The organism is Allobosea spartocytisi (assembly GCF_014764685.1).
In the GTDB taxonomy this organism is placed as follows: domain Bacteria; phylum Pseudomonadota; class Alphaproteobacteria; order Rhizobiales; family Beijerinckiaceae; genus Allobosea; species Allobosea spartocytisi.
The window spans coordinates 57,672-108,585 of sequence record NZ_JACXWY010000018.1 but is presented as its reverse complement, the minus strand read 5'-3'; the positions used below and the strand labels follow the sequence as shown (position 1 = coordinate 108,585).

General features: G+C 68.0%; 53 protein-coding genes and 1 tRNA gene (1 of these 54 running past the window's edge). 28 read left to right on the top strand and 26 right to left on the bottom strand.

The window, feature by feature from the left end; all coding sequences use genetic code 11:
• A partial coding sequence (locus IED13_RS22510; protein ID WP_191125525.1) for an FkbM family methyltransferase occupies positions 1–397 on the bottom strand: 397 nt, incomplete at its 3' end.
• Positions 394–2,223: a glucans biosynthesis glucosyltransferase MdoH gene (gene mdoH / locus IED13_RS22505; protein ID WP_191125524.1), complete on the bottom strand. Its 1,830-nt coding sequence runs from the start codon at positions 2,221–2,223 to the stop codon at positions 394–396. The genes IED13_RS22510 and mdoH, both read right to left, overlap by 4 nt.
• 43 nt (positions 2,224–2,266) lie before the next feature.
• On the opposite strand from mdoH, the gene IED13_RS22500 reads away from it, so the two are divergent.
• The 4 genes from IED13_RS22500 to IED13_RS22485 are packed head-to-tail and all read left to right on the top strand — an operon-like array spanning position 2,267 to position 5,650.
• Positions 2,267–3,274, top strand: a complete 1,008-nt coding sequence (locus IED13_RS22500) for a zinc-dependent alcohol dehydrogenase (RefSeq protein ID WP_248312720.1) — start codon at positions 2,267–2,269, stop codon at positions 3,272–3,274.
• Between the two features lie 56 nt (positions 3,275–3,330).
• Positions 3,331–3,732, top strand: a complete 402-nt coding sequence (locus IED13_RS22495; RefSeq protein ID WP_191125523.1) for a 6-pyruvoyl trahydropterin synthase family protein — start codon at positions 3,331–3,333, stop codon at positions 3,730–3,732.
• On the top strand, positions 3,729–4,811 hold the full coding sequence (locus tag IED13_RS22490; RefSeq protein WP_260368399.1) for a glycosyltransferase family 4 protein: 1,083 nt from the start codon (positions 3,729–3,731) through the stop codon (positions 4,809–4,811). Before IED13_RS22495 ends, IED13_RS22490 begins: the two co-directional genes overlap by 4 nt.
• Complete coding sequence (locus tag IED13_RS22485; protein WP_038360195.1) at positions 4,811–5,650, top strand: small ribosomal subunit Rsm22 family protein; 840 nt, start codon at positions 4,811–4,813, stop codon at positions 5,648–5,650. Before IED13_RS22490 ends, IED13_RS22485 begins: the two co-directional genes overlap by 1 nt.
• Positions 5,651–5,717: 67 nt before the next feature.
• Here the strand turns inward: IED13_RS22485 and IED13_RS22480 are convergent, their stop codons facing one another.
• On the bottom strand, positions 5,718–6,293 hold the full coding sequence (locus tag IED13_RS22480; RefSeq protein ID WP_191125522.1) for a cytochrome b: 576 nt from the start codon (positions 6,291–6,293) through the stop codon (positions 5,718–5,720).
• A 233-nt stretch (positions 6,294–6,526) separates the two neighbouring features.
• Here IED13_RS22480 and ribA point away from each other — a divergent pair, with 233 nt between their 5' ends.
• A complete protein-coding gene (gene ribA / locus IED13_RS22475) occupies positions 6,527–7,654 on the top strand; it encodes a GTP cyclohydrolase II RibA (RefSeq protein WP_191125521.1) in 1,128 nt (375 codons plus the stop codon).
• A 39-nt stretch (positions 7,655–7,693) separates the two neighbouring features.
• Here ribA and IED13_RS22470 read toward each other — a convergent pair whose 3' ends face one another.
• The 4 genes from IED13_RS22470 to IED13_RS22455 all read right to left on the bottom strand — a co-directional run bounded on the left by IED13_RS22470 (position 7,694) and on the right by IED13_RS22455 (position 11,564).
• Positions 7,694–8,569: a TIGR01459 family HAD-type hydrolase gene (locus tag IED13_RS22470; protein ID WP_191125520.1), complete on the bottom strand. Its 876-nt coding sequence runs from the start codon at positions 8,567–8,569 to the stop codon at positions 7,694–7,696.
• Positions 8,569–9,510 carry a sugar kinase gene (locus IED13_RS22465; protein WP_260368397.1) on the bottom strand — a complete coding sequence of 314 codons (942 nt, stop codon included), beginning with the start codon at positions 9,508–9,510 and terminating at the stop codon, positions 8,569–8,571. The genes IED13_RS22470 and IED13_RS22465 overlap by 1 nt, the downstream gene beginning before the upstream one ends.
• An 83-nt stretch (positions 9,511–9,593) precedes the next feature.
• Positions 9,594–10,838: a coiled-coil domain-containing protein gene (locus IED13_RS22460; protein ID WP_191125519.1), complete on the bottom strand. Its 1,245-nt coding sequence runs from the start codon at positions 10,836–10,838 to the stop codon at positions 9,594–9,596.
• A 132-nt stretch (positions 10,839–10,970) separates the two neighbouring features.
• Positions 10,971–11,564, bottom strand: coding sequence for a DUF1134 domain-containing protein (locus IED13_RS22455; RefSeq protein ID WP_038359302.1), 594 nt, complete (start codon positions 11,562–11,564; stop codon positions 10,971–10,973).
• Positions 11,565–11,860: 296 nt separating this feature from the next.
• Here IED13_RS22455 and IED13_RS22450 point away from each other — a divergent pair, with 296 nt between their 5' ends.
• Positions 11,861–12,418 (top strand): YHS domain-containing (seleno)protein, encoded by a 558-nt coding sequence (locus IED13_RS22450; protein ID WP_248312716.1) that lies wholly within the window; start codon positions 11,861–11,863, stop codon positions 12,416–12,418.
• Between the two features lie 54 nt (positions 12,419–12,472).
• Here IED13_RS22450 and IED13_RS22445 read toward each other — a convergent pair whose 3' ends face one another.
• Positions 12,473–13,297, bottom strand: coding sequence for a 3'(2'),5'-bisphosphate nucleotidase CysQ family protein (locus IED13_RS22445; RefSeq protein WP_191125518.1), 825 nt, complete (start codon positions 13,295–13,297; stop codon positions 12,473–12,475).
• Between the two features lie 127 nt (positions 13,298–13,424).
• Here IED13_RS22445 and chpT point away from each other — a divergent pair, with 127 nt between their 5' ends.
• From chpT to IED13_RS22415, 6 genes are all read left to right on the top strand, one after another.
• Positions 13,425–14,069, top strand: coding sequence for a histidine phosphotransferase ChpT (gene chpT / locus IED13_RS22440; RefSeq protein WP_038359304.1), 645 nt, complete (start codon positions 13,425–13,427; stop codon positions 14,067–14,069).
• 94 nt (positions 14,070–14,163) lie between these two features.
• The gene (locus IED13_RS22435) at positions 14,164–16,791 is read left to right on the top strand and encodes a hybrid sensor histidine kinase/response regulator (protein ID WP_191125517.1); all 2,628 of its coding nucleotides are present in this window, start codon (positions 14,164–14,166) and stop codon (positions 16,789–16,791) included.
• Positions 16,788–17,285 carry a chemotaxis protein CheW gene (locus tag IED13_RS22430; RefSeq protein ID WP_038359307.1) on the top strand — a complete coding sequence of 166 codons (498 nt, stop codon included), beginning with the start codon at positions 16,788–16,790 and terminating at the stop codon, positions 17,283–17,285. The genes IED13_RS22435 and IED13_RS22430 overlap by 4 nt, the downstream gene beginning before the upstream one ends.
• Before the next feature lie 29 nt (positions 17,286–17,314).
• Entirely contained in the window at positions 17,315–17,680 is a 366-nt protein-coding gene (locus IED13_RS22425; protein ID WP_038359309.1) for a response regulator, read from the top strand.
• A gap of 67 nt (positions 17,681–17,747) precedes the next feature.
• On the top strand, positions 17,748–18,857 hold the full coding sequence (gene cheB / locus IED13_RS22420) for a chemotaxis-specific protein-glutamate methyltransferase CheB (RefSeq protein WP_038359311.1): 1,110 nt from the start codon (positions 17,748–17,750) through the stop codon (positions 18,855–18,857).
• The gene (locus IED13_RS22415; protein WP_191125516.1) at positions 18,854–19,744 is read left to right on the top strand and encodes a CheR family methyltransferase; all 891 of its coding nucleotides are present in this window, start codon (positions 18,854–18,856) and stop codon (positions 19,742–19,744) included. Before cheB ends, IED13_RS22415 begins: the two co-directional genes overlap by 4 nt.
• A 242-nt stretch (positions 19,745–19,986) precedes the next feature.
• Here IED13_RS22415 and ctrA read toward each other — a convergent pair whose 3' ends face one another.
• Positions 19,987–20,688, bottom strand: a complete 702-nt coding sequence (gene ctrA, locus IED13_RS22410; protein WP_038359314.1) for a response regulator transcription factor CtrA — start codon at positions 20,686–20,688, stop codon at positions 19,987–19,989.
• Between the two features lie 344 nt (positions 20,689–21,032).
• On the opposite strand from ctrA, the gene fliI reads away from it, so the two are divergent.
• From fliI to IED13_RS22395, 3 genes are all read left to right on the top strand, one after another.
• On the top strand, positions 21,033–22,379 hold the full coding sequence (fliI, locus tag IED13_RS22405; protein WP_191125515.1) for a flagellar protein export ATPase FliI: 1,347 nt from the start codon (positions 21,033–21,035) through the stop codon (positions 22,377–22,379).
• 98 nt (positions 22,380–22,477) lie between these two features.
• Complete coding sequence (locus IED13_RS22400) at positions 22,478–22,951, top strand: hypothetical protein (RefSeq protein WP_156115875.1); 474 nt, start codon at positions 22,478–22,480, stop codon at positions 22,949–22,951.
• Positions 22,952–22,985: 34 nt separating this feature from the next.
• The gene (locus IED13_RS22395; protein ID WP_185747930.1) at positions 22,986–23,339 is read left to right on the top strand and encodes a DUF1304 domain-containing protein; all 354 of its coding nucleotides are present in this window, start codon (positions 22,986–22,988) and stop codon (positions 23,337–23,339) included.
• Here the strand turns inward: IED13_RS22395 and IED13_RS22390 are convergent.
• A complete protein-coding gene (locus tag IED13_RS22390) occupies positions 23,333–24,556 on the bottom strand; it encodes an MFS transporter (RefSeq protein WP_191125514.1) in 1,224 nt (407 codons plus the stop codon). The two genes, IED13_RS22395 and IED13_RS22390, sit on opposite strands and share 7 nt — an antisense overlap.
• 227 nt (positions 24,557–24,783) lie before the next feature.
• Here IED13_RS22390 and fliJ point away from each other — a divergent pair, with 227 nt between their 5' ends.
• The gene (fliJ, locus tag IED13_RS22385) at positions 24,784–25,188 is read left to right on the top strand and encodes a flagellar export protein FliJ (RefSeq protein ID WP_038359320.1); all 405 of its coding nucleotides are present in this window, start codon (positions 24,784–24,786) and stop codon (positions 25,186–25,188) included.
• A gap of 187 nt (positions 25,189–25,375) precedes the next feature.
• On the opposite strand, the gene IED13_RS22380 is transcribed toward fliJ, so the two are convergent.
• On the bottom strand, positions 25,376–25,990 hold the full coding sequence (locus tag IED13_RS22380; RefSeq protein ID WP_248312715.1) for a GNAT family N-acetyltransferase: 615 nt from the start codon (positions 25,988–25,990) through the stop codon (positions 25,376–25,378).
• A gap of 70 nt (positions 25,991–26,060) precedes the next feature.
• On the opposite strand from IED13_RS22380, the gene IED13_RS22375 reads away from it, so the two are divergent.
• The 3 genes from IED13_RS22375 to IED13_RS22365 all read left to right on the top strand — a co-directional run bounded on the left by IED13_RS22375 (position 26,061) and on the right by IED13_RS22365 (position 28,154).
• Complete coding sequence (locus IED13_RS22375) at positions 26,061–26,501, top strand: hypothetical protein (RefSeq protein WP_191125513.1); 441 nt, start codon at positions 26,061–26,063, stop codon at positions 26,499–26,501.
• A gap of 78 nt (positions 26,502–26,579) precedes the next feature.
• On the top strand, positions 26,580–26,972 hold the full coding sequence (gene copM / locus IED13_RS22370) for a CopM family metallochaperone (RefSeq protein ID WP_191125512.1): 393 nt from the start codon (positions 26,580–26,582) through the stop codon (positions 26,970–26,972).
• 144 nt (positions 26,973–27,116) lie between these two features.
• Positions 27,117–28,154 (top strand): lysylphosphatidylglycerol synthase transmembrane domain-containing protein, encoded by a 1,038-nt coding sequence (locus IED13_RS22365; RefSeq protein WP_038359327.1) that lies wholly within the window; start codon positions 27,117–27,119, stop codon positions 28,152–28,154.
• A 4-nt stretch (positions 28,155–28,158) separates the two neighbouring features.
• Here the strand turns inward: IED13_RS22365 and IED13_RS22360 are convergent, their stop codons facing one another.
• Together IED13_RS22360 and flhA are read right to left on the bottom strand one after the other, a co-directional pair.
• Positions 28,159–29,061: a DMT family transporter gene (locus IED13_RS22360; protein ID WP_112762802.1), complete on the bottom strand. Its 903-nt coding sequence runs from the start codon at positions 29,059–29,061 to the stop codon at positions 28,159–28,161.
• 126 nt (positions 29,062–29,187) lie between these two features.
• Positions 29,188–31,260, bottom strand: a complete 2,073-nt coding sequence (gene flhA, locus IED13_RS22355; protein ID WP_370954651.1) for a flagellar biosynthesis protein FlhA — start codon at positions 31,258–31,260, stop codon at positions 29,188–29,190.
• 303 nt (positions 31,261–31,563) lie between these two features.
• Between flhA and IED13_RS22350 the strand changes: the two genes are divergently transcribed.
• The 3 genes from IED13_RS22350 (at position 31,564) to IED13_RS22340 (ending at position 33,840) form a co-directional block, all read left to right on the top strand.
• Positions 31,564–31,869, top strand: a complete 306-nt coding sequence (locus IED13_RS22350) for a hypothetical protein (RefSeq protein WP_191125511.1) — start codon at positions 31,564–31,566, stop codon at positions 31,867–31,869.
• Between the two features lie 77 nt (positions 31,870–31,946).
• On the top strand, positions 31,947–33,389 hold the full coding sequence (locus IED13_RS22345; protein WP_191125510.1) for an MFS transporter: 1,443 nt from the start codon (positions 31,947–31,949) through the stop codon (positions 33,387–33,389).
• Positions 33,390–33,528: 139 nt separating this feature from the next.
• On the top strand, positions 33,529–33,840 hold the full coding sequence (locus tag IED13_RS22340; RefSeq protein WP_191125509.1) for a hypothetical protein: 312 nt from the start codon (positions 33,529–33,531) through the stop codon (positions 33,838–33,840).
• A gap of 15 nt (positions 33,841–33,855) precedes the next feature.
• Here the strand turns inward: IED13_RS22340 and flbD are convergent, their stop codons facing one another.
• The 8 genes from flbD to IED13_RS22300 all read right to left on the bottom strand — a co-directional run bounded on the left by flbD (position 33,856) and on the right by IED13_RS22300 (position 41,782).
• Complete coding sequence (gene flbD, locus IED13_RS22335) at positions 33,856–35,226, bottom strand: sigma-54-dependent transcriptional regulator FlbD (protein ID WP_038359340.1); 1,371 nt, start codon at positions 35,224–35,226, stop codon at positions 33,856–33,858.
• 44 nt (positions 35,227–35,270) lie between these two features.
• Positions 35,271–35,621, bottom strand: coding sequence for a flagellar motor switch protein FliN (fliN, locus tag IED13_RS22330; RefSeq protein ID WP_038359342.1), 351 nt, complete (start codon positions 35,619–35,621; stop codon positions 35,271–35,273).
• Between the two features lie 11 nt (positions 35,622–35,632).
• The gene (locus tag IED13_RS22325) at positions 35,633–36,232 is read right to left on the bottom strand and encodes a FliH/SctL family protein (RefSeq protein WP_162737784.1); all 600 of its coding nucleotides are present in this window, start codon (positions 36,230–36,232) and stop codon (positions 35,633–35,635) included.
• 1 nt (position 36,233) lies between these two features.
• Positions 36,234–37,241: a flagellar motor switch protein FliG gene (fliG, locus tag IED13_RS22320; RefSeq protein WP_248312718.1), complete on the bottom strand. Its 1,008-nt coding sequence runs from the start codon at positions 37,239–37,241 to the stop codon at positions 36,234–36,236.
• A gap of 86 nt (positions 37,242–37,327) precedes the next feature.
• Complete coding sequence (fliF, locus tag IED13_RS22315; RefSeq protein WP_038359345.1) at positions 37,328–39,025, bottom strand: flagellar basal-body MS-ring/collar protein FliF; 1,698 nt, start codon at positions 39,023–39,025, stop codon at positions 37,328–37,330.
• Between the two features lie 201 nt (positions 39,026–39,226).
• Positions 39,227–39,502 carry a CtrA inhibitor SciP gene (gene sciP, locus IED13_RS22310; RefSeq protein ID WP_038359348.1) on the bottom strand — a complete coding sequence of 92 codons (276 nt, stop codon included), beginning with the start codon at positions 39,500–39,502 and terminating at the stop codon, positions 39,227–39,229.
• 108 nt (positions 39,503–39,610) lie between these two features.
• Positions 39,611–40,276, bottom strand: a complete 666-nt coding sequence (locus tag IED13_RS22305) for a flagellar hook assembly protein FlgD (RefSeq protein ID WP_112762806.1) — start codon at positions 40,274–40,276, stop codon at positions 39,611–39,613.
• A 15-nt stretch (positions 40,277–40,291) separates the two neighbouring features.
• Positions 40,292–41,782: a flagellar hook-length control protein FliK gene (locus IED13_RS22300; protein WP_191125508.1), complete on the bottom strand. Its 1,491-nt coding sequence runs from the start codon at positions 41,780–41,782 to the stop codon at positions 40,292–40,294.
• A gap of 235 nt (positions 41,783–42,017) precedes the next feature.
• On the opposite strand from IED13_RS22300, the gene mnmA reads away from it, so the two are divergent.
• From mnmA to IED13_RS22270, 6 genes are all read left to right on the top strand, one after another.
• Positions 42,018–43,202 (top strand): tRNA 2-thiouridine(34) synthase MnmA, encoded by a 1,185-nt coding sequence (gene mnmA / locus IED13_RS22295; protein WP_142021625.1) that lies wholly within the window; start codon positions 42,018–42,020, stop codon positions 43,200–43,202.
• A gap of 42 nt (positions 43,203–43,244) precedes the next feature.
• Positions 43,245–43,886, top strand: a complete 642-nt coding sequence (locus IED13_RS22290) for a class I SAM-dependent methyltransferase (protein ID WP_191125507.1) — start codon at positions 43,245–43,247, stop codon at positions 43,884–43,886.
• Between the two features lie 105 nt (positions 43,887–43,991).
• A tRNA-Met gene (locus IED13_RS22285) sits at positions 43,992–44,068 on the top strand.
• Positions 44,069–44,428: 360 nt separating this feature from the next.
• On the top strand, positions 44,429–45,715 hold the full coding sequence (locus IED13_RS22280; protein ID WP_191125506.1) for a flavin-containing monooxygenase: 1,287 nt from the start codon (positions 44,429–44,431) through the stop codon (positions 45,713–45,715).
• 42 nt (positions 45,716–45,757) lie between these two features.
• Positions 45,758–46,174, top strand: coding sequence for a RidA family protein (locus tag IED13_RS22275; RefSeq protein WP_038359358.1), 417 nt, complete (start codon positions 45,758–45,760; stop codon positions 46,172–46,174).
• Between the two features lie 4 nt (positions 46,175–46,178).
• On the top strand, positions 46,179–46,853 hold the full coding sequence (locus tag IED13_RS22270; RefSeq protein WP_191125505.1) for a DUF1028 domain-containing protein: 675 nt from the start codon (positions 46,179–46,181) through the stop codon (positions 46,851–46,853).
• 33 nt (positions 46,854–46,886) lie between these two features.
• On the opposite strand, the gene IED13_RS22265 is transcribed toward IED13_RS22270, so the two are convergent.
• The 5 genes in view from IED13_RS22265 to IED13_RS22245 are tightly spaced (at most 48 nt apart) and all read right to left on the bottom strand, a layout consistent with a single transcriptional unit that may run on beyond the window.
• A complete protein-coding gene (locus IED13_RS22265) occupies positions 46,887–47,840 on the bottom strand; it encodes a LysR family transcriptional regulator (RefSeq protein ID WP_038360209.1) in 954 nt (317 codons plus the stop codon).
• A 48-nt stretch (positions 47,841–47,888) separates the two neighbouring features.
• Positions 47,889–49,037: an acetylornithine deacetylase gene (argE, locus tag IED13_RS22260; RefSeq protein ID WP_191125504.1), complete on the bottom strand. Its 1,149-nt coding sequence runs from the start codon at positions 49,035–49,037 to the stop codon at positions 47,889–47,891.
• Between the two features lie 16 nt (positions 49,038–49,053).
• Positions 49,054–49,752 (bottom strand): ABC transporter ATP-binding protein, encoded by a 699-nt coding sequence (locus IED13_RS22255; protein ID WP_038359365.1) that lies wholly within the window; start codon positions 49,750–49,752, stop codon positions 49,054–49,056.
• Entirely contained in the window at positions 49,739–50,557 is an 819-nt protein-coding gene (locus IED13_RS22250) for an ABC transporter ATP-binding protein (RefSeq protein ID WP_191125503.1), read from the bottom strand. Before IED13_RS22250 ends, IED13_RS22255 begins: the two co-directional genes overlap by 14 nt.
• 2 nt (positions 50,558–50,559) lie before the next feature.
• A protein-coding gene (locus IED13_RS22245) for a branched-chain amino acid ABC transporter permease (protein ID WP_191125502.1) crosses the window boundary here: on the bottom strand, positions 50,560–50,914 show its 3' end. 821 nt of this gene lie beyond the right edge of the window; the window shows 355 of its 1,176 coding nt (coding positions 822–1,176); its start codon lies off the right edge, out of view; it ends in the stop codon at positions 50,560–50,562.

The window sequence follows — 50,914 nt, the reverse complement described above, 5'->3', positions numbered from 1 at the left end:
CCGCCCTGCCCTCTGCATCGGTCGCCGCGCCGATGAAGGCGGCCGAGGCGCTCGAGACCGCCGGATTGGCGCTGTCGATCCTGAGTGCGATCGAGCCCTCATGGTCGCCGCAGGCCGCCTCGATCAGCGTCACGCGCGGGTCGCGCCGATGGATCAGCCGGATGATCCGCGCCGGCCCCGGCTGCGGCTCCAGCGCCACCACGCGGGCGCCGAGGCGCCGGAAGGACGAGATGCGGTCGCCGACATGGGCGCCGATGTCGAAGACGAGGTCGCCGGGCGTCAGGAAGGCGCCGTGGAGCCGGTCCATCGCCGCCTGACGCTCCTTGTCGCCATAATGCATTCTCAGGCTGCGCGAGAGCGCCTTCACCGTACCTTTGGGATAGGCGACGGCGTTCATCCGCGCTCTCCCGCCCCGATGGCCGCCAGCACCGGCGGCGGCGCGAAATCCTCCGGAATGGCGCAGAGCCCATGTCGCGCCAGCCAGGCCCCGGCGGCCGGCAGCGCCGTCAGCATCGCGAAGGGGATCGCCAACACATAGCCGGCCGTCAGCGGCAGCGACCAGAGGAGGACCGTCGGCGACAGCCAGGCCAGCGTCGCGAAGAGATAGGCTCCGAACAGGAGATGCGGCCACAGGCCGGCGCAGGCCGTGCCGAAGGACAGCGCATGGGCATCGCGCGCCTGCCCGTTCCAGCCGATATGCGCCCGGCCGAAGGCAAGCCCGATCATGAACAGCGTCGTGCGCAGGCTGGAGACGGCGCTCTGCAGGAAGCCGAACACGGTCTCGATGACGGCCGATGCAAGGAAGCGGGTGCCGCCGCCATGGCGCGCGGCACCGCCTTTTTCCAGCAGCGTATCGGCAAAGCCGGCGAGCTTCGGCATGAAATGCATCGTCAGGAACAGCCCATAGAGCCCTGCCGCCAGAACGACCGGATAATCGGCGATGGCGCGATCCTCGAAGACCTTGAACGGCAGCAGCGCGATCATCAAGGTCCAGGCCGGCAGGCCGAGGAACATCAGGATCGCCCAGACGAGCTGGAAGCGGCTCATCGGCTTCAAGGCCGGCAGGTCGAGCAGCTTGAGATATTGCAGGTTCCCGAGGCACCAGCGCAGGTCACGCTTGGCGTAGTCGAGCATGGTCGGCGGGTTCTCCTCCCAGCTCCCACCCTCCACCGGCAAGACCCGCACCTCGTAGCCGGCCCGGCGCATCAGCACCGCCTCGACCTGATCATGGCTCATCACCGCCCCGCCAAGCGGCGGACCGCCCGGAAGCATCGGCAGATGGCAATGATCGCGGAAGGGCGCGATCCGCACCATGGCGTTGTGGCCCCAGAACGGACCGCAATCGCCCCCCCACCACGCAGCGCCCATGGTGTAGGGCCGCATGCCGTGGCGCATGCCGAACTGGAAGATCCGGGCGAAGGCGGAGCGGCTGGGCATTCCGACCACCAGTGATTGCAGGATTCCGAGCTTCGGATACGCTTGCATCATTCGGGCCAACCCGAGGACGGCGTCGCCCGACATGACGCTGTCGGCATCGAGCGGCAGCATCAGCTCGTAGCGATCGCCCCAGCGCTCGCAGAAATCCCGGATGTTGCCGGCCTTGAAAGCAGCGTTGCTCACCCGCCGGCGATAGGTCAATCGCGCCGGCTCGCCGATCTCCTGCACCCATGCGCCGGCAAGCGCCTCCTCGGCAGCCGCCACGGCCGGGTCGCTGGTATCCGACAGCACGAAATAGTCGAACCAGACGCCCTCGCCCGTGGCGTCGAGACTGTCCTTGACCGCCCTGAGCCGCCGGAAGGCCCGCGCCGGATCCTCGTTGCGCAGCGTCATCAGCACCGCCGTGCGCAGCATCAGCGGCGCCGGCTTCCCGCCATCGGCGGCGAAGGGCGCCACCGCTTTCAGGCCATCGCGCCGGCCGTGCAGCAGCCACAGGCCGATCGCCGCGTTCCAGAAGCCGAGCACCGTCCAGGGCGCCGCGAACAGGAAAGCCGTGAAGATCACGACATCCGCCGCGCTCCAGCCGCCGGTGCTAAGCACCTGGGCCAGCCCGGCGAGCAGCGCCACCAGCGTGCCGAGATTGAGCGCGAACACAGCGAACCGCCGTTTCCGAAGGCTCGCGACGGATTGAAGGCCCGCCGGCGTCAGGCCGACCGGCTCGACATCTTGCGCGACCCGCGGGAACGTGGTCGGAGCGAGGTGCTGGTTCGTGACGGTATCTGTCATGGATCGGCAGCAGGCGGGCTCGGACGGACGGGATCGGATCGGGATGGCGCGGGAGCTAAAGACCGCAACCACGGCTGACGCAAGGGCAAAAGCCTTGGCACTTTGGTATGCCTCGCGCCGTGAATGCAGCCTGAATGAGGTGCCCCTGCCGTTGGCCGGGCCCGAGGACTGCCTCGTCACAACACTGTGGAGCGGCATCAGCCGGGGCACGGAGAAGCTGATCTTCGAGGGCCGCGTGCCGGTTTCCGAACATGACCGGATGCGCGCCCCGTTCCAGGAGGGCGCCTTCACCTTCCCGGTGAAATACGGCTACTGCGCCGTCGGCAGGGTCGATGCCGGCCCCCCCGACCTCATCGGCCGCACCGTCTTTTGCCTGCATCCGCATCAGGACCGCTTCGTGGCGCCGCGCGATCGTCTGATCCTCGTCCCGGACGACGTGCCCCCGCGCCGCGCCATCCTCGCCGCAAACATGGAAACCGCGCTCAATGCGCATTGGGATGCCGGTTCCGGCCCGGCTGACAGCATCGTGATCGTCGGCGGCGGCGTTCTCGGCCTGCTGGTCGGCTGGCTCGCCGCGCGTCTTCCCGGCGCCGAGGTCACGCTCGTCGATGTCGAACCCTGCCGGCAGGCGACGGCCGAACGGCTCGGCATCCGCTTCGCCCTGCCCGGCGCTGCGCCGCGGGACGCCGATATCGTCTTCCATGCCAGCGCCAGCGCCGACGGGCTCGCCACCGCGATCGATTGCGCCGGGCTCGAAGCCCGCATCGTCGAGCTGAGCTGGTATGGCGCGGGAACCGTGCCGGCGCCGCTCGGCGGCGCCTTCCATGCGCGGCGCCTCCGGCTGATCGCCTCGCAGGTCGGAATGATCCCGGCCTCGCGCCGCTCGCGCTGGGACTGCGCGCGCCGCGCCCGGGTGGCGATGGCGCTCCTCGCCGACGACCGGCTGGATGCGTTGATCACGGAGGAAATCCCCTTCCGCGAAGCCCCCTCGCGGCTTCCCGCGGTGCTGTCCTGCGGCTGGAACGGGCTGGCGGCGGCGCTCCGGTATTGACGGCGCATCCGTCAGGCGACCAAGACAGCCCGCCCCGCCGGCAGCAGGAGTGCGCCATGTTTTCCGTCGAAGTCCGTGATCGCATCATGATCGGCCATTCCCTGCCCGATCCCTTCTTCGGCCCGGCGCAGAACATGCACGGTGCCACTTTCGTGGTCGATGTCGCCTTTTTCCGCGAGGCGCTGAATCGGCATAACGTCGTGGTCGATATCGGCGCGGCGCTTGACGTGCTCGCCGAAACCCTGAAACCGCTGAAGTACCAGAATCTCGACGCTCTGCCGCAATTCGCGGGCGTGCTCACCACGACCGAATTCCTCTGCAAGCACATCTTCGACGCGATGGCGGCAGCCGCCAAATCCGGCGCGCTCGGCGCCGACGGGGCCGGGCTCGCCCGCATCCGCGTCACCCTCCACGAGACCGACCTCGCCCGCGCCAGCTACGAGGGCGCGCTCGCGTGAGTGGCCAAAGCGAGCGGCAGCGGCAAATCGTCTTCGCCATTCCCGGCGACATCGACGCCCCGACCGGCGGCTACGGCTATGACCGGCGCCTGCTGCGGGAATGGCGGGCCGCCGACGTCACCGCCTGCCACCTCGCCTTGCCCGCCACCTTTCCCTTCCCGACATCGGCAGATCTGGCGACGACCGAACGGCTTCTCGCCGAGACCGCCCCCGACGACGTGCTGCTGGTCGACGGGCTGGCCTTCGGCGCGTTCCCCGAGGCGCTCGCGGCGCGGTTCTCGCAGCGCCTCGTCGCCCTCGTTCACCACCCGCTCGCGCTGGAAACCGGCCTGGATCCGGAGACGATCGCGGCTTTGCGGCACAGCGAGAGGCTGGCGCTGCGCCATGCGCGTGCCGTCGTCGTGACAAGCCCGGCGACGCGCGACACGCTCGTCGCGGACTACGGCGTCGCGCAGGATGGCATCGCCGTCGCCGTACCCGGCACCGATCCTGCCCCTCGGGCGACCGCTGCCGACGGCTCCGAATTACGGCTGCTCGCCGTCGGCTCGATCATCCCCCGCAAGGCCTACGACGTCCTCATCGAGGCCCTCGCCACCATCGCCGACCGGCACTGGACCCTGACCATCGCCGGTTCGCCGGACTACGCCCCCCGCACGGCGGAGGAGCTGCGCGCCCGAATCGCCCGCTCCGGGCTGGCGGACCGCATCTTGCTTGTCGGGGCCGTGGATTCGCAAAAGCTCGCGGAACTCTATGACAAGACCGATCTTTTCGTCATGCCGTCGCTCTATGAGGGCTACGGCATGGTGCTGACGGAAGCGCTCGCACGCGGCCTGCCCATCGTCTGCACCTTGAGCGGCGCCGGCGCGGATGCCTTGCCCGAGGCGGCGGCCCTCAAGATCCTCCCCGGTGACGCGACAGCACTTGCCAAGGCCCTCGCAACCCTGATTGATGCGCCGGCTGAACGCCTCCGGCGGGCCGATGCCGCCTGGGCGGCAGCATCGGCGCTGCCGCGCTGGCGGGATACGGCACGGATCGTCGCGGAGGCATGCCTCGGCGACGGCGGCCGAAAGGTGGGATGATGGCTGGGTTCTCTCCGGAATGGCTCGCCTTGCGCGAGCCGGCGGATCATGCGGCACGCAATCCGCAATTGCTCGCGGCGGTCGGCGCCTTTTTCGCGGCGAAGCCGTCGCTTTCCGTGCTCGACCTCGGGTGCGGCGCCGGCGCGAACCTGCGCGGCAGCTATGCCGTCCTCCCCGAACGGCAGCACTGGACGCTCGTCGATCACGACGCCGATCTGCTGGCCGTGGCGCGCGAGCGCCTGGTCGGCTGGGCTGACGAGGCGCGCGAGCAAGGCGAAGAACTCGTCCTGGCCAAGGACGGCAAGACGATCACCGTCGATACCCGCCAGGTGGATCTCGACAAGGATCTCGACTGGGTCCTCGGCTGGCGGCCCGACCTCGTGACGGCCGCCGCCCTCTTCGACCTCACCTCCAAGCGCTGGATCGAGCGTTTCGTCGCCGCGCTGGCGAGCCAGAAGCTGCCGCTCTACACGGTGCTGACCTATGACGGGCGCGAGAACTGGAAGCCGGCCCATCGCAGCGATGCCCGCATGCTGGCTGCATTCAAGCACCATCAGCACCTGGACAAGGGCTTCGGCCCCGCAGCCGGCCCGGAAGCCTGCGACATCATGGCAGAGGCCTTCCGCAAATCGGGCTTCGCCGTCTCGACGGCGGACAGCGCCTGGCTGCTCGATGAAGGCCACCGCGACCTGCGCGACGCCCTCGCCCGCGGCATCACCGATGCGGTGCGCGAAACAGGACAGGTCGAGCCGGCTGCCATTGCCGCCTGGCTTGAGGCGCGCCAAGCCGCCGCGTCCGCCCGGATCGGGCATCAGGACCTCTGGGCGCGACCTGTCTGAACCGCTTGCCTGGAGCTTGCTGCGTTTTCGCTGAAGCGCGGGTCGTCCCGGGCAAAATCAGCGAGCTCTAATCCAGCCCCGGCCACATCCGGCGCAGCACCCCGTCGCGGCGGATGAAATGGTGGTAGAGCGCCGCCAGGATATGCAGCACGACGATGGCGCCCGCCGTCAGCGCGAGCTTTCCGTGGATCCCGAGCACCCGGCCGGCAGCCGCCTGATCGGGCGACGTCAACGCCGGCAGGTTGAACAGGTTGAACACGGTCAGCGCCGGAAACAGCGAGACGCCGATCCAGCCGAGCAGCGGCACGACGAGCAGGAGCCCGTAGAGCAGCCAGTGGACGAGATGCGAGCCCGCCCTCTGCCACCACGCCAATGACGGCTCGTCGGGCGGGACGCCATGCAGGAACCGGTAGATCAGGCGACCGGCCGTCAACCACAACAGCAGGAAACCGATGAGCTTGTGGGCGCTGTAGAGCGCGTCCGTGGTCCCGTCCCAGATGCTCAGCGTGTTGCCGCGATAGGTCATGGCAAGACCGAGAGGCAGCATCGCCAGCACCGCCACCACCGTCACCCAGTGAAACGTTCGGGCGACGCCGCCATAGACGGGGCGCACCGTGCTGCTTCCTGCCGTTCGAGCATCCATTGGAGCCTCGTGAACCTGCGTCCAGCCGGATATTCATCGCACATTCAATGTCGCGGACCTATACCGCTGCATGCCCGCCCGCGATGAACCCAAGGTCATGACACGGATTTGATCGCGGAACCGCCGCCGCTGCGAGACGTTGGTGGAATGGCGGATCGTGATTACATATATCCTGAATTCGTTGGAACTCCCGACACATCCTGATCCCAGCGATCTGACTGACGGAATTTTCGATGCTTGAGTCGCGTACGCTCTTCGGCCGCCCTGGGGAAACCCTGCTGGTGAAGGTCGAAAGGGCCATCTCCGAGTTTCGCGCCGGCCGGCCGGTTCTCCTGCGCGCAGGTGCACAGCTCGCCCTGGCGCTGTCGGCCGAGCTCGCCGATGCCGAGTTGGTGCGCAATCTCGACGCTCTCGCCGCGGGCAACGGCCATCTCGTGCTCAGCCCGGCGCGGCTGCGCCGTCTCGGCGCCAAGGGCCGGACGGAGGCCGGAATTTTCGCGTTGCCGACCATCGACCTCGAGCGTGTCGCTGATCTCACCCTCAAGCTGGAGAGCCGGATGGACGCCCCCGTCGCGCCGGCTTCCGCGCTCGACACCGCAGCGCTCGAGCTGGCGCGGCTGTCGCTCGTCTTGCCGGCCGCGCTGGTCGTGCCCGTGACGGCAGAAGCCGTTGCCGGTGAATCCCTCGTCGAAGCCGATATCGAGGCGGTGAACGCTTACCGCGCCGCCCAGGCCGCCTCGCTCAGGATCGTTGGCCGCGCCCCGGTGCCGCTGGAAGGTGCGCCGGAGACCGAGTTCGTCGTCTTCCGTGGCGGCGAAGGCCTGCGCGATCAGGTCGCGATCATCGTCGGCAAGCCCGATCTCGACACTGCCGTGCCGGTGCGCCTGCATTCCGCCTGCCTGACCGGCGATCTCTTCGGCTCGCTGAAATGCGATTGCGGCGACCAGCTGCGCGAAACCGTGCAGTGGATGGCCGAGAATGGGGGCGGCATCCTGCTCTATCTGGACCAGGAAGGCCGCGGCAACGGCATCTCCAACAAGATGCGCGCCTACAAGCTGCAGAGCCAGGGCTGGGACACCTACGATGCCGACGAAGTCCTCGGCTTCGACCTCGACCAGCGCCATTTCGATTTCGCGGCGACGATGCTGAAACAGCTCGGCGTCACCAGCGTCGTCGCGCTCACCAACAACCCGCAAAAGATCGGCGCGATCGAAGCCGCCGGCCTGGAAGTCGCGGCGAGCCAGCGCGTGCTCGGGCGGCCAAACGCCCACAACGTCCGCTATCTCGCCTCCAAGCGCGACCGCGCCGGGCATCTCATCGACATGGATGCGCTGATGGCGCGCGCCGCGCCCAAGGACTGAATCAGGGCCCGATCGAGCCGGCGACCCTGTTCGCAGCGCTCAAGCCAGCGCCGCCATCGCCGCCACAGGCTGCACAGGCAGGCCATCCAGCACCTTGGCGAGCCCGACCGGGTCGACCTCTCCGCCGCGCATCGTTTCGTCGCGATGGATGCCGCCGGCGATGAACAGGCTGTCGAAGCCCATCAGCCGTGCGCCGGCGAGATCGGTGCGGACCGCATCCCCGATCACCAGCACCTTGCTCGACTCGACAGAACGCCCGCCGCGCAGCTCGGCAGCAGCCGCGAGCGCGAGTTCATAGGCTGGGCGGTACGGCTTCCCGGCCCAGGCGACACTGCCGCCGAGCTCCTCATAGATCATCGCGAGCGAGCCGGCGCAGGGCAGCAGATCCTCGCCGACATGGACCACGAGATCGGGATTGCCGCAGATGAAGGGCAGCCCCTGCTCCGCAAAACGGCTGAGCAGCGGCCGGTACTGCTCCGGCGTCTCGTTGCGGTAGTCGTTGAGCTCGGTCGCGACCACGAGGTCGGCTTGCGCCTCATCGACCAGCTCGACATCGAGACCGGCGAACAGCGCCCGGTCGCTTTGCCAGCCGATATGATAGACGCGGCTGTGGTGACTTTCGGCGATCAGCGAACGCGTGACGTCGCCGGAGGTGACGAGCCTGTCCCAGGCTCCGCGCGGCACGCGCTTGGCGTCGAGCACGCTTGCGACGTGCTGCGACGGTCCCGGCGCGTTCGAGAGCAGCACCACGGCGCCGCCGCGCTCCCGGAAGGCGGTCAAGACGGCGCAGGCCGGCTCCAGCGCCCAGAGCCCGTCATGGACGACGCCCCAGACGTCGCTGATCAGCACGTCGTAGCGTTCGAGCAGCGCGTCCGCATGCTTCAGGATCGGCACGCTCGTCAGGAGGTCTTGCATCAGGAGTTCTTGGCCTCGCTCGCCATCCGCGCCTCGACATCGGCGCGCCGCGGCAGCGGCGCCACCGCGCCATAGCCCTGTGTCGAGAGGGCCGCCGCGACATTGGCATAGGCGCCGGCCGCAAAGGCATCGCCCGTGCGCAGATATTCCGCGAGGAAGGCGCCGTCATAGCAGTCGCCCGCGCCGGTCGCATCGATCGCATCGACCTTGATCGGGCGGAAGCGCTCGCGCCGGACCGGCGTAGCGACGAGCGAGCCCTCATGGCCGAGCGTCAGCGCAACGACCCGCGCGCCCAGCTTGAGATAGAAATCGGCGATGGCGTCGGGCTGGTTGAGACCCGTGAGCTGCGTCGCGTCGTCGAAGCCCGGCAGGACGATGTCGGCCATCGCGCAGGCGGCGTGGATGATCGCGCGGGCCCGCGCCAGCGGCCAGAGCTTGAGGCGCAGATTGGTATCGTAGGCGGTCAGCACGCCGGCCTCGCGCGCCGTCTCGAAGGCCGCGAACACGGCGTCGCAGGCGCTGGCCGAGATCGCCTGGCTAATGCCCGACGCCTGGATGATCCGCGCCGAGCGGATCAGCCCGAGCGGCAGGTCGCCCGGCCCGTAGAGGCTCGCGGCCGAACCAGCCCGCAGATAGGAGAAGACATGGCCCGAAGGCCCGTGATCGACGAAATAGAGCCCGGTCGGCGCGCTCGGATGCGTCGCGACATGGGCGTCGTTCACACCTTCGCGCTGCCACAGCGCGCGGACCGACTGCCCGGCCATGTCGTTGCCGAGCGCCCCGAGATAGCCGACGGACATCCCCTGGCGCACTGCCGCCACCGCACAGTTGGACGTGTCGCCACCCTGGCCGAACTGGAAGGCGCCGGATTCCGCCCGCGTCGCATTGAACTCGCCGAGCGGCTCGCCGAGGCACAGAAGGTCGATGGGACTGTCGGTCACGGGATTTAAAACCATTGAGATGGCGCGGCGCGCGGGCAAGCTCTCCTAGAACAAGGCCCCGCGCATGGAAACCGCTTTTCGCCTCATTCCGCCGCGTCGCGCCCGGTCGGCTGGCTCATCAGCCGGTCTGCCAGCCGAATGATCTCCTGCCGCAGCGCCATGTTGCCGCCCTGGGCGGCCGTGCTCTTGCGCAAGGCGGCGAGCTCCCGCTTTGCCTCCATCCCGTCGCTGCGCGCCTGCTCCAGCGCGCCTTCGAGCGTCTGCAGCTCGGCATGCAAGGCCGCGATCCGCGCCTCGCGCTCCTGCTCCGTTCCTGTCACGGTCGCGATCTCCTGTTCATGCTCGCGGCGAGACGTCGCCAGGGCGTGCTGCGCTTCCACGAGCCAGCCCTCCAGGCTGTCGATCCGCTCCTGTGCCTGCTTGTGCTCGGCCCGCTCCTGTTCGAGAAGCCGCGATGCCTGCTGCGCCTCGTTCGCCGCGAGGCTGCCGCGCGCATCCGCTGCCGCCAGCCCCGCCTCGGCCTGCTCGGCACGCGCCGCAAGTGCATTCGCGCGCAGCCGCTCGCCCTCGCGCTCGGCCGTCATCGCGGCGAGCGCGGCCTCGCTGCGGGAGAGACGCTCCTCCGTCACCGCCAGCCGGTCTCCGAATTCGTCGCGCTCGCTCTGAAGCACCATGATCTGCGTGCGGTCCTCGACCTGCGCGAGCCTGAGCCGCTCATGCTCGTCGCGCTGCTTTGTCAGCTCCGCCTCGCGCTCCGCCAGCGCCGCTTCGATGCGCCCGACCGTCTCGCGTTCCCGGGCGAGCTCGCCGGACCGTTCGTCGAGATCGGCACCCGTGCCGGTCAGCGCCTGCCGGGTCTCGGCGAGGCTCTGTTCGAGCGCGGCCAGATCCGCGATCCGCTTTTCCAGCGTCGCCGTCGTCGCAGCGTGACCGCTGCGCTCGGTCTCGAGGGCCGTGCGGGTTTCGTCGAGCTGGCCACGCGTCTGCGCCAGTTCGGCATCGAGCCTCGCGATCCTGTCGTCGCGCTCGGCACGGTCGCGCCTGAGCTGGCCGATCTCCATGTCGCGCCGGCCGACTTCCTGCATCGCGCCGGCCCTGGCGGCGAACCCCTTCTCGGCCTCCTGCTCGGCCGAGCGCATCCGCACGGCGAGTTCGGCGCGCAGATGGTCGCGATCGGCCGCGATCTCGGCAAGGGAGAGCGGAAAGGCCGCTTCGGCGCGCTTGCGTGCCAGGCGGTCCGCCCGGCGCGACAGGGCGGGCACGGCCGCCAGCGCCAGCAGGGCTGCGCACAGGAAGCCGAGCGCGAACAGCATGGCGGCTTCGATCAAGGCTTGCGGCTCCGCATCCGGTCCAACTCAAGCCGAATCCTGCCACGCCCACCCCGCCATGGCCAGAAAAAGCCGATGAGCGGCGGCAGCATCCGCAGCGTCGGAAACCGCGCTGCTAGGCCGGCGGCAGCCTCAGAACGGGTTCCAGGTCGCTTGCGGCGAGAATTTGAGGTAGCCGAGATTGACGCCCAGCCGCCAGCCCACCCCGGTCCGGATCGGCACCACCGTGACGCCCCCCGCCGTGAGCGCGGTGAAGCCGAACCCGCCGATAAAATAGGCCGAGCCGTCGACGCCCGCGAAACGCTGATACATCGCCTCGACCGTCGGCAGATTGTAGACGAGCATCATCGTGCGGGCGCCCTCGCCGCCGAAATCGAAGCCGATCGAGGGCCCCTGCCAGAAGGTGCGGCGGTCGCCGGCATTGCGGGTGTAGAGCGTGCCCTCGCCGTAGCGCAGCCCGCCGACGAAGGCACCGGACGCCTCCTGTCCCAGGATATAGCCGTTCGGCTCGCCCCAGCGCCGCACCGCCTCCTCGATCGCCAGCGCGAGGCCGCGCGAGACGTTGCCGAAGAACTTGTGGCCGGAGCCGACGAGTTCGTTCTGCGAGAAGGAGCGCTGGTTGTCATAGTTCTGCGCCTGCGCGATCGCCGGGATCGGCAGCCCTGCGAGGCCGGTTCCGGCCACGGCGAGGCCGCCCTTGATGAGACTGCGGCGGGTCTGGATCATGAACAAGATCTCCGGACAGGGCGGCCGGCAGAACCGGACACCAGAGCGGTGTGTTGGTCCGTCCGATCGGCGCCCGGCGGTTGCTCTGCAACCTGCTTTGGAAGGCGCCACGCGGGCCGGAAGGCGGGCCGATCCTGGGCAATCCGCCGCTCGCTGCCGGACATCGAAAACGCGACATCCGACAAAAGCGAATCAGTTCGCTAACCAAACTGATACGTTGCAAATCTATCCAAGCCGTGAAGATTTGGACGGAGCCGACCGGCCCATGACCGAGGGAAGACGAGGATTTGCCCGCGATGAAGGCCGCAACATGGCAAAGCTGGGTTTTGCTCGCCATCGGCTGCGTCTCGCTGCCGTTTCTCGCCCGGGCCGCGCTGGCCAATACCCCGGCCCCGGCCACAGCCCCTGCCGTCATCGTTTTTGAGAACGGCCTGCCCGCGGGCCTGCCGCCGCTTCCCTCGCTCGGCGAAACGATGCAGCGCGACCCGCGCACCGGCCTGGCGCTCAACGGCTTCGATCCGGTGGCCTACCGCCTCGAAGGCAGGCCCATCGCCGGGCAGCCGGAGCATGAGCTGATCCAGGGCGGGATCGTCTGGCGCTTCGCCTCGGCCGCCAATCTCGCCGCCTTCCGCGATGCGCCCGGCATCTACGCCCCGGCCTTCGCGGGCTTCGATCCGACCGGCGTCGCCGACGGGGTGGCGGTCGACAGCGATCCGAGCCGGTTCGCGGTCGTCGGCTCCCGCCTGTTCCTGTTCCGCTCGGATGAGAACCGCAGGCGCTTCCTGCAGGACCGCTCGCTGCTCGGCGCCGCCGAGGCTCGCTGGAGCACCGTGCTGCGCACTGTCGCGCGCTGAGATCGGGCCTCAGCCCTTCTCAGGAAACCGCTGAATAGCGTCCAAGTCGCGGCTTCAGCAGCCGGCGATGGCGCGCCGCGCCAGCCCCTCGCTCGACGCGGCCACGAAGGGCGGATTGCGGAACTGCTGCTCCGTCCGGCCATAGCGGGGAACGGCGCCATCGAGCGTCAGGATGATCCCGCCCGCCGCCGACAGGATGGCATCGCCCGCCGCGGTGTCCCATTCCATGGTTTGCCCGCAGCGGACATGGAGATCGGCCTCGCCGCTGGCGATCAGGCCGAACTTGACGGCCGACGACATCGGCACGCCCTTGCCGCGGCACATGGTGGCGGTGATGCCGTCGCTGCGCCCGTCACCGTGGAAGCGGCTCACCAGAACGACCGGCCCCTCCTCCGGGAGAGCGCGGACCGCGACGCGGCTGGCCGCCCCCGTCAGCGAGCCATCCGCTGTAAAACCTTGCATATAGGCGTGCTCCCCGCCGAACCAGAGGCGCCCCAACGCCGGGGCGGCGATGGCACCGGCGATCGGCCGGCCATCGACCACAATGGCGATCGCAACGCAGTAGCTGTCGCCACCGGCAAGGAACTCGCGCGTGCCGTCCAGCGGATCGAGCAGGATGAAGACCGCGTCGGGCTTCACGCTGTCGACCGTCTCTTCGCTGATGACGGGAAAATCGGGGAGCAGACGCGCAAGCGCATCCTTCGCCGCCCGGTCGGCCGCGAGATCGGCCGCGCAGACCGGCGAACCGTCCTTCTTGAGCTTGACGTCGCAAGCGGCGCGCATGGCGAGCAATACGGCGGCGCTGGCGCTGGCAGCTTCCGCGAGCTTGCGTCCCAGCCCGTCGCGATCGCGCAGGCGGGGATCCTCACGGCCGATCATGGCGGCCCATCCTTTGAAACTTTGTCCGGGATATGGGGATTAACCACATGAAAACCAAGATGGCACCATACCAGGGAGCAACGGCGCCACGCCGTCGGCGCATCGCACATCCCGGGATTCCACCTTCATGACCGCCATCTCGCTCGATCCGCTCGACCTGGCCGCGCTTCTCTGCAGCCGCGTCTGCCATGACGTGATCAGCCCGGTGGGCGCGATTGTCAATGCCCTGGAAGTTCTGGAGGAAGATGACCCCTCGATGCGTGACTTCGCGCTCGAGCTGATCAAGAAGAGCGCCCGCAACGCCTCGGCCCGGCTGCAATTCGCCCGCCTCGCCTTCGGCGCCGCCGGCTCTGCCGGCGCAATGATCGACCTCGGCGATGCCGGCAACGTCGCCAACGGCTTCCTCAACGACGAGAAGCTCTCGCTCGACTGGGAGGCGCCGCGCGCCCTCCTGCCGAAGAACCAGGTCAAGCTGCTGCTGAACCTCCTGCTCATCGCGACGCAGGCCGTGCCGCGCGGCGGCAAGCTGGTCTCGCGCGCGGTCGTCGAGGGCGAACAGGGCTCCTTCGAGATCACCGCGACCGGCTCGCATGCCCGCATCCCGGCCCATGTCGAGGAGCTGATCGCGGGGCGTTCCGAGAGCGGCGCGATCGACGCCCACGCCGTCCAGCCGCTCTATGCCGGCATGGTCGCCCGGGCCGCCGGCATGGCGATCACCTTCGCGATCGAGGGCGACATGGTCACGATCAAGGCCGCCAAGGCGGAAGCCTGAGCGAAACTCCGCAGTCGAGGTCGGGTTTCAACCGATCATAAACCCTTCTGCTGCTTTAGTTCCCGCAGTGCGTCGCGTTGAGTGATCTTCCTGCATGGACGAGCTGCTGCAAGAGTTCCTGACCGAGACCGGCGAGAATCTCGACACGGTCGATCGGGAGCTCGTCCGTTTCGAGCAGAATCCCAACGACCGCGACATCCTGCGGAACATCTTCCGCCTCGTCCACACCGTCAAAGGCACCTGCGGCTTCATCGGCCTGCCCCGGCTCGAGGCGCTGACCCATGCGGCCGAGTCGGTGATCGGCCAGTTCCGCGACGGCGCCACAGTCAAGCCGAGCGCCGTCACCGCGATCCTGGAGACGATCGACCGGATCAAGGACATCCTGTCCGAGCTGGCCGAAAAGGGGCAGGAGCCGGAGGGCAACGACGAGACACTGATCGGCGAGCTCCAGGCGCTTGCGAGCCATGCCAAGGCCGAGCTGGTCCAGTCGCCGCCCGACGAGGTGTTCGTCGATCCTGTCGCGGCCTATCTCGCGCGCCACGGCAAGGCCCAGGAAGCCGCCGCCCTCGCCTCGCCCAGCGCCTCCGCTTCCGACGACATCGTCTTTCGCAGCGTGCCGGACCCGCAACGCGGACCGGATGGCCGCATCGAGACCAAGCCACAGGCCCCTGCCGAGGAAGGCGCGGGCCAGCGCACCGGCGGCCCCCCGACATTGCGGGTCGCGGTCGACACCATCGAACATCTGATGACGATGGTGTCGGAGCTGGTGCTGACCCGCAACCAGCTGCTCGAAGTCTCGCGGCAGCGGGAAGATGCCGGGCTGAAGGCTCCCCTGCAGCGTCTTTCGCTGATCACCGCCGAATTGCAGGACGGCGTGATGAAGACCCGGATGCAGCCGATCGGCAGCGCCTGGGCGAAGCTGCCGCGCATCGTGCGCGACCTGAGCAGCGAGCTCGGCAAGCGCATCGAGCTGGTGACCGAGGGCGCCGACACCGAACTCGACCGGCAGATCCTCGACCTGATCAAGGATCCGTTGATCCACATGGTCCGCAACTGCGCCGACCATGCGCTGGAGTCCGCGGAGGAGCGCCGCGCCGCCGGCAAGCCCGAGCACGGCACGATCCGCGTCTCGGCCTGGCATGAAGGCGGCTCGGTCACGATCGCGGTCGGCGACGACGGGCGCGGCCTCGATGTCGGGCGCATCGGCCGCAAGGCAATCGCCGCGGGTCTCGCGACCGAAGCCGAGATCGAGAGGATGAGCGACGCCCAGATCGCTCGCTTCATCTTCCATCCCGGCTTCTCGACGGTCGATAATATCACGGCCGTGTCCGGGCGCGGCGTCGGCATGGACGTCGTCAAGGCGAATGTCGATTCGGTCGGCGGCCTCGTCGACATCGCCAGCCGTCCTGGCCAGGGAACGACGATCACCATCAAGATCCCACTGACGCTCGCCATCATCTCGGCCCTGATCGTCGTCGCCGGCGAGGAGCGCTATGCGATCCCCCAGACGGCGGTGCGAGAGCTCGTGCGCGTCAAGGCCGGCGACGAGAACCGTCTCGAGGACATCAACGGCGCTCCCGTGCTGCGCCTGCGCGGGCGGCTCCTGCCGATCGTCGCGCTCGGCGAGCTGATGGGCGGCGCGAAGAAGGACGGCGCCGACGGCTTCATCGTGGTCACCCAGATCGGCGAGCGCCAGTTCGGCATCCTCGTCGACGGCGTCTTCCACACCGAGGAAATCGTGGTGAAGCCGATGTCGAGCAAGCTTCGGCACATCCCGCTCTTCTCCGGCAACACCATCCTCGGTGACGGTGCCGTCGTGCTGATCGTCGATCCCAACGGCATCGCCCGGCTCGTCGGCGCGGCCGGTTCCGACGCAGCCGATGACGAGGCGGAAGCCGCGCCGGCGCCGATGGCGAGTGGGGAGCGCACCACGATGCTGGTGTTTCGCACCGGCGCCGACCGGATCCAGGCCCTGCCGCTCTCGCTCGTCACGCGGCTGGAGGAGGTCGATGCCGACAGCTTCCAGCACGGCGCGGGGCGCACGCTCCTGCATTATCGCAACCGCCTGGTCCCGGTGACGCCGCTTGGCGAAACCAAGCTGCTGCGCGAAGGGCTCCAGCCCCTCGTGATCGTCTCGAATGGCGAGCAGACCGCCGCGCTCGCGGTGGAGACCATCATCGATATCGTCGACGAAGAATTCGAGCTGGAGTTGGCGACATCCGGCGAGCGGGGCGTGATCGGTTCGGCGATCCTGCGCGGTCGGGCCACCGACATCGTCGATCTCGCCCATTACCTGCCGCTCGGCGAGCCCGGCTGGACCGGCGCAGGCCGGGCAAGCGCGGCGCCGGAGCATGTCCTCTTGGTGGAGCCCTCGGAGTTCCTGCGGGAGATGCTGAGCCCCGTGCTGCGGGCCTCCGGCCGCATCCTCGCCACCGCGGCGGACGGCAACGCCGCCTCGCAGGCGGCGATGGCGCCGGAGGTCGGCATCGTCCTCGTCGATCTCGACCGCGACCTCGAGGCCGCGCTGGAGCTGATCGTCGCGCTGCGCGCCCGCCCCCGCGACAATCCGCTGCGGCTTCTCGGCCTGACGACCTGCGCGACGCCGGAACTGCACCGCCGGGTGACCGAGGCCGGCGCCGACGGAATCGTCGCCAAATTCGACCGCCGCGCCCTGCTGGGCGAGTTGAACGCCAGCGGCTCCGCGATGAGGGACGCCGCATGACCGGAAGCCCGAGCCATGACCAGGGCCCGGCGCCGCATTTCGCGGATTCGCTGGACTATGTGACGGTCCGGATCGGCGGACAGCTGCTGGGGCTGCCGATCGAGCGCGTGCGCGACGTCTTCATCACCCATCGCATCACGCTCGTTCCCGGGGCACCGCCGGACATTGTCGGCCTGCTCAATCTGCGCGGCCGCATCGTCACCGCGATCTGCCTGCGCAGCCGGCTGGGCTGCCCGGTCCCCGAGACGCTCGACCAGAGACATGCCGAATTGACGGCGATCGGCCTCGACCATCGCGGCGAGGCCTATGCGCTGATCGTCGACGCCGTCGGCGAGGTCGTCCGGCTCGATCGTTCGACCCTCGAACCGTTGCCCGTCAATCTCGACAGGACATGGGCCGCGCTGGCGGGCGGCGTCCACCGCCTCCCCCACGAACTGCTCGTCATCCTCGATCTCGACGCCGTTCTTGACCTTGACCTGCAAGCCGCAGCCTGAGTGCCCGGCAGAGTTTCTGGAGACAGACCATGAAGTACTGCCTCGTTGTCGACGACTCGGCGGTGATCCGAAAAGTAGCCCGCCGCATCCTCGAAGGGTTGCAGTTCCGCATCGCCGAGGCGGAAGACGGCGCGCGCGCCATCGACGCCTGCAAGGGCGAGATGCCGGACGCCGTGCTGCTCGACTGGAACATGCCGATCATGGACGGCTACGAATTCCTGCGCACGCTGCGCCAGATGCCCGGCGGCAAGCGGCCCAAGGTCGTGTTCTGCACCACCGAGAACGACATCGCCCATATCGCGCGGGCCATGCATGCCGGTGCCGACGAATACATCATGAAGCCGTTCGACAAGGAGATCGTGGCGTCCAAGTTCCATCAGGTCGGGCTGCTCTGAGCCTCGAGGCTCGCAACGCTTCCTCACCTTCGACGACGACGCCTTTCCGCAACCGGGTTGCGCCAGCATGATCGTTTCGCGTTCAGCCTCGCCCGGCTCCGGCCGGCACAAGACGGTCGTCATAGCCGATGACTCGGCGGTCGTGCGCGGGCTGTTCGCGCGCTGGCTCGGCGAAACCGGCAACTTCCATGTCGTCGCCGTGGCCGGAGACGGCGAGACGGCGCTGGCCCATGCCGGCCGCTTCAAGCCGGACGTGCTGGTGCTCGATCTCGACATGCGTGGCGTCGATGGCCCCAGCGCCCTGCCGCACATCCTGCGGGAAAGCCCGCACACCAGCATCCTGCTCGCGGCGACGCTGAACGAGCGCAATACGCGCCTCGCCCTGGAATGCATGACGAAAGGCGCGATGGATCTCGTCTCCAAGCCCGACAGCCGCGCCGGCATGACGCTGTCGCTCGACTTCCGCAGCGAGTTCCTGCTGAAGCTCGGCAACATCGCCCAATCCGCGACCCAGCCGGGGACGTTGCCGCCCGAGGTCGATCTCGGCTGGCCGGCCGGCCATACCGATCTGCGGCCCCTCGTCTGGGCGATGCCGCGCTATCTGCTGATCGGCGCCTCGACCGGCGGCCCGCGCGCCGTCGCTCGGGTCCTTTTCGACATCGGCGACGCGCTGAGGGACATCACCACGCTCGTCGTCCAGCACATGCCTCCCCTGTTCACGGCCTCCTTCGCCGAGCAGGTCGCAAGCCATGTCGGCATCCCCACACGCGAGCCGTTCGATGGCGAGCGCCTGGCGCGCGGCACCGTCTACATCGCGCCGGGCGGGCGGCATCTCGGCATCGACCGGAGGCTCGGCCATATCGTGGCGGCGATCAGCGACGGCCCCCCGGTCAATTTCTGCCGCCCGGCCGTCGATGTCCTGTTCGGCGATGCGGCCCGCCATCTCGGCGCCGCGGCGCTGGGGCTGGTGCTCACCGGCATGGGCAGCGACGGCACGGACGGCGCCGCGGCCCTGCGCCAGGCCGGAGCCGCCGTCGTCGCGCAAGACGAACAGAGCAGCACGATCTGGGGTATGCCCGGCTCGGTCGTGCGTGCCCGCCACGCCAGCGCGGTCGCGCCACTCGACGAGATCGGTGGCGCGATCCGGGCTCTCCTGCGGGGAGCGCCGCCGGCATGACGGAAACGGATTTCGCCTTCCTGCGCCTGCTGCTGCGGCAGCGTTCCGGCCTGGCTCTGGGCACCGACAAGCGCTATCTCGCCGAGAGCCGTCTGAGCATCCTGTGCCGGCGCCGCGGCATCGAGAGCATCGAGGTGCTGATGCAGCGAATGCGGCTCGGCCGCGATCCCCAGTTGGAGGCCGCCGTGGTCGAGGCGATGACCACCAACGAGACCCTGTTCTTCCGCGACCGCACGCCGTTCGACCTCTTCCGCGACGTCCTGCTGCCCGAAAAGCTCGCCGCCAACGCGGCTTCGCGTTCGCTGCGCATCTGGTGCGCCGCGGTTTCGAGCGGCCAGGAGGCCTATTCGCTCGCCATGCTGATCGACGACATGGCCGAGCGCCTTGTTGGCTGGAAGATCGAGATCCTCGGCACCGACATCTCCGGCGACGTGCTAGAGAAGGCACGCTCCGGCATCTACAGCCAGTTCGAGGTGCAGCGCGGCCTGCCGATCCAGATGCTGCTGAAGCATTTCAGCCAGCGCGGCGACAAATGGCAGATCGCCGACCGGCTGCGCGCGAAAATCGATTTCCGCCAGCACAACCTGCTGGAGCGCAACGACCATTTCGGCCGCTTCGACATCGTGTTCTGCCGCAACGTCCTGATCTATTTCGACGTGCCGACGAAGGAGAAGGCGTTGGACCTCCTCGCCCAGCGGCTCGCGCCGGCGGGAGGCCTCGTCCTGGGAGCGACGGAAACCGTCGTCGGCCTCGTGACGGCGTTGCAGCCTGACCCGCAGCACCGCGGGCTTTACCGGCCGGCGACCGGGCCACGGCCGGCGGCGACACCCGCATTTCCCCGCCCCCTCGATCGGCGCGCGCCCGGTCGCAACGCCACCGCACATTGAAGCTGGGCGAAGGTTCTCGAGGCGAAGGTTTTCGAGGGGCGAGGCGCCGCCGGAAGCACTCCGAACGATCCGGGCCGTTTCCGATCTGGCCCGGCAGACTTGGTCCAGAAAGAGCCCGATAAACAAAAACCCCGCCTTGCGGCGGGGTCCCGTCGACCTGTCGTGTACATCCGACGATCAGGTCAAAACTCTTATCTCCCTGCCGCGTGACCGTCGCATGACGACGAAGCGACGGGAATGCGTCAGGCCGGGATGCGTTCCTCGACGTCGGAAGGCTCGCGCAGCACATAGCCGCGGCCCCAGACCGTCTCGATGTAGTTCTTGCCGTCCGAGGCGTTCGCCAGCTTCTTGCGCAGCTTGCAGATGAAGACGTCGATGATCTTGAGCTCGGGCTCGTCCATGCCGCCATAGAGATGGTTGAGGAACATCTCCTTGGTGAGCGTCGTGCCCTTGCGGAGCGAGAGCAGCTCCAGCATCTGGTATTCCTTGCCGGTCAGGTGCACGCGGGCGGCATCGACCTCGACCGTCTTGGTGTCGAGATTGACGACCAGATCGCCGGTGGTGATGACCGACTGGGCGTGGCCCTTCGAGCGACGCACGATCGCGTGGATGCGGGCGACCAGCTCGTCCTTGTGGAACGGCTTGGTGAGATAGTCGTCGGCGCCGAAGCCGAGGCCCTTCACCTTGTCCTCGATCCCGGCAAGACCGGAGAGGATCAGGATCGGCGTCTTGACCTTGGCGACCCGCAAGCTGCGCAGAACCTCGTAACCCGACATGTCGGGGAGGTTCAGATCGAGCAGGATGATGTCGTAGTCGTAGAGTTTGCCGAGATCGACGCCCTCTTCGCCGAGATCCGTCGTATAGACGTTGAAGCTCTCGGATTTGAGCATGAGCTCGATGCTTTGAGCGGTCGCGCTATCGTCCTCGATCAGCAGAACCCGCATGTCCACGTCCCCAATTTCGCCCGCAGGGCAGGTTGATCGCTCTTTTCGCCCGGACCAGCCCGGAACCGGACGACGACGCACTTGCCCGATGAAACGCCACGCGACACGCTACGGTGAATTGGTTAACAAACCGTGATTCCCGAGCGCAAGGGCTTCCTTGGAGAAAGTGAACGATCCTTGTCCAGGTGAGTCGAATTTGACACGGATCGACGAGCACTCCTCCGCGAAAACGCCGTTTCGCGGAGACCGCCTCGGGAAACGGGGCAGCAAAAGCCCCGCGACACGCAGCGATCTCGAAACACAGTGTTAATCACAGAGGTAAACGAAAGGTTGACGAAGGCCTTATGAGCACCCCTTCACACGGTACTGGACGGCTCTCCGCCCTGGCCTCCGCCATCGACGGCCTGGACGGAATGACGGTCTATGGCCGTGTCATCGGCGTGCGCGGCTTGCTCGTCGAGGTCGCCGGTCCCATCGGCGCGATGAGCCTGGGCGGCCGGGTCGGCATCGAGATCGCGCCGGACACGCGCGTCCCCTGCGAAGTCGTCGGCTTTTCGGGCGAGAAGGCGCTGGTCATGCCCTTCGGCGGTCTCGACGGTGTGCGCCGGGGCTGCCCGGCTTATGTCGACCGCGCGCAGCCGGGCCTCTCGCCCACCTCGGCCTGGCTCGGGCGCGTCGTCGATGCGCTCGGCCGTCCGGTCGATGGCGGCCCGCCGCTGCCGCAGGGCGACACGCTCTACGCCTTTCGCGCCGATCCGCCGCCGGCCCACGCCCGGCGCCGCGTCGGCAAGCCGCTCGACCTCGGCGTGCGCGCGCTCAACGCCTTCCTGACCTGCTGCCTCGGCCAGCGCATGGGCATCTTCGCCGGTTCGGGCGTCGGCAAGTCGGTGCTGCTTTCGATGCTGGCCCGCTATGCCCGCGCCGACGTCAACATCATCGGCCTCGTCGGCGAGCGCGGCCGCGAGGTTCAGGAGTTCCTGCAGGAGGACCTCGGGCCGGAGGGCCTCGCCCGCTCGATCGTCGTCGTCGCGACCTCCGACGAGCCTGCTTTGATGCGCAAGCAGGCGGCGCTCACCACGCTGACGCTCGCCGAATATTTCCGCGACCGCGGCCTGCAGGTGATGTGCCTGATGGATTCGGTGACGCGCTTCGCCATGGCGATGCGCGAGATCGGGCTCGCCGCCGGCGAGCCGCCGACGACCAAGGGCTACACGCCGACCGTCTTCGCCGAATTGCCGCGCCTTCTGGAGCGTGCCGGACCAGGCACCGAAGACGGGGCCATCACCGGCCTCTTCACCGTGCTGGTCGATGGCGGCGACCATGACGAGCCGGTCGCCGACGCGGTGCGCGGCATCCTCGACGGCCATATCGTGATGGAGCGCTCCATCGCCGAGCGCGGCCGCTATCCGGCGATCAACATCCTGAAATCGGTCTCGCGCACCATGCCGCGCTCCTGCGACCCGGCTTATTACCCCGTCGTGCAGAAGGCTCGCGCCACGCTCGCGACCTATGCCGACATGGAGGAATTGATTCGCCTTGGCGCCTATCGCCAGGGCGCCTCGGCCGAGGTCGACGAGGCGATCCGCCTCAACCCGGCGCTGGAGGCCTTCCTCAAGCAGGCCAAGGACGATGCGACCTCGCTTCCGGAAAGCTATGCCCGCCTCGCAGCGATCATGAGCGAAGGCGCATGAGCACGGCATTGCCAGGAGGACGCCCTATGACAGGCCGAGGCCCTGACGCCGGCAGGGGACGCTATGTTACGGTGGCCCGCCTGCGGAAGGACATCTCGATGCTGCGCTCTTTCCTGATCCTGTTCGTGCTGCTCTCGGGCTCTGCGGCTGCGCGGGCCACGGAGCCCGCCTTGGAACTGATCGGGGCGGGACCTTCCGCGATCACCCTATCGCCCCGGACCGTAGCCACCCTTCCCAACGTCGACCGCGACGTCACCTTCGCCACTTCGAAGGGCCCATCGACCGCGCATTACAGGGGCGTGCTGCTGTGGGACGTCCTGCAGGCGAACAAGGTTTTCGACGGCCTCGATCTCAAGGCTCAGCTCGCCAAGACCATCCTCGTCAATGCCCGGGACGGCTATCGCATTGCCTTCTCGATCGGCGAGATCCATCCGGATTTCGGCAATCTGCCCCTGCTCCTGGTGACGGCGATCGACGGCAAGCCGCTCGACCAGGACTGGCGCCTCGTCGCTCCCGGCGACAAGCGCGGCGCGCGGGCCGTGCGCGACGTCGTGAAGATCGAGCTGCGCTGAAGCCCGCTGCGAACGCCGACCGGAGACCCAGAGCTTGATCGCCACCATCCTGACCGGGCTCGTAGCCCTGATCCATGTCTACATCGCCGTGCTGGAAATCTGGCTCTGGGATACCCCGCGCGGACGCCGGGCCTTCGGCCTCACGCCGGAATTCGCCAAGCAGTCGCGGGTGCTTGCGGCCAATCAGGGCCTCTACAACGCCTTCCTCGCCGCAGGGCTCGGCTGGGGCCTCTGGCTCGGGCCGGCGGGCCTTTCGATCAAGCTGTTCTTCCTGGCTTGCGTGCTCGTCGCAGGCCTCTTCGGCGCGGCCACCGCGAGCCGCAAGATCCTCTACATTCAGGCCCTGCCGGCGGCGCTCGCCTTGCTGGCCCTGCTCGCCGGTTATTGAGAGACGGCCGGCGCCCGCGCGAGCATCCGCGCCAGCGCGAGCATCGCGAAGAAGCCGAAGAACTGGATCACGGCGGAAAAGATCAGCGTCGCACTGGCGCCGAGACGCTCGATCAGCACCGCGAACAGCAGTGGCGCCACCGCGAAGGCGATGTTCTGCGGCACGGTGAGCTGGCCGAGCATCGCGGCAAAGCCACGCCGCCCGAAGAGCGCGAGCGGCAGCGTCGCACGCGCCACGGAAATGACGCCGAGCGCCGCGTTGAAAACCGCGACGAAGATTCCGGCCGCCACGATCCCCGTCGGCGCCAGGGGCAGGATAAGGCAGCAGAGCGGCCCGAGCAGCAGGCCGAAGAGCGCGACGCGCTCCACTGGCAGCCTCTCGCCCAGCGTGGCGTCGATCGCCCGTGCGACGATGGTGGCGGGTCCACCCAGCGTCGCGATCCAGACCGCTTCCGTCTGCGTCAGGCCGCCCTCCCGGAACAGGCTGATGAGATGCAGCGGCAGCCCCCAGGAAACCAGGCCGCTGGCGGAGAAGGCGAAAGCCGTCAGCCAGAACGCCATCCGCCGCTTTCCGGGCTCGACCCGCCCGGTCTCGAGGGAGGAAGCTGGCGCGGTCCCGGCGGCCGCCGGCGTGGGATGTCCGTGGAAGCGTGGAACCGCCGCATAGATCGGCAGCACGATGAAGAGCTGCATCGCTGCGAAGACGAGCAGCGTCGCGCGCCAGCCGAAGGCATCCATGAGGATCGCCGTCAGCGGCCAGAACAGGCTGGAGGACAGCCCCGTCACCAGCATCATCAGGCCGATGACCCGCCGCGTTCGTTCGCCCATGAGCTGCGCGACGGCGACGTTGCCGACATTGGCGAGCGACATCGCATGGCCGATCCCGATCACGAACCAGCTCGCCAGATAGCTGATCGGCCCTTGCGCCATGGACAGCACCGCGAAGCCCAATGCGCAGATGATCGCGCCCACGCACATCGAGCGGCGCGTCCCTTCCCGGTCGAGCACGCGGCCGATCGCGGGTGCGACCAGCGCGCCCGTCACCAGCAGGATGGTGATGCCGCCGAAGACGATCTCGGCATTGAGCCCGAGATCGCGGTCGAGCGCCTGCATCAGCACCGAGGGCGAATAGAAGGTCGTGCCCCAGCCGATGAGCCGCGTCGCGACCAGCCCGCATAGCAAAGGCCCGTGGCCGGAAAAACGAGATGAGGACGGCAAGGCGAGGAACCCGAAAGAACGGCCGGCTGACCGCCGGAAACTGACTAGATCATCCTGTCACGCCGCGGCAGCAGCGCGGATGCGACTTGAATATGCAGAAAAGGCAGTCCTTTCCGGTAAGAAAGGGTCAACCTCCTTGCGCCTATTGTGACGCCGTCTCGCGGAGTTTTCCGGTTGCAGGCCGAGGGGTCGGCCGCGACCATGCGCGATCAGGAGTTGAAAACGAGATGAAGTCGCGAGAGACGCTTCTGCGGCTGAAGCGCTTCCAGGTCGACGAAAAACGTCGCCGGGTGAGCCAGATCGAGATGATGATCGCCGACTTCAATCGGATGGCGACCGATCTCGATCGTGAAATCCACTCGGAGGAAGCACGCGCCGGGATCTCCGATCCCGCGCATTTCGCCTATCCGACCTACGCCAAGGCGGCACTCGGCCGGCGCGATAATCTGCGCCAGTCGGCCGAGAACCTGCAGGGCCAGCTCGACGAGGCCAAGGCCGAATTGCAGGAGGCCTTCGAGGAGATGAAGAAGGTCGAGATCCTCGACGACCGCGAACGGGCGACCGAGCGCGCCGCCGAAGCCGCCCGCGACCAGGCGACGATGGACGCCATCGGGCTGCGCTCGCGGGCCTGAGCGCTCCCGGCCGAAAGCAATCAGGAGGCGGAAGCCCACAGGCTTCCGCCTTTTTTGTTTGCCGGCGATACGGCCGACCGGGACAGGGCGTCATTCTCGGGCTTGCCCCGAGAATCTCATGACCAGAGGGCTCTGATTTCCGAGATGCTCGGGTCAAGCCCGAGCATGACGGCGGTGGATCGCGCCCTCAGGCGACGACCGGGTGGTGCGGCACGCAATCCCGCCGCATCTGGCCCGCCAGCCGCGGGTCGTCGTTGACCTCGATGCCGCGCTTGAAGACCTTGAAGCCCGAGCGCTGGTAGAAGGCGAGCGCGCCCTGATGGTCGATGGTGCAGGTATGCACCCAGAAGCGCGAGATCGGCTTCGCCCAGGCCAGCGCCAGCGCCCGGTTCATCAGCCAGCGTCCGGCTCCCTTGCCGAGCACGGGCTCGTCGAGCCCGAAGAAGGCGAGCTCCGCCTCCCCCGCCTCGCGAAAATCGAGTTCCAGCAGCCCGACATCGCGCCCCTCATAACGTGCGGCATAGATCGCGACGGATGGATCGGTGAGGGTCGCCTCCAGCTCGGCACGCGGCTCGGTAAGGCGGCTGAACCACATCCAGCGCTCGCCGAGCAGCCGGTAGAGGGCGAGATAGCGCTCCGTATCGCGCCCGTCGATCGGCTCGAGGGAGAAAGCCCCGGTTCCCGGCGGGTCGGGCCGCTCGGCCGGCTTCGCGAACATTTCCAGCGACGTGACGATCGCGGCGATCTTGCCGGGCGGTAGGTCCGTGGTACCAGTGAGGCTGATGGTCAGGGTCTGCGTCAAGGCGGCATCCGATGGTGGTTTTGAGTCTGCCGCGATCATGACACGATCCCGGCCGAAAGATCATGGTGCGATGACGCATGGCAGGAGCATATCGCCGCCGGATCGGCGGTACGGGAACGGGCAGCGGCTGCGGCTGCTGTTCGCGCTCCTGGTGATGTGCCTCGCCGTGGTCCCCCATGTCACGCTCGCCGCTTCATTGATGCGCATGCCCGTGAAGGCCTCAGGCCAGCATCAGGCGAACCCGCTCGGAACACCCGCCGCGAGCGCCTTGACCGCCACCGAAGTTGCACCCTGCCACCAGCCTTCGCCTTCCGCGAAGGGGCATCCCGCCGGCGCGCCGCCGATCTGCTGCATCATCGGCTGCGGCCTGATCGCGGAAGCGCCCGTGATCGCCCTGCCCTCGCGGACGATTCTTTGGTCACGGCCCGGCCTCGCTTTGGCCGAGACGCGCGCCGGCATCTCGACCGAGCCGGCCAAGCCGCCGCCCCGAAGCGGGCTCGCGCGAAGCTGAATCCTTTTCCCGTTTTCAGGCGGCTTCAGACACCGTTGCCGGTGCGAGCCGTCATTCGTTCTCACAGGAATCCGAACAATGAATCGCTTCAAATCGTCCCTCGCGGCGCTCGCACTCGCAGCCGCCTTCGCCGGCCCCGGCTTTGTCGAGCAGGCCTTGGCCCAGCATCAGGGCCATGGCGGCGGCACCATGAAGATGGACGGCGCGAGCACGGACAGCGCCGCGACCAAGGCCTTCAAGGAAGCCAACGCGAAAATGCACAAGGACATGGACATCTCCTATTCCGGCGATGCCGATGCCGATTTCGTGCGCGGCATGATCCCGCATCACCAGGGTGCCATCGCCATGGCGCGGGTCGTCCTCGCCCACGGCAAGGATCCCGAGATCCGCAAGCTCGCCGAGAACGTCATCCGCGACCAGGAGAAGGAGGTCGGCGAGATGCGTGAATGGCTCAGGAAAAACGGCAAGTAGCCGCTATCAATCCGGCAGGCGGCGGCAACGCCGCTTGCCCTCGGCCCTCCTCGCTGGCAAGAGGACGTGAAGGTTCGCGCCGCTGCGGTGACGACGCGGGCCTGCTTGCCAAGCCCTTTCGAAGTCCCTCCCGTCGCGGCCTTCATGAAACGCTATCTCGATTATCTCTGGCCGATCATCGGGCTCGTCGCGGTCGTCTGGTCCGTCGAGCTGCTTTGGGACAAGCTCAAGGCCGAGGCCGGCACGGACGCGGCGATCGAGGCTCTGCTCCAGAACGCCAATCTCTGGCAGAGCATCAAGATCATCGCCCACCGCATCGGCCACAAGATCGCGGTGATCCCGCCTAACGCCTTCTTCCACGCCGCGCTCGCCACCCTCGTCGCCTATGCGGCGCTCGCCTGGTACGATCGCATCGCCCTGATGCATCTGCGCAAGGAGAAGGGCATCTCCTGGCTCTACATCTCGCTCTGCTCCTTCGTGACCTATGCGCTCTCGCACAATATCGGCGCCTCGGTCTTCTCGGGCGGCATGGTGCGCTACCGTGCCTATACGGCGAAGGGGCTGACGGCGGCGGATGTCGCGATCCTGATCGCGCTCTGCTCCTTCACCTTCGCCTTCGGCACGCTGCTGCTGTTGGGAATCGTGCTGGTCTACGAGCCGGAGATCCTGCGGCCGCTGACGCGGCTGTCGAAATGGTTCGCCATCGGCGACGGCACGGCGCGCCTGATCGGCGTCGGCATGCTCGTCTTCGTCGCGCTCTACACCATCGGCTCCTGGCTCAAGTTCAGGCCGGTGAAGATCGGCAAGTTCGAGGTCATCTATCCGCGGCTGCGCATCGTCGCGAGACAATATCTCGCCGCGCCGCTCGAGCTCGCGGGCGCCGCCGGCATCATCTATTTCGCCCTGCCGGACCAGGGCAATCCGGGCTTCATGGTCGTGCTCGGCGCCTTCCTGCTCTCCTTCTCCGCCGGCCTGCTGAGTCAGGTGCCGGGCGGCGTCGGCGTGATGGAGGCGGTCTTCCTCGCGGTGATGCCCGGCGTGCCGGCACCTGCCGTCTTCGCCGCCCTGCTGATCTGGCGGCTGTTCTATCTCATCCTGCCGCTGGTGATCTCGCTGCCGATCGTGGTCGCCTTCGAGCGTGCGCAGCTCAAGCGCAGCACCCGCATCGCGCCGCCGCCCTGACGGGTCAGCGCGCCCGTTCCGGGCGCTTCAGCGCGATCGCCGCCGCACCGAACATCAGCAGCGCGCCGACGGCCTCGGAGACGCCGAAGGGCTCGCTCAGGACGATGACGCCGACGCCGACGGCAATCGCCGGGCTGATGAAGGCGTAGAGCCCGGCGCGGAAAGCGCCCCAATCCCTCAGCAGCCGCATATAGATGGTGAAGCCCATCAGCGAGCCGCCGATGATGAGAAAGACGACGGCGGGCAGCACGGGCGATCGCACCAGCGCAGCGAAATCGGCACGGCCGACCGGCTCGACCAGGGCCGACACCGCCGACAGGCCGACGCCGCCGATCAGCGTCTGCCAACCGGCCAGCGTCAGCGTCGGCATCGTGCCCGCGATCGGCCGCGAGAGCACCGCGCCCGTGCAGTAGAACAAGGTGCCGAAGGCGACCGCGGCGAGCCCAACCGCCTCCAGCGGATCGCCATGCACCGCCGAAAGCCCGCCCAGCGCCCGCGTCGCGAAGAGGAAGCCGAGCCCCACCGTGCCGAGCCCGATCGCGGCGAGCTTGCGCGCGTCGATGCGCTCGCCCTCGATCGCGCGGCTCGCCAGCAGGGTGAAGATCGGGATCGTCGCGAAATTGACGATGGCCGCGAGCCCGGTCGGCGCATGGGCGGTGCCCCAGAACAGCAGGCTGTAATTCGCGGTGTTGAGCAGCAGCGCCGTGACGACCAATCGCGGCCAGGCTCCAGCAGGCACTTTCGGCAGGTCGCGCCCGGCCCAGAGCAGCATCAGCACGCCGGCAAGCGAAAAGCGGACGGCGGCCAGGAACACCGGCGGCACATGCGAGGCACCGACCTTCACCGGCAGCCACGTCAGCCCCCAGACGAGGCACATCACGGCGAAGAGGGCGGCATTCCGGTTCATGATTGTCGCTTAGCGGCGCAGCCGGATGCTGACCATTGCGCGGCAGGCATTAGGGGGCCGTGGAAACGAGAGGTGCTGCGGCGCCGACCGCGCTTGCGAGGAGCGTCAGCGACGAAGCAATGACGGCTAGACGCTGCCAACCGTCTTCAATCGCGCGCGGGGATGAATCTCGCTCTGCGACAACACCGGCGTCTCGCGCCGGAAGCGCTCGATGATCTGCCGGGCGAAGGGCCGCGCCATGCCGGAAGTGACGAGCGCCGGCATTTCGCCGATGCGCGCCGCGTCCTCGAACTTGTCGCGGACATGGCGGACGAACTCCTGCAGCCGCGAGGGTTGCATGGCGAGATGGCGGTCCTCGCCCTGGCCGATGATCGATTCGGCGAAGACGCTCTCCCAGGCCGGCGAGAGCGTGATGATCGGCAGCACGCCGTTGCCATCGGAGAACTGCGCGCAGATCTGGCGGGCGAGCCGGGCCCGGACATGCTCGGCGATGTCGCGCGGGTTCTTGATCCCGCCCGCGACCTCCGCGATGCCCTCGATGATGGTGCCGAGATCGCGGATCGAGATGCGCTCGGCCAGCAGCAATTGCAGCACGCGCTGGATGCCGGTGGTCGAGATCTGGTTCGGAACGATCTCCTTGATGAGATCGGCATGGTCCTTCGGCAATTCACGCAGCAGCTTCTGCACCTCGGCATGCGAGAGCAGCTCCGGCATGTTCGACTTCAGCACCTCGGTGAGATGCGTCGAGATCACCGTCGCGGCGTCGACGACGGTATAGCCGCGCAGTTGCGCCTCATCCTGCAGCGCCGAGTCGATCCAGGTCGCCGGCAGGCCGAAGGTCGGCTCGAGCACATTGTGGCCGGGCAGGTTCACCGTGCCGCCCATCGGGTCCATCGCCATATACTGGCCGGCATAGACGATGCCATGGCCGGCATCGATCTCCTTGATCTTGATGTAGTAGTGGTTCGCCTCGAGCTGGACGTTGTCGACGATCCTGACCGCCGGCATGACGAAGCCGAGCTCCGCTGCGAGCTGGCGCCGCAGCGCCCGGACCTGATCGGTCAGGCGGTCCTGCCCGCCCGGCGCGTTGACCAGTGGCAGCAGCGCATAGCCGATCTCGATCTTGAGCTCGTCCATCTTGAGGAGGTCGTTCAGCGTCTCCTCGCGCGGCGTGCCGTCGGGCATCACCGCCCCGCTGGCCTGCGCCGCCTCCGCCTGCGCCGTCTCATCGGCGCGCTGCTTGGCGGCGCGGCCGAAATGGCGGGCCAGAAAAGCGGCGCCGCCCGCCAGCAGCAGGAAGGGCAGCATCGGGATGCCGGGCAGGACCGCGATCAGCAGCATCACAGCCGCCGACATGCCGAGCGCCTTCGGATAGCCCGAGAGCTGCTTGCCGAGCGCCTTGTCGGCCGCGCCGCGCACGCCCGCCTTCGAGACGAGCAGGCCGGCGGCGGTCGAGACGATCAGCGCCGGGATCTGGCTGACCAGTCCGTCACCCACCGTGAGCTGGGTGTAGTTGTGCGCCGCCTGGCCGAAGCTCAGCCCCTGCTGCGCCACGCCGATGATGATGCCGCCGAGCACGTTGATGAAGGTGATGAGCAGGCCGGCGATGGCATCGCCGCGCACGAATTTCGAGGCGCCGTCCATCGAGCCGAAGAAGGAGGATTCGTCTTCGAGCGCGCGGCGCCGCAGCTTCGCCGTCTCCTGGTCGATCAGCCCGGCGGAGAGGTCGGCATCGATCGCCATCTGCTTGCCCGGCATCGCATCGAGCGAGAACCGTGCGGCGACCTCAGCGATACGGCCCGAACCCTTGGTGATGACGACGAAATTGACGATGATCAGGATGGTGAAGACGATCACCCCGATCACGAAATTGCCGCTCATCACGAAGCCGGCGAAGGCCTCGATGACATGCCCCGCCGCAGAGGTGCCTTCATGGCCATGGGCGAGAATGAGGCGCGTCGAGGCGAGGTTCAGCGCCAGCCGGAACATGGTGACGATGAGCAGCACCGTCGGGAAGGCCGAGAACTCCAGCGGCTCCTCGATGAAGAGCGCCGTCATCAGCACCAGCACCGACAGGATGATCGACAGCGCCAGCAACAGGTCGAGCAGGACCGCCGGCATCGGGAAGATGAGCACCACCAGGATGCCCATGACGCCGATCGCCAGGAACAAGTCCGGACGGTTGAACAGCTTTCCCATCGCGTTGCGATCGGGAAGGTTGAAGCCGCCTCCCTGACCTGCCGTCACATCGGTCATCGACCGCCCCGCCCTCTCGCCGGTCGTCATCCGCGTACGGACGCCGCGCGCTCCGGAGCGGAGCGCGACCCGGCAATTCTTGCCGGGTTCATGGTGAACGAATTGTTAAGACGCGAAAGAATTTCGGGCCGGAACCTTCCGATGAACGGATGGTTATCGAAAGGCCGCGTTGTGGCCGCATTCGCCGTTCCAACTCGCCGGCGGGCGGCAAGACCCTGCCAAATCCCAACGATATCGGAGGAAATCTTGAACAGACGATCCTTTCTGACGAGCCTTTTCGGTGGTCTCGCGGTTGCCGGCATCGGCGGTGCCGCCCTGGCGAAGAACCTGGTCGAAGCGGCCCCGGCCCCCGTCGGGCCTGCCGCCGGCGCGATCGACCCCGCTCTCAAGGCCGGCCTCGACGAGACCGACGCGGCCTTCACCCAGTATTATCACGGGCGGCCGCGCCATCACCGCCGCCCCCCTCCGCCCATGCATCACCGGCGGCATCCGCCAATGCATCGCCGCCCGCGCCGCGTGATCCGCAACGGCCGCGTCTACTACGTCCGCTGACAGCCTGAGGGGCGGCGCCGATCGGTGCCGCCCCTTCCCTTCGAGGCACACCGCCAGAACGATTGGAGGACGCCGGCATGACAGCGCCGGACAGAAGCCGGGAAGGCGTCATCGAAACCGACGTGCCCGCGCGGCTGGACCGCCTGCCCTGGTCGCGGTTCCACACCCTCGTCGTGGTCGCGCTCGGCATCACCTGGATTCTCGACGGGCTCGAGGTCACTCTCGCCGGCGCGGTGTCGGGGGCGCTGAAGGAAAGCCCTGTCCTCAAATTCACCAATACCGAGATCGGCATGGCGGGCGCCGCCTATATCGCCGGCGCCGTGCTGGGCGCCGTCTTCTTCGGCTGGCTCACCGATCGGCTGGGCCGCAAGAAGCTCTTCACCATCACCGTCCTGGTCTATCTCACGGCCACGGCCGCCACCGCGTTCTCCTGGAACCTGTGGAGCTTCCTCGCCTTCCGCTTCCTCACGGGGATGGGCATCGGCGGCGAATACACGGCGATCAATTCGACGATTCAGGAACTGATCCCCGCCCGCGTCCGTGGCTGGACCGATCTCGTCATCAACGGCTCCTTCTGGGTCGGCGCCGCGCTGGGCGCGCTCGGCGCCATCGTGCTGCTCGACCCCGCCCATATCGAGCCCGAGCATGGCTGGCGGCTGGCCTTCTTCATCGGTGCCGTGCTCGGCCTCGTCATCCTGATCCTGAGGCAATGGATTCCCGAAAGCCCGCGCTGGCTGATCAGCCACGGCCACCATGAGCGCGCCGCCGCGATCGTGGCCGATATCGAGCGCCGCTCCGGCTTCATCCCGCCCGCCGGGGAAAATCTGCCGCCGACCCGGCTGCGCCCGCGCGCCGCGACGCCACTGCGCGAGGTCTTCCGCGCACTCTTCATCCTGCATCGCGAGAGGGCGCTGGTCGGCCTCGCGCTGATGGTCTCGCAGGCCTTCTTCTACAACGCGATCTTCTTCACCTACGCGCTGATCCTGACCGATTTCTATCATGTGCCGTCGCAGGCGGTCGGCTGGTTCATCCTGCCCTTCGCGGCTGGCAATTTCCTCGGTCCCCTGCTGATCGGACGCTTCTTCGACACCCGGGGCCGGCGCTTCATGATCGCCGCGACCTATGCGCTCTCAGGCCTGCTCCTGACCGGCACCGGCTATCTGTTCTGGCGCGACTGGCTCACAGCCTCCCATCTCACCCTGTGCTGGAGCGTCGTCTTCTTCTTCGCCTCGGCAGCGGCGAGCTCGGCCTATCTCACGGTGTCCGAGACCTTCCCGGTCGAGATGCGGGCGCTCGCCATCGCCGTGTTCTACGCGATCGGCACCGGCGCGGGCGGCATCGCCGGCCCCTGGCTCTTCGGCATCCTGATCGACACCGGCTCGCGCGGCAGCGTCTTCGGCGGCTATCTGCTCGGCGCGGCGCTGATGCTCGCCGCGGCCGTCATCGCGGCGCGCTTCGCGGTGCGGGCCGAGCGCCAGCCGCTCGAAAGCGTCGCGCGGCCTCTTAACGCAGTGGATTGAGGTTCCGCGCCGGCAATAACCATGCGGGCCGAAAAGACGTCAGAGGGAACAAATCATCATTTAAATGCATTACTCCCCACCTGCATTCCGCCCTTATGAATGCAGGGGGAGATGTGGTGAAGACAGTCTGGAGGCCGTCGTGGACAGACGCTCATTCCTGATGACATTGGTCGGGGGCTTTGCCGCCGCCGGCCTTGGCGGGATCGCCGCCGCCGAAGCCGCGCAGCCGGCTCGGATATTGCCGCCGGAAGGCGCGCCGCTCAAGGACGCCGAAACCGTCCCGGCGGAGACGAAGGAGGCGCTGGACAAGACCGACGCCGAATTCAGCCAGTACTATTACTACCGCCGGCCGCGCTATCGCTACTACCGGCGGCCCTATTATCGGCCGCGCTACTACTACCGGCCGCGCTATTATGCCCGCCCGCGCTACTACTATCGCCGGCGCTGGTAGGAACCGCTCTCCGGGTCAGGCCGCGCTGATGCGGGTCTGACCCGGCTCCGCCACGGGGATGCCGGAGGCGGTGTATTCGCCGAGCTTGTTGCGCAGCGTGCGGATCGAGATCCCGAGGATCTTGGCTGCATGCGTCCGGTTGCCCAGGCAATGGTCGAGCGTGTCAAGGATGAGCTCCCGCTCGACATCGGCGACGGTGTGGCCGACCAGGGAACGCGTCATCGCCTCCGCCGTCTGCGCGGCCCGGCCCGCGGCATCCCGCGAAACCGTGGCGGCAGGCCCGAGCGCCTCGCCTTCGGGCGTCAGAACAGCCGAGGCCGTGATCTCCGGCCCGCTCGCCAGCAGTACCGCGCGATGCATGGTGTTTTCCAGCTCGCGAACATTGCCCCGCCAGGCATTGGCCAGCAGCAGCTTGCGCGCGTCAGTCGCGATCGGCCGGGCCGGCAGGCCGTTCACCTCGGCGTATTTCTTTCCGAAATGCTCGGCGAGCGCCAGGATGTCGCCCGGCCGCTCGCGCAGCGCCGGCAGGCGCAGATGCACGACATTGAGCCGGTAGAACAGATCCTCGCGGAAAGAGCCTTCGCGCACCGCATCCCCCAGATTGCGGTTCGAGGTCGCGATGATGCGGATATCGACCTTGACCGGCTGGGCGCCGCCGACGCGGTCGATCATCCGCTCCTGCAGAGCGCGCAGCAGCTTCGCCTGCAGACGGACATCCATCTCCGAGATCTCGTCGAGCAAGAGCGTGCCGCCATTGGCCTCCTCGAACTTGCCGACGCGGCGGGCGATGGCACCGGTGAAGGCGCCCTTCTCATGGCCGAACAGTTCGGATTCGAGCAGATTGTCCGGAATCGCCGCGCAGTTCACCGCGACGAAGGGCCTGTCCTTGCGGGCCGATTTCTGGTGCAAATGGCGCGCGATCACCTCCTTGCCGGTGCCGCTCTCGCCGGTGACGAGCACGGGCGCCTCCGAGCGCGCGATCTGCGAGGCGAGCTGGACGACGCGCTCCATCGCCGGGTCGCGCCAGATCAAGCTGGTCTGATCGGCCGCCACGGCCTCCAGCACGGCCGCGATCAGCTCCGGATCCGGCGGCAGCGGCACGTATTCGCGCGCGCCGGCCTGGATCGCGGCGACCGCCGCGCGGGCATCGGTCGAGGTGCCGCAGGCGATGATGGGCGTACGGATGCGCTCCGCTTCCAGCGCCGCCACATAGGCCGCGATCGGCTGCACGACGTCGATCATCAGCAGATCGGCGCCCTTGGCGCGCAGCACCGCGAGCGTCTGGTCGAGCCCTTCGGTATGGGTCACAGCCGCACCGTGCGACATCGCGATCTTGGCCGCGGCGATGATCTGTCCCTTGAGACCGCCGGCAATGATGAGGCGCATGGCTCAGGTCCTTTTGCTTGCTGTTCGTGAAGGCGGCCGCACGTTCACCGGTCCGCCTTGATGATTTCGGTCATGGTCACGCCGAGCCGCTCCTCCACGACGACGACCTCGCCGCGCGCCACCAGGCGCTCGTTGACGAAGATGTCGATCGCCTCGCCGACCCGCCGGTCGAGCTCCAGCACGGTGCCGGGCACGATCTGGAGGAGATCGCCGACCGCCACCTTCGAGGAGCCGAGCACGGCCGAAACCGTGACCGGCACGTCGAAGACCTGTTCCAGATCCTCCGCCGTCTTGACCGGCACCGGGCCCGAACGCGCAACCGAGGTATCGTTCTGATCGAACGACAGATCAGCCTGGTTGAGGGGCGGCAGATTGAGATCGTTCTGCTGGCTCATGGCTCAAACCTTCACTGCCCGGGACGGCTGCCACCGGGGAAAACACTGGCGACCGCCTGCTCGATCAGCGCCGAGAGCTGTTCGCCATCCATCACGAAGCCGCCTTCGGCCCATTCGATCCGCCCGTCGCCGGGGCGGATATCGGCTTCGCCCAGCACGATCAGGCGCCCGGCGAAGCCGTGCTCCCGCGTCATCCGCTTGACGAGCTCCTCCGCCGCCTCGACCGACGCCTCGGGGACCCGCAGGACGAGATGCGGCGCCTGCCGCGCATGGACGATGCATTCGCGCACGGCCTGCTCCAGCGCCGCCATCGGCTTCTCGGCCAGGGCCGCGCCGGCGAGAGCCTTCGCCGCAGCGAGAGCGACCTGCGCCGCCTGCTCCTCGATGGTGGCCATGCGCGCCGCCTCCAGCGCGAAGAGCCGCTCGGCCGAGCGCGCGAGCTGCCCCGCAAATCCGCTGAGCTGGCCCTCGGCCTCGTTGCGACCCTGCTCCAGGCCGGCGTGGAACCCCTCGGCCCGGGCCGCGCCGAGATCGGCCTCGCTGGCGGCCTTGCGGCTGCCCTCGCGGAAGTCGGTCCCGAACATGAATTTCGTCGCGGTCGCCTTTGCCATCTCAGTACACCAACTCGTCTTCGGCATTGCCCTTCGACAGCACGATCTCGCCCTTGTCGGCGAGGTCCTTGGTCAACGTCACCAGCTTGGTCTGGGCCTCGTCGACCTCCTTGAGGCGCAAGGGACCCAGCCCTTCCATGTCGTCCTGCATGTTCTTGGCGGCGCGCTGGGACATGGCGCCGAAGAAGAAGTCGCGCATCGGCTGGCTGGCGCCCTTGAGCGCGCGCGCCAGGACGTCCTTGTCGACCTGCCGCATCAGCGTCTGCAACCCGGCGGGGTCGAGCTTGGCCAGATCCTCGAAGGTGAACATCAGGGCGCGGATGCGCTCGGCCGCTTCCTGGTTGGAGGCGTCGAGCGCGGACAGGAAGCGGATTTCCGTCTGCCGGTCGAAGCCGTTGAAGATCTCGGCCATCATCTCGTGCGGGTCGCGCCGGCGCGTCTGGGTCAAGGTCGAGACGAATTCGGTGCGCAGCGTGTTCTCGATATGGTCGAGCGCTTCCTTCTGCACGGATTCGAGCCGCAGCATCCGGCCGACCACCTCGATCGAGAGATCGCCGGGCAGGTTGCGCAGCACGTTGGCGGCATGCTCCGGCCGGATCTTGGACAGGATCACCGCGATGGTCTGCGGGTATTCGTTCTTGAGGAAGTTCGCGAGCACCACGGCATCGATATTGCCGAGCTTCTGCCACATGTTGCGGCCGGCCGGCCCGCGGATCTCCTCCATGATCAGGGCGACCTGATCGCTCGGCAGGATCTTCTCGAGCAGCGAGATGGTGCGGTCGAAGGAGCCGGTGACGGCGCCGGCGCTGGAGAGCTTGCCGACGAAGTCCAGCATCAGCCGCTCGACCTCGTCGGCATCGACGGTGCCGAGCTCGGCCATGGCGCGGGTGATGATGCGGATCTCGTCGTCGTCGAATTCCTGCCAGATCGTCTTGCCGTGCTCCTCGCCGAGAACGAGCAGGATCACGGCGGCGCGCTGCGGCCCGGTCATCTGGGCGATCGTCATCATGCCGAAGCCGCCGCCCTCGATGGCGTCGGGAAGGCCGGTGCTGCGCGTCGCGAGGGAGCGTGTGTCTGCCATGGTTCAGCGGCCCGTCATGCCGGTGCTCGCTCATGGATCCAGCTCCGCAGCACCGCGACCGAATCGGCCGGGTTCTGGGAAACAAGCGCGCCGATCTTCTCGACCGATTGCGCCTTGAGCTGGCCCTTGACCTGGGCGATGGCGAGCATGCGCTCCGAGGGCATCTCGACCTCGGACGAAACGAGCTCGCCATTCGGACCGACCGTGGCCACGGCACGGCCGGGCACCGCCGGATCACCGGTGGGCTCGCCATCCGGCCCGACCAGCGTCCCGTTGCGCATGAAGCTCGGGATCGGCCGCACGCCGACGCTGTTGTCGGACGCAAGCACCTGCTTCAGCAGGGGACGCACGACGGTCATCAGAACGATCAGCGTGAGCAGCGAGATGACGCCGAGCTCGGCGAAGCGGACGAGGTCCTCGCGGCTGAACGACAGGAGCTGCTGCATCAGCGTCGGCTCGGTCAGGTCGCCCGGAGCCTGCGGCGCCTCGGCGAAGCGCAGATTGACGACCTCGACCTTGTCGCCGCGATTCTGGTCGAAGCCGACGGCGGTGCGCACCAGCTCGCTGATCCGGTCGAGCTCCTCGTTGCCGCGCGGCTGATAGGCCATCTCGCCGTTCTGGCCGCGGTTGTAGTTGCCGTCGACGAGCACGGCGACGGAGAGCTTCTTGATGCGCCCGCCCTCCTGCAGCTCCGTGCGGGTCGTCTTCGAGATCTCGTAATTCACCACCTCCTCGTTCTTCGAGGAGGAATCGCGCTGGTTTTGCTGCGCGCCGTTCGTCTGCTGCGCGCCGGGGAGTTCGTTGCCGACGGTGACGGTGCCGTTGCCGCCCTCGGCCGTCGCCGAAGCCTCGGTGCGGTTCTGGCTGGAGCGGACGACGCGGCTTTCCGGGTCGAAGCTCTCGGAACGGCTCTCGACCCGGTTCGCATCGAGCGTGGCCGAGACCTGCACCCGCGCCCGGCCGGAGCCGACCACGCCTGCGACGATATCCTCGACCTGCGACTTGATGCGCTTCTCGATCGCGGTCTGGCGCTCGTCGAGGCCGAGCCCCAGAATGCTCTGCTCGTCCCGGGCGCCGTCGGCCAGCAGCCGTCCGCGCTCATCGACGATCGAGACGCGCTCCGGCTTCAGCCCGTCCACGGCGGAGGCGACGAGATGGCGGACCGCCCGAACCTGGGCGGCATCGAGATCGCCGGCGAGCTTGAGCGCGATCGAGGCGCGCGGCGGCTCGCGGTCACGCTCGAACAGGCGCCTCTCGGGAATGACGAGATGCACGCGCGCCGCCTGCACCCGGCTGATCGAGCGGATGGTGCGCGACAGCTCGCCCTCCAGCGCGCGCAGATGGTTGATGTTCTGCACGAAACTGGTGGAGGAGAAGGCGTCGCCCTTGTCGAAGATCTCGTAGCCGACGCCGCCGCCGGCCGGGATGCCCTTGCCGGCGAGGTCGAGCCGCAGGCGCGGCACGTCGTCCTTGGGCACCAGCACTGTCTGCCCGTCGCCGCGCAATTCGTATTTGATCCCGCGCGCGTCAAGATCCTTGAGGATCGCGCTCGTGTCCTGGCTGGAGAGATCGGAGAACAGCACGCTCATCGCCGGCTGCGACATCTTGAGCATGACGAAGCCGAAGAAGCCGACGAGCACGAGCGTGACGGCCAGCATCGCCGCCAGACGCGCCGCACCGAATTTCGCAAACTGCTCGATAAGCCCGCTCACGCCGCCATCCGTTCCACAAAGCCGCGGGGGCTGCGCGAGTTGCGCCGCCCACTAGGCAAGTTTTTCCCAGCGCATGGTTAGCGGGCGGTTAATTTTTTGCCTCCATCCCATTAATCATTTGACGAGCCGGGGCCGGCGCAGACGAAAAAGGCGCCGGTCCGGAGACCGACGCCCTGAAAAACGGGGGAGGATGCCGCCGGCTTACTGGCGGTAGTGCTGGATGCGGGTCGTGCGCAGACCGGCGAGCCCATGCTGGTCGATCGACATCTGCCAGCTCAGGAACTCGTCGACCGTCAGAGTGTAACGCTGGCAGGCTTCCTCGAGGCTGAGCAGGCCGCCGCGAACCGCCGCGACCACCTCCGCCTTGCGCCGGATGACCCAGCGCCTTGTATTCATCGGCGGGAGATCCGCGATCGTCAGCGGACTTCCGTCCGGTCCGATCACGTATTTAACCCGCGGTCGCAATGGCTCGGTCATGGTACACTCACACAACTCAACAGAGCTACTGAAGGCGAGCCTAACCTTCCGGTTTTAAGATTTACCTAAAACGATCGCGCGGGATGTCCGCGTCTGATTCGCGCCACCTCACTCGGACCGGGTGACGCTCTTCACCTTGTCGAGCGGCACGCTGATGGAGCCGATCTTGAGGCTTGGAATCGAGGTGGTGAAATCGACGCCGTCGACCACACCGCTGATCTGCGTCTTCACCGTCAGGCTTTGCCCGGCGACGCTCGTGCCCTGGATGCTGACGGTATAGGCGCCGTCCGGCGCCTTCGTGCCGATCGAGGTCGTCCCGTCCCAGCCCAGGCTCTGGTCGCCGGCCGCGAGGCTGCGGGTCATCGTCTGCACGACGCTGCCGTTCGAATCCTTGATCGTGATCGTGGCCTGGCCGGCGGCTGAGGAATTGACCTTCCAGGACGCGTTGCCGTCCTTCAGGAGAGCGGTCGCTCCGTCCGCCGTGATGTTGGAGCCGACGAAGCTGACCGCATTCGTCGCCGTGCCGGCCGCGCTGAGGCTCAGCAGCGAGCCCAGCGTATCGTTGGTCTTGAGCTGCTGCTCGACGCCGGCGAACTGCACGAGCTGCGCGGTGAACTGGTTGGTGTCCATCGGGTCGAGCGGCGACTGGTTCTTGAGCTGCGTCGTCAGCAGCAGCAGGAACTGGTCGAAATTGCCCGCGATCGAACTGCTGCTCGAGGAGCTGCTCGACGTATTCGAAGAGCCCGAAGACCCATCCACACCTGAAACGGCCATGTTGTCTGTCCTCGCTCAGATGCTGAGATCGACGCCGCCGAGCCGCACGAGGCGGCGCTGCGGCACGGGTGTCGTGGGAAGAACGGCATCGTCGCCGGCCTCGGGAAGGGAAGGCTGGCGCGAACGCTGCGGCGCCTCCTCCTGCTGGCGATGCTGCCGGAAGGCGGATTGGTCGGACGGATCGCGCAGGCTGATATCGATGCCGCTATCGGAGGGCTTGAGCCCCGCCTGCTCGAAGGCCCGCTCCAGCGTGCGCGCATCGCGCTGCAGCAGATGCAGGGTCTCGACGCGGTCGACGACGAGGCGGGCGCTGACCTCGCCCTTGTCGGAAATGGAGAGATTGACGTCGACGCGCCCGAGCTCGTCGGGATCGAGCCGGATATCGAATTGCCGGGCGCCCGAAAGCGCGCGCAGGCCGATCTCGATCGGCACGACATGCAGGGGCGTCGCCGGGAGCGCGGCCTGGCCTGCTCCGGACGGCAGGGCGGGGTTCGGCGTGGCAGCAGCCTGGTCGAGCGGCGACAGGGAGTGGACCGTCCCGGTCCCCCCCACCGCCTGCTGGACCAGCGCGGTAAGGTCGATCGGCGCCAGCGCCTGCTGCACGGCTTCGGCCGGCTTGGCTTCGCCGGCCACGACAGCAGGCCCCTGGGCAGGAAGCCCCTGCGCGGCATCCGCCTTCGCGCCGGCAACGGCGGCATCGGCATCGACGGACTTGTGGGCTTGCCCAGCATGCTGCGAGCTCTCGCCCGGCGTCGCTCCGGTCAGCGCGGCGCCGAAAGCCGGCTTGCCCGCGGCCCCATCGGGGCTGCCGGCCTGGGCCGCAAGGGCGCGTTCGGCCTGAAGCTGTGCCTTCGCGACAGGGCCCGCCCCGACCGGCACGGCTCCGCCTTTCGCAGCCGCGGCCTCGTCCGGCTTCTCACCGCCGGCCGCAGGCAAGGACAGCGACAGGACTGCCGCGACCAGCTGCGGGACAGGCTTTTGATCCACCAGCGCAACCGCCGCTTCGCCGGAGAGCTTGTCGCTGGCGTCCTTGTCCGCAGATGCCGCCTCCGCGCCTTCGGCTTTCTTGTCCTTGTTCTCGCCGGCCTTCTTGCCGCCCTTCTCTCCGGCTTCCGCCGTTCCGGTGGCCTTGCCCTCGATCTCGCCCTCCGGCGAGGCGCCCTGCCCCTGCGCGGCGGCAAGGAGCTCTGCCAGCGTGCCGATGAAGGAATCCGGCTGGACGGGCGGAGAGCGCGTCGACGTCGTCGCGTCGGCAGGTTCCGTGGCCTTGCCGGGCTTGCCGGCGGTCGCCTCCGCCGCGGCCTTCGCGTCCTGCGGTTGAGTTGCAGCCCGCGTGCCGTCGACAGCCGCACCCTTCTTCGGCTCCGGCGAGCGCGACGAAGCGTCGGCTGTCTCCGGCAGGGAGAAACCCTCGCCGCTTCCGGCAGCGCCGGCCTCGGCAGGACGGCGGCGCGGCGCCGGCGTCTCCTTGGCGGGCGAGGTGTTGAACACGGTTTCGACGGGCATGAACGGTTCCGCAACGCGGGCAAAGGGCACCCGCTTGCGGTCAGCAAGTTGCGCGCCAGGGGCGGCCGCCTATATTTCAATGGCTTAGCCCGTCACGTCCTGCGTTTCCGGCGGCAGAATCCGCCTTTGCCCTTCATCGGGCCGGCAGGATTTGCCGATCGCGCTGGCCGCAGGCGGCCAAAGCCGATATAGAACCGCCAATCGCGCGAAACGCGCTCCTGAACCTCGATCCCGAATGACCACGGCCCTCAACTCCCTCGATATCGCCAAGCCGCCCTCGGCCACGCGCGTGGTCGCGGCGATGTCGGGCGGCGTGGATTCCTCGGTCGTGGCCGCGTTGCTGAAGCGTGAGGGCTATGACGTGGTCGGCGTCACGCTGCAGCTTTACGATCACGGCGCGGCCGTCCATCGGGCAGGCGCCTGCTGCGCCGGCCAGGATATCCATGATGCCCGCCGCGTCGCCGAGACCATCGGCATCCCGCATTATGTGCTGGATTACGAGAGCCGCTTCCGCGACGCCGTGATCGAGCGCTTCGCCGAGAGCTATCTCGCCGGCGAGACGCCGATCCCCTGCGTCGAGTGCAACCGAACCGTGAAGTTCCGCGACCTGCTCGATCTGGCGAAGGAACTCGGCGCCGATGCGCTAGCGACCGGCCATTACGTCGTCAGCCGCGATCTCGGCGATGGCCATCGCGGCCTGTTCCGCGCCGCCGACATGAATCGCGACCAGAGCTATTTCCTCTATGCCACGACGCAGGAGCAGCTCGACCTGCTGCGCTTCCCGCTGGGCGGCATCGACAAGGCGCAGACCCGCGCGCTCGCCGCCGAGCTCGGCCTCGCCATCGCCGACAAGCCCGACAGCCAGGACATCTGCTTCGTCCCGAACGGCCGCTATGCCGACGTGATCGAGCGGCTGAAGCCCGGTGCAGCCCGCCCCGGCGAGATCGTCCATCTCGACGGGCGCGTGCTTGGCCAGCATGACGGTGTGCTCCACTACACCGTCGGCCAGCGCAAGGGCTTGCGGCTCAGCGCCGCCGAGCCGCTTTACGTCCTGCGGCTCGATGCCGATGACGCCCGCGTCATCGTCGGTCCGCGCGAGGCGCTGAGCGTGCGCGAGGTCCGCCTGCGTGATCTCAACTGGCTCGGCGGCATGGCGCTCGACGCTCTTCCGGCGGAAGGGCTCGACGTCGCCGTGCGCGTCCGCTCGACGCGTGCACCGCGCGAGGCGCGGCTCTTCCGCGACGACGAGGGGCTGCGCATCGAGCTCGCCACCGATGAGGAAGGCGTCTCGCCCGGCCAGGCCTGCGTCATCTATACCGATGCCGGCCCCGGAGCGCAGGTGCTCGGCGGCGGCACGATCCTGCGCCGGCCGCTCGCCATGCCCGCCTCGCCCTCCCCGGCGGCGCTCGCCTTGTCCTGACGCAGCGGTCGCGTCGCTCACCTTGCCTGTTCGGAATCGTCGATGCCGGTGACAGACCACCTCGAAACCCAGAAGCGCGCCTATGCCACCTGGGCCAAGTTCTACGACAAGATCTATCAGCGCATGCTGTCCCGGCCGCAGCGCGAGGCCGTGGCGGCGGCTTGCGCCTGCGGGCCCGAGATTCTGGAGATCGGCGTCGGCACCGGGCTGACCCTGCCCTATTTCACGCCGGAATCCCGCGTCGTCGGGGCTGACCTCTCACTCGACATGCTGAAGGTCGCGAACCGCAAGGTCGCTTCCGGCGGCCTTGGTCATGTTCGCGGCCTGACCGTGATGGATGCCTGCCGGCTCGGCTTCGAGGCGGAGCGCTTCGACGCGGTGACGGCGCAATTCGTGATCACGCTCGTCCCTGATCCCGAGCAGGCGCTGGCCGAGATGGACCGTGTGCTGAAGCCGGGTGGCGAGATCGTCATCTCGAGCCGCCTCGTCGACGATGGCGGCGCGCTCGCACCCTTCTGGGCGGCCGTGGCGCCGCTGGCGCGGGCGATCGGCTGGAGCAGCGACTTCAAGGTCAGCCGCCTGACGGATTGGGCAGCGCGGACCGGGCGCTACGACACGGTCCATATCGGCCGCGGCTATTTCAAGGTCGTGCGGCTGCGCAAGCGCGCCTCGCTCCCGGCCTGATCCAGCTCTCGCGGGATAATCCCGGACGAGGCTTGACGAGGGCCGCCCCCGCCCCCTATACCGCGCCCCTGTGACGGGTCGCCGACGGCGACGGCCGGAACATGTGGCGGGGTAGCTCAGCTGGTTAGAGCAGCGGAATCATAATCCGCGTGTCGGGGGTTCAAGTCCCTCTCCCGCTACCATCAATTCCCCCCGTATACCCCCCACGCGGCGGGTCGGGAAATGGTCGCCACCGACCAGCTTCGTCAGGTGGCCTTCAATCGAGATCTCTGGATTTGTGCCGGCCGGAGCCGGATGAACCGTCACTGTCGCGATCAGGTCGCGCAGGGCGGTTTCGACTCTTCTCCGTAAAGCTCGCAGGGCGCGGGCCGAGCCATCCTTCTTCCCTGAGCGCTTCACCGCACCCCGGCGACCCGACCGTTTCAGCGCTTCCTAAGCACTGCCGCAAGATTTCGTATTTTTCCAGGCTCGGGCCGCCCTCTAGACCAATGCCGTAGCGCGCCTCCTCGCGCGGAAGCTTTCAAAATCGGCAAGGGCGGATGATGTCAGTTGAGAAGGTCGATACGCTCGTCATCGGCGCCGGCCAGGCGGGGCTCGCCATGAGCGAGCATCTGGGCCGGTGCGGCGTGCCCCATCTCGTCCTGGAGCGCCAGCGTATCGCCGAGCGCTGGCGTTCGGAGCGTTGGGATTCCCTCGTCGCCAACGGACCGGCCTGGCATGATCGCTTCCCGGGCATGACCTTCGCCGATGTCGAAGGCGGCGTCGGCCCGGACGACTTCCCCGGCAAGGAAACGGTCGCCGATTATTTCGTCGCCTATGCGAAGAAGATCGCGGCGCCGATCCGCTGCGGCGTCGAGGTTCTGAAGGTCGAACGCAATGCCGGCCGCTCCGGCTTCCGCGTCGAGACGTCGGACGGCGTGATCGAGGCCGAGCGCGTCGTCGCCGCGACCGGCCCCTTCCAGACGCCGGTGATCCCGGCCGTGGTGCCGGCCGGGACCGACATCCTGCAGATGCATTCCACCGGCTATCGCAATCCCGCCCAGTTGCCGGCAGGTGCCGTTCTGGTCGTGGGCTCCGGCTCCTCCGGCGCGCAGATCGCCGAAGAGCTGATGCAGGCGGGGCGGCGCGTCTATCTCTCGGTCGGCCCGCATGACCGGCCGCCGCGGGCCTATCGCGGCCGGGATTTCTGCTGGTGGCTGGGCGTGCTCGGCAAATGGGACGCCGCGGCGCGCGAACCCGGCAAGGAACACGTCACCATCGCCGTCAGCGGCGCGCAGGGCGGCCACACCATCGACTTCCGCCGCCTCGCCGCGCAGGGCATGATCCTCGTCGGACGCACGGAATCCTGCGCGGACGGCGTCATCCGCTTCGCTCCCGACCTCGTCGAGAACCTGCGGGCGGGCGACGAGAACCACGACGCTCTGCTCGACGAGGCGGACGCCTATGTCGCCCGCAACGGCCTCGATCTTCCCGAGGAGCCGCAGGCCCGCATCCGGGTTCCGGATGCCGACTGCATCGCCCGACCGATCCTGTCGCTCGATCTCGCGGAAGCCGGCATCGGCACGATCATCTGGGCGACGGGCTTCCTCGCCGATTATGGCTGGATGCGGGTCGACGCGTTCGACGAGAGCGGCAAGCCCAGGCACCAGCGTGGCGTCTCCTCCGAGCCCGGCATCTACTTCCTCGGCCTGCCCTGGCAGTCGCGGCGCGGCTCCAGCTTCATCTGGGGGGTCTGGCACGATGCGAAATACGTCGCCGACCAGATCGTGATCCAGCGGCAGTACATGGCCTACCACGAGGCCGCCCGGCGCGAGTTCGAACCGGCCTGACCACTACGACCAACGAAACACAGAGTTCCGACGGAGGCCGACATGGCGCATACCCGCATCCGCAAGTTCAACACCAGGGACACCTATCCCGAGCAGAAGCTCGACAACGACCTCGCCCAGGCGGTTGTCACCCAGGGCGGCAAGATCGTCTGGCTGCGCGGCCAGTGCCCGCAGAACCTCGACGATGCCAAGAACATCGACAGCCACGACCCGGTCGAACAGACCCATAAGGTCATGCAGAACATCAAGCAGTTGATCGAGGAGGCCGGCGGCTCGATGGAGCATCTGGTCAAGGTCGTGGTCTACATCACCGATGTCCGCCATCGCGAGGCGGTCTACCGCACCATGGGCGAGTACATCAAAGGCGTGCATCCGGTCTCGACCGGGCTCGTGGTGCAGGCGCTCGCCCGGCCGGAATGGCTCGTCGAGATCGACGGCACCGCCGTGATCCCGGAGTGATCGCATGACCTTCTCGCTGGTCGCCCGCTGCGCCCGCACCGGCATGTTCGGGGTCGCGATCTCCTCCTCCTCACCGGCGGTCGCGGCGCGCTGCGCCTATGCGCGCGCCGGTGTCGGGGCCGTGGCCTCGCAGAACGTCACCGACCCGACGCTGGGCCCGCTGGCGCTCGACCTGATGGAAGGCGGCATGCGCGCCACGGACGCCATCGCCGAAGTCCGCAGGCGCGGGAAATTCATCGAATACCGGCAGGTGCTGGCGGTCGACCGCGACGGCGAGACGGCGATCCACTCCGGCCCGAATTCGCTGGGCATCTGGACGCAGGCGCAGGCCCGTGACGTTGCCTCCGGCGGCAACCTTCTCGCCAATGACGGCGTGCCGCAGGCGATCGTCGACGGTTTCCTCGCCTCCACCGGCCATCTCGGCGACAGGCTGATCGCCGCGATGCGGGCGGGTCTTGCCGCCGGTGGCGAGGCAGGGCCGGTCCATTCGGCGGGGATGAAGATCGTCGACAAGGTCAGCTGGCCGGTCGCCGATCTACGCTGCGACTGGACGGAAGATTGCCCGATCGAGGCGGTGGCGAGCGCCTGGGAGGTCTACAAGCCACAGCTCGACGCCTATATCCAGCGCGCGCTCGATCCGCGGCAGGCGCCCTCCTACGGCGTTCCCGGAGACGAATGAGCGCCCAGCCATCGCCTGCTGGCTTCAGTTAGGTCAAGGCTCGATACGCGGCCGGTCGGTCATCACCGGCGCGATCATGCCGGGGATGTAGGCGCGCGAGATGCAAGCTTCGCAATGCGCCTGGAAAGCCTCGATCAGCTTGGACTTGGCGAGCGCCGCCAGCGTCGCCACGCCGATGGTCATCGGGCGGTGCTGGCCGGCGAGCCGGACCGAGACCAGCCTGCGCCCGTCGAGCGACTGATCCGAACGCGGCCGGACGTTGAACAGCGAATAGCCGACGCCATTGGCGACCAGAGCCCGCACCAGGTCGGGATGGGCCGAGCGCGCCACGATCGTCGGCACCACGTCGGCCGTCATGAACAAGGCTAGGAAATATTCACGGCTCAGCGGGAGGTCGAGCAGCACGAGCGGCTGGTCCGCGAGCTCCGCGAGGGTGACAGCGCTCTGGCGCGCCAGCGGATGCGTATCCGCCACGATGATATGCGGCGGCAGGCTGACCAGCGGCGCAAACGCGATGTCGTCGGGCAATTGCAGATCATAGGTCAGTGCCACATCGACCTCGGAGCGACGCAGCCCCCTCAAAAGATCCTCCTGATTGCCCTCGACATAGCGGATCGTGGTCTCGGGGAAGGCGGCGACGAAACTGTTGCTCAGCTCCGGCACCAGCATCGGCGCCAGCGTCACCATGCAGCCCAGCGAGAGCGTGCCACGCACGGTCCCAGTGGTTTCCGAGGCGACGGTGTAGAGGCTCTCGGCCTGGGCCACGACCCGCTTCGCCTCGCTCAACAGCGCGCGGCCGACCGGTGTCAGCGACAGGCCCTGGGCATGATGGCGGATGAAGAGCTGCGCGTTTAATTCGCGTTCGAGATGCGAGATCGCGGTCGAGATCGAGGGCTGCGAGATATGGATCATCTCGGAAGCGACGGTGATGCTGCCCGTCTCGCCGGCCGCGATGAAATATTCGAGTTGGCGCAGGGAGAACCGCATCGCGACAGCATAAAGCACGGGAGAAGCTGGCCCGCAAAGCGGAGCACCTCAGGCCGCGATCCGCCCGAGCAGCCGGTCCATCATCCGGTCGCAGGCGGCGAGCTGATCGAGCGCGATGAACTCGTCGGCCTTGTGCCCCTGCTCCATCGAACCCGGCCCGCAGACCAGCACGGGAATGCCGAGACGCTGCGAGAACAGCCCCCCTTCCGTGCCGAAGGCGACCTTGCGCAGCGCGCTCTGATCGAGGATCCCGCGCAGGAAGGCGACCACCTCTGAGGATGCCGGCGTCGCCAGCCCGGGATAGTCGTTCAGCCGCTCGAAGCCGATATCGGCCTGCGGAAAGCGCGCCCGTTGCGCAGCGACGAGTGCAGCCGCCTCGTCCATCAGCCGGGTCAGGATCGCCTCGGGATCGTCCTCGGCGACGTTGCGGATCTCGAAATCGACCGTGCAGCGCTCCGGCACGATGTTGAGCGCGGTCCCGCCCTCGATGCGCCCGGCATGCAGCGTCGTGTAGGGGATGTCGTAATCGCCGTCACGCGGGCCGTCCCGCTCGATCTCGCCTTGCAGCCCGCGCAGCGCGCCGACGAAGTCGCAGGCGAGATGAATCGCGTTCAGCGCGTTGGGCGCCAAGGCAGAGTGCCCGGTGACGCCGCAGCAGGTCGCCCGCGCCGCGAGCTTGCCCTTATGCCCGGTCGCGATCGCCATCGAAGTAGGCTCGCCGATGATCGCGAGCTTCGGCCGCAGCGGCCGGCTCGCCAGCCGGTCGATCAGCGAGCGCACGCCGACGCAGCCGATCTCCTCGTCATGGCTGAAGGCGAGATGGAGCGGGGTCTCGAGCTTCCGCGTCGCAGCGCGCGCGGCGAGCGCCAGCGCCGAGGCGACGAAGCCCTTCATGTCGGCCGCGCCGCGCCCATAGGCGTGCCCGTCCGCAACCCGCAGCCGGAACGGGTCGTGGCTCCAGTTCTGCCCCTCGACCGGCACGACGTCGGTGTGGCCCGACAGCATGACGCCCGGCCGATCCTTCGGGCCGATGGTGGCGAAGAGATTGGCCTTGCGCCCATCTTCGGCCTCGACGATCTCGCTCTCGATGCCGTGCCCGGCGAGGAAGCCGCGCACGAAATCGATCAGCGGCCGGTTCGGATCGCGGCTGACCGTGGCGAAACCCACCAGCCTGTCGAGGATCGCCAGCGTGTCCATGACCATCCCGTCCGGTTCAAAGATAGAGATGTCGGACGGCGTCGCTTCCGAGCAGTTCGGCGGCGCTGCCCGCCGCCACGACCCGCCCCTTGGTGAGCAGGATGCCGCGATGGGCGATGGAGAGCGCCATCTCGGCGTTCTGCTCGATCAGCAGCACGGTCGTGCCGCCGCGGTTCACCGCCGCGACCGTGTCGAAATACTCGTCGATCAGCTTCGGCGACAAGCCCAGCGAGGGCTCGTCCATGATCACGAATTTCGGCTTGCCGACGAGCGCGCGCGCCAGCGCCACCATTGCCTGCTCGCCACCCGAGAGCGTGCCGGCGCGTTGCCGGATGCGCTCCCGCACCCGCGGGAACAGCTCCAGCATCTCCTCCAGCCGCTCCTCGAAGCCGGCCTGGTGCCCCTGCGCCTCGTAGCCGAGGCGGATGTTGTCACGGACGGAAATGTCGCCGAACAGGCGCCGCCCCTCCGGCACGAAGCCGACGCCGAGCGCGCTGAGCGCTTCCGTGCGCGAGCCCTTGAGATCCTGCCCCATGATCGCGATGCGGCCGCGCGCCAGCGGCAGCAGCGCCGAGATGGCCCGGAAGATCGTGGTCTTGCCGGCGCCGTTGGGCCCGAGGATGCAGACCAGCTCGCCCGGCTCGACATTGAGCGAGACGTCCCGCAGCATCGCCACGACGCCATAATTGGTGTCGACGTTCTCAAGCCTGAGCATGCTGCGCTCCCTTGCGGCCGAGATAGGCCTCCTGCACGCGCGGGATCAGGCGGACCTCCTCATAGGTGCCCTCGGCGAGCTTCTGCCCGTAATCGAGGACGAGCACGCGCTGCGGCAACGACGCGATCAGGCGCATGTCGTGCTCGATGATCATGAGGGCGAGCTCCGGCCGCTCGGCGCAGACCGAGCGGATATCGTCCATCAGCGCGTCGGTGTCGGAATCGTCCATGCCCGAGGATGGCTCGTCGAGCAGCAGCACCTTGGGCTCGCTGGCCAACGCGCGCGCGATCTCGAGACGCCTACGGTCGGCCTGCGGCAGTTCCCCGGCCGGCCGGTGGCGCTGAGCGTGGAGCTCGCGGGAGACCGCCTTGAGCAGGCCCTCGGCCAGCTCCGCCGCCGCGTCGAGTTCGGCCTCGGCCTTTCGGCGGTTGAAGATGGCCTCGAAGATCCCGGTCTTCATATGGGTGTGGCGGCCGATGATGACATTGTCGAGCACCGAGAGGTCGGCGAACAGCCGGCTCGACTGGAACGTCCGCGCGATGCCCTTGGCGACGATGCGATGGGCCGGCTGCCCGTTGAGCAGCTCGCCCTCCAGCCTGACCTCGCCTGAGGACGGAACGTACAGCCCGGTGATGATGTTGAGCAGGGTCGACTTGCCGGCCCCGTTCGGGCCGATGATGCCCAGCACCTCGCCCTTGCGCAGCGAGAAGTCGACCTCGGCCATGGCGACCAGGCCGCCGAAGCGCATGGTCAGATCCTTGCCCTCGAGCAGGGCCCGGCTTTCTGGAGTGACTGGCGCGTTCATTGTCAGCCTCCGTAGCGGCGCAGGCGCTGCGGGAAGATTCCCTGCGGGCGGATCATCAGGAAGGCGATCACGGTGATGCCGAAGAACAGGATGCGGTAGTCCGAGAAGGCGCGCAGCTTCTCGGGCAGCAACGTCAGCAGAAACGCGCCGACGATCACGCCCAGCGTGTTGTCCATCCCGCCGGCGATGACCATCGTCATGATCGTCACGGAGACCAGGAAGGTGAAGTTGTCGGGCGAGATGAAGCCGACATAGAAGGCGTAGATCGTGCCCGCGAAACCGGCAAGGAACGCATCGACCGCGAAGGCCAGCACCTTGTACCAGGTCGCGTTGATGCCCTGGCAGCGGGCCGCAAGT

What these genes read in the sequence shown, in the direction of transcription:
- mdoH (WP_191125524.1), bottom strand. Translation starts at nt 2,223, where the DNA reads ATGACAGATACCGTCACGAACCAGCACCTCGCTCCGACCACGTTCCCG.
- IED13_RS22500 (WP_248312720.1), top strand. Translation starts at nt 2,267, where the DNA reads ATGGCGCGGGAGCTAAAGACCGCAACCACGGCTGACGCAAGGGCAAAA.
- IED13_RS22495 (WP_191125523.1), top strand. Translation starts at nt 3,331, where the DNA reads ATGTTTTCCGTCGAAGTCCGTGATCGCATCATGATCGGCCATTCCCTG.
- IED13_RS22485 (WP_038360195.1), top strand. Translation starts at nt 4,811, where the DNA reads ATGGCTGGGTTCTCTCCGGAATGGCTCGCCTTGCGCGAGCCGGCGGAT.
- IED13_RS22480 (WP_191125522.1), bottom strand. Translation starts at nt 6,293, where the DNA reads ATGGATGCTCGAACGGCAGGAAGCAGCACGGTGCGCCCCGTCTATGGC.
- ribA (WP_191125521.1), top strand. Translation starts at nt 6,527, where the DNA reads ATGCTTGAGTCGCGTACGCTCTTCGGCCGCCCTGGGGAAACCCTGCTG.
- IED13_RS22470 (WP_191125520.1), bottom strand. Translation starts at nt 8,569, where the DNA reads ATGCAAGACCTCCTGACGAGCGTGCCGATCCTGAAGCATGCGGACGCG.
- IED13_RS22455 (WP_038359302.1), bottom strand. Translation starts at nt 11,564, where the DNA reads ATGATCCAGACCCGCCGCAGTCTCATCAAGGGCGGCCTCGCCGTGGCC.
- IED13_RS22450 (WP_248312716.1), top strand. Translation starts at nt 11,861, where the DNA reads ATGAAGGCCGCAACATGGCAAAGCTGGGTTTTGCTCGCCATCGGCTGC.
- IED13_RS22445 (WP_191125518.1), bottom strand. Translation starts at nt 13,297, where the DNA reads ATGATCGGCCGTGAGGATCCCCGCCTGCGCGATCGCGACGGGCTGGGA.
- chpT (WP_038359304.1), top strand. Translation starts at nt 13,425, where the DNA reads ATGACCGCCATCTCGCTCGATCCGCTCGACCTGGCCGCGCTTCTCTGC.
- IED13_RS22435 (WP_191125517.1), top strand. Translation starts at nt 14,164, where the DNA reads ATGGACGAGCTGCTGCAAGAGTTCCTGACCGAGACCGGCGAGAATCTC.
- IED13_RS22430 (WP_038359307.1), top strand. Translation starts at nt 16,788, where the DNA reads ATGACCGGAAGCCCGAGCCATGACCAGGGCCCGGCGCCGCATTTCGCG.
- IED13_RS22425 (WP_038359309.1), top strand. Translation starts at nt 17,315, where the DNA reads ATGAAGTACTGCCTCGTTGTCGACGACTCGGCGGTGATCCGAAAAGTA.
- cheB (WP_038359311.1), top strand. Translation starts at nt 17,748, where the DNA reads ATGATCGTTTCGCGTTCAGCCTCGCCCGGCTCCGGCCGGCACAAGACG.
- IED13_RS22415 (WP_191125516.1), top strand. Translation starts at nt 18,854, where the DNA reads ATGACGGAAACGGATTTCGCCTTCCTGCGCCTGCTGCTGCGGCAGCGT.
- ctrA (WP_038359314.1), bottom strand. Translation starts at nt 20,688, where the DNA reads ATGCGGGTTCTGCTGATCGAGGACGATAGCGCGACCGCTCAAAGCATC.
- fliI (WP_191125515.1), top strand. Translation starts at nt 21,033, where the DNA reads ATGAGCACCCCTTCACACGGTACTGGACGGCTCTCCGCCCTGGCCTCC.
- IED13_RS22400 (WP_156115875.1), top strand. Translation starts at nt 22,478, where the DNA reads ATGCTGCGCTCTTTCCTGATCCTGTTCGTGCTGCTCTCGGGCTCTGCG.
- fliJ (WP_038359320.1), top strand. Translation starts at nt 24,784, where the DNA reads ATGAAGTCGCGAGAGACGCTTCTGCGGCTGAAGCGCTTCCAGGTCGAC.
- IED13_RS22375 (WP_191125513.1), top strand. Translation starts at nt 26,061, where the DNA reads ATGACGCATGGCAGGAGCATATCGCCGCCGGATCGGCGGTACGGGAAC.
- copM (WP_191125512.1), top strand. Translation starts at nt 26,580, where the DNA reads ATGAATCGCTTCAAATCGTCCCTCGCGGCGCTCGCACTCGCAGCCGCC.
- IED13_RS22365 (WP_038359327.1), top strand. Translation starts at nt 27,117, where the DNA reads ATGAAACGCTATCTCGATTATCTCTGGCCGATCATCGGGCTCGTCGCG.
- IED13_RS22360 (WP_112762802.1), bottom strand. Translation starts at nt 29,061, where the DNA reads ATGAACCGGAATGCCGCCCTCTTCGCCGTGATGTGCCTCGTCTGGGGG.
- flhA (WP_370954651.1), bottom strand. Translation starts at nt 31,260, where the DNA reads ATGGGAAAGCTGTTCAACCGTCCGGACTTGTTCCTGGCGATCGGCGTC.
- IED13_RS22345 (WP_191125510.1), top strand. Translation starts at nt 31,947, where the DNA reads ATGACAGCGCCGGACAGAAGCCGGGAAGGCGTCATCGAAACCGACGTG.
- flbD (WP_038359340.1), bottom strand. Translation starts at nt 35,226, where the DNA reads ATGCGCCTCATCATTGCCGGCGGTCTCAAGGGACAGATCATCGCCGCG.
- fliN (WP_038359342.1), bottom strand. Translation starts at nt 35,621, where the DNA reads ATGAGCCAGCAGAACGATCTCAATCTGCCGCCCCTCAACCAGGCTGAT.
- IED13_RS22325 (WP_162737784.1), bottom strand. Translation starts at nt 36,232, where the DNA reads ATGGCAAAGGCGACCGCGACGAAATTCATGTTCGGGACCGACTTCCGC.
- fliG (WP_248312718.1), bottom strand. Translation starts at nt 37,241, where the DNA reads ATGATGACGATCGCCCAGATGACCGGGCCGCAGCGCGCCGCCGTGATC.
- sciP (WP_038359348.1), bottom strand. Translation starts at nt 39,502, where the DNA reads ATGACCGAGCCATTGCGACCGCGGGTTAAATACGTGATCGGACCGGAC.
- IED13_RS22305 (WP_112762806.1), bottom strand. Translation starts at nt 40,276, where the DNA reads ATGGCCGTTTCAGGTGTGGATGGGTCTTCGGGCTCTTCGAATACGTCG.
- IED13_RS22300 (WP_191125508.1), bottom strand. Translation starts at nt 41,782, where the DNA reads ATGCCCGTCGAAACCGTGTTCAACACCTCGCCCGCCAAGGAGACGCCG.
- mnmA (WP_142021625.1), top strand. Translation starts at nt 42,018, where the DNA reads ATGACCACGGCCCTCAACTCCCTCGATATCGCCAAGCCGCCCTCGGCC.
- IED13_RS22290 (WP_191125507.1), top strand. Translation starts at nt 43,245, where the DNA reads ATGCCGGTGACAGACCACCTCGAAACCCAGAAGCGCGCCTATGCCACC.
- IED13_RS22280 (WP_191125506.1), top strand. Translation starts at nt 44,429, where the DNA reads ATGTCAGTTGAGAAGGTCGATACGCTCGTCATCGGCGCCGGCCAGGCG.
- IED13_RS22275 (WP_038359358.1), top strand. Translation starts at nt 45,758, where the DNA reads ATGGCGCATACCCGCATCCGCAAGTTCAACACCAGGGACACCTATCCC.
- IED13_RS22270 (WP_191125505.1), top strand. Translation starts at nt 46,179, where the DNA reads ATGACCTTCTCGCTGGTCGCCCGCTGCGCCCGCACCGGCATGTTCGGG.
- IED13_RS22265 (WP_038360209.1), bottom strand. Translation starts at nt 47,840, where the DNA reads ATGCGGTTCTCCCTGCGCCAACTCGAATATTTCATCGCGGCCGGCGAG.
- argE (WP_191125504.1), bottom strand. Translation starts at nt 49,037, where the DNA reads ATGGACACGCTGGCGATCCTCGACAGGCTGGTGGGTTTCGCCACGGTC.
- IED13_RS22255 (WP_038359365.1), bottom strand. Translation starts at nt 49,752, where the DNA reads ATGCTCAGGCTTGAGAACGTCGACACCAATTATGGCGTCGTGGCGATG.
- IED13_RS22250 (WP_191125503.1), bottom strand. Translation starts at nt 50,557, where the DNA reads ATGAACGCGCCAGTCACTCCAGAAAGCCGGGCCCTGCTCGAGGGCAAG.